Origin of the sequence: Isoptericola sp. NPDC057559 (assembly GCF_042801555.1) — a bacterium.
GTDB lineage: Bacteria > Actinomycetota > Actinomycetes > Actinomycetales > Cellulomonadaceae > Isoptericola.
In genome coordinates, this window is sequence record NZ_JBHVFQ010000014.1 from 1 (window position 1) to 55,956 (window position 55,956).

The 55,956-nt window shown below is 74.8% G+C and carries 51 protein-coding genes and 1 pseudogene (1 of these 52 only partly in view); 22 read left to right on the forward strand and 30 right to left on the reverse strand.

Translation table 11 applies throughout. The features are described from left to right. Positions 1–2,823: hypothetical protein (locus tag ACFU5J_RS13910; protein ID WP_430579095.1), on the forward strand; the 2,823-nt coding region annotated here is incomplete at its 5' end. Positions 2,824–2,838: 15 nt separating this feature from the next. Here ACFU5J_RS13910 and ACFU5J_RS13915 read toward each other — a convergent pair. Together ACFU5J_RS13915 and ACFU5J_RS13920 are read right to left on the reverse strand one after the other, a co-directional pair. Further along, positions 2,839–3,468, reverse strand: coding sequence for a uridine kinase (locus tag ACFU5J_RS13915; protein ID WP_430573904.1), 630 nt, complete (start codon positions 3,466–3,468; stop codon positions 2,839–2,841). Positions 3,469–3,500: 32 nt separating this feature from the next. Continuing rightward, complete coding sequence (locus ACFU5J_RS13920; protein WP_430579096.1) at positions 3,501–3,845, reverse strand: TraR/DksA family transcriptional regulator; 345 nt, start codon at positions 3,843–3,845, stop codon at positions 3,501–3,503. A gap of 132 nt (positions 3,846–3,977) precedes the next feature. Between ACFU5J_RS13920 and ACFU5J_RS13925 the strand changes: the two genes are divergently transcribed. Next, positions 3,978–5,645, forward strand: coding sequence for a glycerophosphodiester phosphodiesterase (locus ACFU5J_RS13925; RefSeq protein ID WP_430579097.1), 1,668 nt, complete (start codon positions 3,978–3,980; stop codon positions 5,643–5,645). 85 nt (positions 5,646–5,730) lie between these two features. On the opposite strand, the gene ACFU5J_RS13930 is transcribed toward ACFU5J_RS13925, so the two are convergent. Continuing rightward, positions 5,731–7,269 (reverse strand): amidohydrolase, encoded by a 1,539-nt coding sequence (locus ACFU5J_RS13930; protein ID WP_430579098.1) that lies wholly within the window; start codon positions 7,267–7,269, stop codon positions 5,731–5,733. Between the two features lie 88 nt (positions 7,270–7,357). After that, positions 7,358–7,852 (reverse strand): heme-degrading domain-containing protein, encoded by a 495-nt coding sequence (locus tag ACFU5J_RS13935; RefSeq protein ID WP_430573900.1) that lies wholly within the window; start codon positions 7,850–7,852, stop codon positions 7,358–7,360. A 78-nt stretch (positions 7,853–7,930) separates the two neighbouring features. Between ACFU5J_RS13935 and ACFU5J_RS13940 the strand changes: the two genes are divergently transcribed. Then, entirely contained in the window at positions 7,931–8,884 is a 954-nt protein-coding gene (locus ACFU5J_RS13940; protein WP_430579099.1) for a hypothetical protein, read from the forward strand. A 499-nt stretch (positions 8,885–9,383) separates the two neighbouring features. Here ACFU5J_RS13940 and ACFU5J_RS13945 read toward each other — a convergent pair whose 3' ends face one another. Next, a complete protein-coding gene (locus ACFU5J_RS13945) occupies positions 9,384–10,142 on the reverse strand; it encodes a MerR family transcriptional regulator (RefSeq protein WP_430579100.1) in 759 nt (252 codons plus the stop codon). Positions 10,143–10,252: 110 nt separating this feature from the next. On the opposite strand from ACFU5J_RS13945, the gene ACFU5J_RS13950 reads away from it, so the two are divergent. After that, entirely contained in the window at positions 10,253–11,632 is a 1,380-nt protein-coding gene (locus tag ACFU5J_RS13950) for a pyridine nucleotide-disulfide oxidoreductase (protein WP_430579101.1), read from the forward strand. A 7-nt stretch (positions 11,633–11,639) separates the two neighbouring features. On the opposite strand, the gene ACFU5J_RS13955 is transcribed toward ACFU5J_RS13950, so the two are convergent. The 6 genes and pseudogenes from ACFU5J_RS13955 to ACFU5J_RS13980 all read right to left on the reverse strand — a co-directional run. Then, positions 11,640–12,518 carry an alpha/beta fold hydrolase gene (locus ACFU5J_RS13955; protein ID WP_430579102.1) on the reverse strand — a complete coding sequence of 293 codons (879 nt, stop codon included), beginning with the start codon at positions 12,516–12,518 and terminating at the stop codon, positions 11,640–11,642. 1,048 nt (positions 12,519–13,566) lie between these two features. Continuing rightward, the gene (locus ACFU5J_RS13960; RefSeq protein ID WP_430579103.1) at positions 13,567–14,601 is read right to left on the reverse strand and encodes a LacI family DNA-binding transcriptional regulator; all 1,035 of its coding nucleotides are present in this window, start codon (positions 14,599–14,601) and stop codon (positions 13,567–13,569) included. 71 nt (positions 14,602–14,672) lie between these two features. Further along, entirely contained in the window at positions 14,673–15,599 is a 927-nt protein-coding gene (locus ACFU5J_RS13965) for a carbohydrate ABC transporter permease (protein ID WP_430573892.1), read from the reverse strand. 2 nt (positions 15,600–15,601) lie between these two features. Then, positions 15,602–16,576 carry a carbohydrate ABC transporter permease gene (locus ACFU5J_RS13970; RefSeq protein WP_430579104.1) on the reverse strand — a complete coding sequence of 325 codons (975 nt, stop codon included), beginning with the start codon at positions 16,574–16,576 and terminating at the stop codon, positions 15,602–15,604. A gap of 86 nt (positions 16,577–16,662) precedes the next feature. Further along, positions 16,663–17,187: an extracellular solute-binding protein gene (locus ACFU5J_RS13975; protein ID WP_430579105.1), complete on the reverse strand. Its 525-nt coding sequence runs from the start codon at positions 17,185–17,187 to the stop codon at positions 16,663–16,665. 92 nt (positions 17,188–17,279) lie between these two features. After that, positions 17,280–17,984, reverse strand: a pseudogene (locus ACFU5J_RS13980) (ABC transporter substrate-binding protein); the annotation flags it as partial. Between the two features lie 197 nt (positions 17,985–18,181). On the opposite strand from ACFU5J_RS13980, the gene ACFU5J_RS13985 reads away from it, so the two are divergent. Continuing rightward, positions 18,182–20,290: a beta-galactosidase gene (locus tag ACFU5J_RS13985; RefSeq protein ID WP_430579106.1), complete on the forward strand. Its 2,109-nt coding sequence runs from the start codon at positions 18,182–18,184 to the stop codon at positions 20,288–20,290. Between the two features lie 18 nt (positions 20,291–20,308). On the opposite strand, the gene ACFU5J_RS13990 is transcribed toward ACFU5J_RS13985, so the two are convergent. Both ACFU5J_RS13990 and ACFU5J_RS13995 read right to left on the reverse strand, forming a co-directional pair. After that, positions 20,309–21,640 carry a serine hydrolase domain-containing protein gene (locus ACFU5J_RS13990; RefSeq protein ID WP_430579107.1) on the reverse strand — a complete coding sequence of 444 codons (1,332 nt, stop codon included), beginning with the start codon at positions 21,638–21,640 and terminating at the stop codon, positions 20,309–20,311. 143 nt (positions 21,641–21,783) lie between these two features. Then, positions 21,784–22,743, reverse strand: a complete 960-nt coding sequence (locus tag ACFU5J_RS13995; RefSeq protein ID WP_430579108.1) for a hypothetical protein — start codon at positions 22,741–22,743, stop codon at positions 21,784–21,786. A gap of 131 nt (positions 22,744–22,874) precedes the next feature. Between ACFU5J_RS13995 and ACFU5J_RS14000 the strand changes: the two genes are divergently transcribed. From ACFU5J_RS14000 to ACFU5J_RS14010, 3 genes are all read left to right on the forward strand, one after another. Then, entirely contained in the window at positions 22,875–24,086 is a 1,212-nt protein-coding gene (locus ACFU5J_RS14000; RefSeq protein ID WP_430573886.1) for an MFS transporter, read from the forward strand. A 23-nt stretch (positions 24,087–24,109) separates the two neighbouring features. After that, the gene (locus ACFU5J_RS14005) at positions 24,110–24,505 is read left to right on the forward strand and encodes a YchJ family protein (RefSeq protein ID WP_430579109.1); all 396 of its coding nucleotides are present in this window, start codon (positions 24,110–24,112) and stop codon (positions 24,503–24,505) included. A gap of 112 nt (positions 24,506–24,617) precedes the next feature. Further along, entirely contained in the window at positions 24,618–25,001 is a 384-nt protein-coding gene (locus ACFU5J_RS14010) for a hypothetical protein (RefSeq protein ID WP_430573884.1), read from the forward strand. Between the two features lie 57 nt (positions 25,002–25,058). Here the strand turns inward: ACFU5J_RS14010 and ACFU5J_RS14015 are convergent, their stop codons facing one another. Together ACFU5J_RS14015 and ACFU5J_RS14020 are read right to left on the reverse strand one after the other, a co-directional pair. Next, positions 25,059–26,435 carry a nucleobase:cation symporter-2 family protein gene (locus tag ACFU5J_RS14015; RefSeq protein ID WP_430579110.1) on the reverse strand — a complete coding sequence of 459 codons (1,377 nt, stop codon included), beginning with the start codon at positions 26,433–26,435 and terminating at the stop codon, positions 25,059–25,061. A gap of 134 nt (positions 26,436–26,569) precedes the next feature. After that, the gene (locus tag ACFU5J_RS14020; RefSeq protein WP_430579111.1) at positions 26,570–28,660 is read right to left on the reverse strand and encodes a beta-galactosidase; all 2,091 of its coding nucleotides are present in this window, start codon (positions 28,658–28,660) and stop codon (positions 26,570–26,572) included. Positions 28,661–28,905: 245 nt separating this feature from the next. Here ACFU5J_RS14020 and ACFU5J_RS14025 point away from each other — a divergent pair, with 245 nt between their 5' ends. Beyond that, positions 28,906–29,931 (forward strand): LacI family DNA-binding transcriptional regulator, encoded by a 1,026-nt coding sequence (locus ACFU5J_RS14025; protein WP_430573881.1) that lies wholly within the window; start codon positions 28,906–28,908, stop codon positions 29,929–29,931. A gap of 6 nt (positions 29,932–29,937) precedes the next feature. On the opposite strand, the gene ACFU5J_RS14030 is transcribed toward ACFU5J_RS14025, so the two are convergent. Further along, positions 29,938–30,891: a family 43 glycosylhydrolase gene (locus tag ACFU5J_RS14030; protein ID WP_430579112.1), complete on the reverse strand. Its 954-nt coding sequence runs from the start codon at positions 30,889–30,891 to the stop codon at positions 29,938–29,940. A 176-nt stretch (positions 30,892–31,067) separates the two neighbouring features. Here ACFU5J_RS14030 and ACFU5J_RS14035 point away from each other — a divergent pair, with 176 nt between their 5' ends. From ACFU5J_RS14035 to ACFU5J_RS14045, 3 genes are read left to right on the forward strand one after another with little or no spacing between them, the layout of a single operon-like run. Then, positions 31,068–32,048, forward strand: a complete 981-nt coding sequence (locus tag ACFU5J_RS14035) for an ABC transporter permease (protein ID WP_430579113.1) — start codon at positions 31,068–31,070, stop codon at positions 32,046–32,048. Further along, positions 32,045–32,983, forward strand: coding sequence for a carbohydrate ABC transporter permease (locus ACFU5J_RS14040; RefSeq protein ID WP_430573878.1), 939 nt, complete (start codon positions 32,045–32,047; stop codon positions 32,981–32,983). Before ACFU5J_RS14035 ends, ACFU5J_RS14040 begins: the two co-directional genes overlap by 4 nt. Positions 32,984–33,017: 34 nt before the next feature. After that, entirely contained in the window at positions 33,018–34,649 is a 1,632-nt protein-coding gene (locus ACFU5J_RS14045) for an extracellular solute-binding protein (protein WP_430579114.1), read from the forward strand. Positions 34,650–34,716: 67 nt separating this feature from the next. Here the strand turns inward: ACFU5J_RS14045 and ACFU5J_RS14050 are convergent, their stop codons facing one another. The 5 genes from ACFU5J_RS14050 to ACFU5J_RS14070 form a co-directional block, all read right to left on the reverse strand. Further along, positions 34,717–35,505 (reverse strand): glycerophosphodiester phosphodiesterase, encoded by a 789-nt coding sequence (locus ACFU5J_RS14050; RefSeq protein ID WP_430579115.1) that lies wholly within the window; start codon positions 35,503–35,505, stop codon positions 34,717–34,719. Next, positions 35,502–36,854: an ABC transporter substrate-binding protein gene (locus ACFU5J_RS14055; RefSeq protein ID WP_430579116.1), complete on the reverse strand. Its 1,353-nt coding sequence runs from the start codon at positions 36,852–36,854 to the stop codon at positions 35,502–35,504. Before ACFU5J_RS14055 ends, ACFU5J_RS14050 begins: the two co-directional genes overlap by 4 nt. 49 nt (positions 36,855–36,903) lie before the next feature. Then, positions 36,904–37,803, reverse strand: a complete 900-nt coding sequence (locus ACFU5J_RS14060) for a carbohydrate ABC transporter permease (RefSeq protein WP_430579117.1) — start codon at positions 37,801–37,803, stop codon at positions 36,904–36,906. Then, entirely contained in the window at positions 37,800–38,792 is a 993-nt protein-coding gene (locus ACFU5J_RS14065) for a carbohydrate ABC transporter permease (RefSeq protein ID WP_430573873.1), read from the reverse strand. The genes ACFU5J_RS14060 and ACFU5J_RS14065 overlap by 4 nt, the downstream gene beginning before the upstream one ends. A 128-nt stretch (positions 38,793–38,920) precedes the next feature. Further along, positions 38,921–39,826, reverse strand: coding sequence for an oxygenase MpaB family protein (locus ACFU5J_RS14070; RefSeq protein ID WP_430579118.1), 906 nt, complete (start codon positions 39,824–39,826; stop codon positions 38,921–38,923). Between the two features lie 220 nt (positions 39,827–40,046). On the opposite strand from ACFU5J_RS14070, the gene ACFU5J_RS14075 reads away from it, so the two are divergent. Next, the gene (locus tag ACFU5J_RS14075) at positions 40,047–40,952 is read left to right on the forward strand and encodes an HNH endonuclease (protein WP_430579172.1); all 906 of its coding nucleotides are present in this window, start codon (positions 40,047–40,049) and stop codon (positions 40,950–40,952) included. On the opposite strand, the gene ACFU5J_RS14080 is transcribed toward ACFU5J_RS14075, so the two are convergent. Further along, positions 40,904–42,037: an FAD-dependent oxidoreductase gene (locus ACFU5J_RS14080; protein WP_430579119.1), complete on the reverse strand. Its 1,134-nt coding sequence runs from the start codon at positions 42,035–42,037 to the stop codon at positions 40,904–40,906. The genes ACFU5J_RS14075 and ACFU5J_RS14080 overlap by 49 nt on opposite strands. Positions 42,038–42,139: 102 nt before the next feature. On the opposite strand from ACFU5J_RS14080, the gene ACFU5J_RS14085 reads away from it, so the two are divergent. From ACFU5J_RS14085 to ACFU5J_RS14105, 5 genes are all read left to right on the forward strand, one after another. Next, complete coding sequence (locus tag ACFU5J_RS14085; protein WP_430579120.1) at positions 42,140–42,442, forward strand: putative quinol monooxygenase; 303 nt, start codon at positions 42,140–42,142, stop codon at positions 42,440–42,442. A 1-nt stretch (position 42,443) separates the two neighbouring features. Beyond that, positions 42,444–43,607 (forward strand): FAD-dependent oxidoreductase, encoded by a 1,164-nt coding sequence (locus ACFU5J_RS14090; RefSeq protein WP_430579121.1) that lies wholly within the window; start codon positions 42,444–42,446, stop codon positions 43,605–43,607. Between the two features lie 115 nt (positions 43,608–43,722). Then, positions 43,723–44,313 (forward strand): DUF6318 family protein, encoded by a 591-nt coding sequence (locus tag ACFU5J_RS14095; protein WP_430579122.1) that lies wholly within the window; start codon positions 43,723–43,725, stop codon positions 44,311–44,313. A 328-nt stretch (positions 44,314–44,641) separates the two neighbouring features. Beyond that, positions 44,642–45,316 carry a hypothetical protein gene (locus ACFU5J_RS14100; protein WP_430579123.1) on the forward strand — a complete coding sequence of 225 codons (675 nt, stop codon included), beginning with the start codon at positions 44,642–44,644 and terminating at the stop codon, positions 45,314–45,316. A 156-nt stretch (positions 45,317–45,472) separates the two neighbouring features. Further along, positions 45,473–45,886 (forward strand): Hsp20/alpha crystallin family protein, encoded by a 414-nt coding sequence (locus tag ACFU5J_RS14105; RefSeq protein ID WP_430579124.1) that lies wholly within the window; start codon positions 45,473–45,475, stop codon positions 45,884–45,886. Positions 45,887–45,961: 75 nt separating this feature from the next. On the opposite strand, the gene ACFU5J_RS14110 is transcribed toward ACFU5J_RS14105, so the two are convergent. Beyond that, complete coding sequence (locus ACFU5J_RS14110) at positions 45,962–46,510, reverse strand: hypothetical protein (protein ID WP_430579125.1); 549 nt, start codon at positions 46,508–46,510, stop codon at positions 45,962–45,964. Positions 46,511–46,615: 105 nt separating this feature from the next. On the opposite strand from ACFU5J_RS14110, the gene ACFU5J_RS14115 reads away from it, so the two are divergent. After that, on the forward strand, positions 46,616–47,863 hold the full coding sequence (locus ACFU5J_RS14115) for an NAD(P)/FAD-dependent oxidoreductase (protein WP_430579126.1): 1,248 nt from the start codon (positions 46,616–46,618) through the stop codon (positions 47,861–47,863). A gap of 77 nt (positions 47,864–47,940) precedes the next feature. Here the strand turns inward: ACFU5J_RS14115 and ACFU5J_RS14120 are convergent, their stop codons facing one another. From ACFU5J_RS14120 to ACFU5J_RS14140, 5 genes are all read right to left on the reverse strand, one after another. Continuing rightward, entirely contained in the window at positions 47,941–48,705 is a 765-nt protein-coding gene (locus tag ACFU5J_RS14120) for an ABC transporter permease (protein WP_430573863.1), read from the reverse strand. After that, complete coding sequence (locus ACFU5J_RS14125; RefSeq protein WP_430573862.1) at positions 48,705–49,517, reverse strand: ABC transporter ATP-binding protein; 813 nt, start codon at positions 49,515–49,517, stop codon at positions 48,705–48,707. The genes ACFU5J_RS14120 and ACFU5J_RS14125 overlap by 1 nt, the downstream gene beginning before the upstream one ends. Positions 49,518–49,543: 26 nt before the next feature. After that, positions 49,544–50,383, reverse strand: a complete 840-nt coding sequence (locus ACFU5J_RS14130; RefSeq protein ID WP_430573861.1) for a DUF4097 domain-containing protein — start codon at positions 50,381–50,383, stop codon at positions 49,544–49,546. A gap of 76 nt (positions 50,384–50,459) precedes the next feature. Beyond that, complete coding sequence (locus tag ACFU5J_RS14135) at positions 50,460–50,981, reverse strand: toxin-antitoxin system HicB family antitoxin (protein WP_430573860.1); 522 nt, start codon at positions 50,979–50,981, stop codon at positions 50,460–50,462. A gap of 68 nt (positions 50,982–51,049) precedes the next feature. After that, positions 51,050–51,427: a hypothetical protein gene (locus tag ACFU5J_RS14140; protein WP_430579127.1), complete on the reverse strand. Its 378-nt coding sequence runs from the start codon at positions 51,425–51,427 to the stop codon at positions 51,050–51,052. A 48-nt stretch (positions 51,428–51,475) separates the two neighbouring features. Here ACFU5J_RS14140 and ACFU5J_RS14145 point away from each other — a divergent pair, with 48 nt between their 5' ends. Continuing rightward, entirely contained in the window at positions 51,476–52,267 is a 792-nt protein-coding gene (locus ACFU5J_RS14145; protein ID WP_430579128.1) for a class I SAM-dependent methyltransferase, read from the forward strand. Positions 52,268–52,281: 14 nt separating this feature from the next. On the opposite strand, the gene ACFU5J_RS14150 is transcribed toward ACFU5J_RS14145, so the two are convergent. Beyond that, on the reverse strand, positions 52,282–53,133 hold the full coding sequence (locus tag ACFU5J_RS14150) for a VOC family protein (RefSeq protein WP_430579129.1): 852 nt from the start codon (positions 53,131–53,133) through the stop codon (positions 52,282–52,284). A 37-nt stretch (positions 53,134–53,170) separates the two neighbouring features. After that, positions 53,171–53,734, reverse strand: coding sequence for a GNAT family N-acetyltransferase (locus ACFU5J_RS14155; RefSeq protein ID WP_430579130.1), 564 nt, complete (start codon positions 53,732–53,734; stop codon positions 53,171–53,173). Positions 53,735–53,863: 129 nt separating this feature from the next. Between ACFU5J_RS14155 and ACFU5J_RS14160 the strand changes: the two genes are divergently transcribed. Together ACFU5J_RS14160 and ACFU5J_RS14165 are read left to right on the forward strand one after the other, a co-directional pair. Further along, positions 53,864–55,165 (forward strand): endonuclease/exonuclease/phosphatase family protein, encoded by a 1,302-nt coding sequence (locus ACFU5J_RS14160; RefSeq protein ID WP_430579131.1) that lies wholly within the window; start codon positions 53,864–53,866, stop codon positions 55,163–55,165. 319 nt (positions 55,166–55,484) lie between these two features. Further along, positions 55,485–55,956 carry the beginning of a ScyD/ScyE family protein gene (locus ACFU5J_RS14165; protein ID WP_430579132.1) on the forward strand. It continues 659 nt past the right edge of the window, so only the first 472 of its 1,131 coding nucleotides appear in the window; the start codon lies at positions 55,485–55,487; its stop codon lies beyond the right edge, outside the window.

Below are 55,956 nucleotides of genomic sequence, written 5' to 3' on the forward strand. Positions count from 1 at the left end.
ACCTACTACGGCATCGACCTGGTCGCGCTCGCGCTGTGGCGCCGGTACGCGCGGCTGCCGCTGCTGCGCGCCGGGGGCGCCGAGCTGGAGGCGGCCCTCTGGCGGGACACCGCCGCGCACTACCACGCGGGCCTGCGCAACCTCGCCGGCCCCTACGACCGCAGCTACGGCATGGACCTGCGGCGCTACGCCTCGGGCATCGGGCTGTGGGTGTGGGCCGCCGCGGGCCACGACGCCGCCCCGTTCCCCGCCACCGACCGGCCGTTCCCGCACGCCTGGGACCTCGCCCTCGGGCCGCTCGTCGCGGTGCTCGGGGCCGAGGTCCCCGACGACGCGCGGGCGCACCTGGACGGGTTCCGCGGCGAGCGCCAGGTCGAGCAGGTGGTGGCGCGCGACCCGCGCCGCGTGGCCACGTCGTGGGTGGGCGACCGGCTCCTCGTCGGCGCGGAGGACGTGGGCGGCGAACGGGGGCACCTGGGCGACCAGTTCCACCCGGCCACGCTCCACTGGCGGGTCGACGGGACGGCGACCGGGGACGACGCCGGGCCCGACGTCGGCTGGGCGCGGCTCGTGAGCGACCTCGCGGTGGACGCGCGCGCCGACGGGCCGGCCCTGCGCCTCTCCTGCGCGCGGCACGACGGCGGCGACCTCGCGCTCGCGTTCCAGGTCCGGGCGCCCGGCGCGACGGCCGACGCCTTCGCCGCGGACGGCTGGCGCGTGCCCGGGCTCGACGCCGTCGTGACCGGCGCCGAGCTCGCCGCCGTCGAGCCCGACCGTGCCGCGGACGACACGTGGTGGCTGCGGTACGTCGTGCGCGACGTCGCCGCCGACCGGCCCGTCCGGGTCCGCCTCGACCTGGCGACGCCGGACGCCCCGCCCGTCGCGCCCGGCACCGCCGTCGTCCCCGACTGGGCGGCGGTGCGGCGGCGGGTGGACGACGCGTCGTGGGCCCGGGCCGTCCTCGACGCCGTCCGGGCGGACCACGACCACTGGCGCGACCGCCTGGCCGTGCCACCGCCGGGCGCGGACTCGGCGTGGTCGCACCACTACTTCTGCGGCGACGACGGAGCGCCGCTGCTGTTCGACCCGGCGAGCCCGGGGCGGCACGCGTGCACCGCGTGCGGGCGGGAGTACGCCGGCGAGCCGTGGGACGGCGCGTGGCGCACCCGCATGCACGGCATGGCGGCCGCGCAGGCGCAGCGGGCGGCGCTGCTCGCCCGGCTGTCCGACGACCCGGCCGAGGCGCGGGCCGCCGCCGCCGGGCTGGACCGCATCCTGGTCGGGTACGCCCGCGACTACGGGTCGTACGCGCCGCACGGGGCGAACGTCGGCACGGGCCGCGTGCAGCCGCAGAACCTCGACGAGGCGGTCTGGGCGATCGGCCTGCTGCGGGCGGCCCGCTGGGCCGGCGACGCCCTCTCCCCGGAGGCCTCCGCGGCGGCCACCCGGCTGGCGGGCGAGGTCGCGGCGCTGCTGCGGCCGCAGCTCGGGATGATCCACAACATCCACTGCTGGCTGCTGGCGGCGCTCGCCGAGTGCGCCGTCCGCACCGGCGACGCCGCCCTGCTCGCCGCGTGCCGCGACGGCGAGTTCGGGGCGGAGGCGCAGGTCCGGGAGGGCTTCGGCCCCGAGGGGCTGTGGTTCGAGGTCAACCCGCACTACCACTACTACACGGTGACGGCGCTGCTCTCCTACGTGGAGGCGGCCGGCCCCGCGGGCCTGTCCGACGAGGCCGCCGCCCGGCTGTCCCGGGCCGTGTCCGCCCCGGCGCGGCTCGCGTACGACGACGGCCGCGTCCCCGCCTACGCCGACGGCTGGCCGGACTGCTTCGTCGGCACGTTCGCCGAGCAGGCCGAGGCCGCGGCCGCCCTGCTGCCCGGGCACCCCGTCGCCCTCGCCCCGTTCTACGCGCACCCCCGCACCGCCCCCGTGCAGCTGTGGTTCGCGAACCAGCACACGCACGGCCCGTCGGCGCCCCTGACCGGCCGGGGCAGCGTCGCCGCGCTCGTCCACGGGCCCGACGACGTCGCCGCGGTGCCCGCGAGCGCTCCCGGGTCGTTCGTGTGGCCGCACGCCGGCATCGGCGTGCTGCGCTCGCCCGACGTGCGCCTCGCCCTGCGGTTCGGCCCGCCGTCCGGCTGGCACGACCACCACGACAAGCTCGCCGTGGACGTCGGCACCGCGGGCGGCTGGTCGAGCCTCGACCTCGGCACCAGCGGCTACGGGGCCGAGATCACCGACTGGATGCGGTCGCCGGTGGCGCACGACCTCGTCATCCTCGACGGGCTGCGCCAGCCCGACCTGGCGGGAGCGCTGGTCGAGGCCGACGACCGGCGGCTGGTCGCCGAGGCGTCGTGGGGCCCCGGCACCGTGCGGCGCGCGCTCGCCCTGGAGCCCGGCGGCTGGTCCGACGTCGCCACGGTGACCGCGGCCGCGGGGACCGTCGTCGAGTGGGTCTTCCACGGGGACGGGACCGTGCTCGCGGACGGCGCGCGCCCCGCCGGGCTCGTCGCGGTGCCCGCCGGCGACGCCGCCGACGACCTCGGGCACCGGTGGCTGCGCGACGTCCGCCGCGTCCCGGCGGCTCCGGTCGACGGCGAAGGCGACGGCGACGGAGCGGTCCGGCTGCGCTGGGACGCGCCCGGGTCGCCGACGCTCACGCTGCCCGTGCCGGCCGGCGGCACCGTCGAGACGGCGGTCGCGGACGCGAACCCCACCGGCCTCCCGCTCGGCGTGGTCCGCGTGCGCGCCGTCGTGCCAGCCGGCGGGGTGCTCGAGGTCGCGGCGTCGTTCACGCTCGACGCCCGGGCGCCGCGCGCCTGATCCGCGCGGCGCGGGTCAGCCGGGCAGCACCAGCGCCGGGCGGTCGGGGTGGTCCACCCGGACCACCACGTCGGCGCGCCGCTCGGGCTGCACCTCACGGCGGTAGCGCCCGTAGGCGGCGAGCGTCCACGCGTCGTCGAGCGCGGTGTTCCGCGTCTCGGTGGCGGGACGCAGCGCGAGGTGCACGACGAGGTCCACGTCCAGCCCGCGCCCGACGGCGAGCGAGCCGTCCAGCACGACGACGGTGCCCGGCGCGGCGTCGACGTACGCGGCGCGGGTGGCCCGGTCGGTGGCCAGGTCGCGCAGCGTGGGCAGCCAGCGCCCGCGCGCGACCACGGCGGTGAGCACCTCGCGGTTCAGCCCGCCGACGTCGATCCACTCCTCCAGCAGGGCGTCGGGGTCGCGGCGCCCGCGCTCGAGGCGCAGCGACGCGGGCCGGAGGAAGTCGCGCACCCGCACGCGCGCCACCGGCCGGCCCGCCGCCCGCAGCGGCTCGGCGAGCGCGTCGGCCAGCGCCTCCGGCCGCGTGGACGGGTGCCCGTCCACGAGCACCCGCACCGGGCGGTCGCCGTCGGCCGCGCGCTCCAGGACGCGCGCCACGACGTGCTCCACCACACCCTCCGGGGTCACGGGCTCCACGCGCACCCGGCCATGCTGCCACCCCGACTCGTGGGGGGTCAGCGCGCATGCTCGACGCAACGGGTCGCGGCGGGCCGCGCCGCCAGCCGCGCGGCGGGGATCGGGCGGCCGCACACCTCGCACACGCCGTACGTGCCGGCCGCGACCCGGTCGAGCGCCGCGAGCAGCTCGTGCCGCTCGGCCTCCGCGCCGGCCGCGAGCGCCGCGGCCTGCTGGCGCTCCCAGGCGAGCGTCGCGCCCTCGGGGTCGTGCTCGTCGTCCACGTTCGCGTCCCGGGCCGACTCGACGATCCCCGCCACCGCGCTGCGCTGCGCGGCGAGGCGGGCGTCCACCTCCGCGAGCCGCGCCCGCAGCCGCGCCTCCGCACCGCCCGCACCCGTCATCCCGGCAGTCTCGCACCGGCACCGGAAGTTCGTCGGGCCTTCGCCCGCCTGCCACCCCGCCGCCCCCGGGCCGGACACCCGGCCTTCCTACGGTCCCCGGGAAACCACCAGGAACCGACCGGAGGACCACCCATGACCGCTCACCGCCGTGCCCTGCTCGCACCCCCGGGGACGCGCACCGTCTCCGCCACACTCGCCTTCGCGCTCGCCGCCGGCGTGTCCGTCGCGTCGGTCGCCGCGACCGCCGTCGCGCCGCCCGTGGCGACGGCCGCACCCCTCGCGTCCGCGGCCGGCGACGTCGCGTACGCGCAGGACTTCGACGACGTCGCCGACGGCGCGCTGCCCGACGGCTGGCAGGCCGCCGCGGGCGAGTGGTCGGTGCGGGACGGGCGCCTCGTCGGCGAGCCCGCCGCGATCGGGCGGATCACCTTCGGCCCGCACCTGGAGAACTACCGGCTCGAGGCCACCGTCCGCTTCGACGCCGTGAACAACGCCTCCCGGTGGCTCGCGCCGGTCCTCGACGTCGCGCCGTCGGGGGCCGCGCCGTGGTGGCAGGCCGCGATGCGCGCGACGACGACGGCGACCAACGGCCTGGAGATCGCCGAGCGCACCGCCGGCAACGCGTGGAACGTGCCGGCCACGGCGGCGGCCCCGTCCGACGCGGGCGTCGGCAAGGACGTGCGGATCGCCGTCGAGGTGCGGGGCAACCACGCCACCTGGGTCTACGACGGCCAGGAGGTGCTCGAGGGCCACATCGGCCGCACCTCGGACGGCGTGCTCGGCTTCTCGGCCGACGGCGCGCGCGTCAGCATCGACGACGTCGTGGTCACCGAGATCGAGCCGCGCCCCGTCGTCAACGAGCCCGGCGCGCTGCCCGTCACCGCGGCGCACCGCGGCTACTCGGCGGTCAACCCGGAGAACACGCTCGCCGCCTACGCCGCGGCGATGAAGGCCGGGGCCGAGTACGTCGAGATCGACGTGCACACCACGGCCGACGACGTCCCCGTCGTCATGCACGACCAGACCGTGGACCGCACCACCGACGGCACCGGCGACGTGGCGTTCCTGCCGTCGTCCTACGTCGGCGGGATCGACGCCGGCTCGTGGTTCAGCCCGGCGTTCGCGGGCGAGCGGGTGCCCACCTTCGCGCAGGTGCTCGACCTCATGAAGACCGGCGGCTCCGACCTGCTCCTCGAGATCAAGGGGCCGGAGACCCGCGCGGAGGTGAACCGCACGGTGGACATGATCACCGCGGCCGGCCTGGAGGACCGCGTGGTGCTGCAGTCGTTCGACGAGGACGCGCTGCGGTTCGCCTACGACCGGGCACCGCAGATCCCGCTCGGCCTGCTGCGCGGCAGCCTCGACGCCGACCCGGTCGCCACTGCGGAGCGCCTGCACGCCACGTACTACAACCCGTCCGGCGCGGCGCTCGCCACGCGCCCGTCCGTCGTGGCGGACCTCAACGCCGCAGGCGTCGCCGTCTTCGTGTGGACCGTCGACTCCGCGAGCGACTGGGCCACGTTCGCCGACCTCGGCGTCGAGGGCGTCATCACCAACCGGCCCGGCGCGTTCGTCGGCTGGAAGGCGGCGCAGGGCCAGGCCGACCCGGAGCCCGAGCCCGGCCCGGGCCTGCTCGCCCGGCTCGCCGCGCTCGACCTGTCCACCGGCCAGGCGCAGCAGCTGTTCTCCGCCCTCGCCCGCGAGGACTGGGACCGCCTCGAGCGGGTCGTGACCCGGCACGTCGACGACGCCGAGCAGCGCGACGCACTGCTCGCGGAGATCGCCGGGCTCCGCGGCTGACAGCCCCCTTCGAGCACGGATCCGTGCCGCCACGACGGCTCTTGGCGACACGGATCCCGTGCTCGAAGGGTGCCCCGGCGGGTCGTCAGAGGGCGCGGTGCGTCCAGCGGCCCGCGACGAGGGTGCCGGCGACGACGGTGGCGCGCAGCGCGTCGGCGAGGGCGGGCGCGTCGTCGGGGCCACCAGGGGCTGGGCCGGCGGCGAGCGGGTCGCCGTCGAGGATCGCGACGTCCGCGGGGCCGCCGGCCGCGAGGTCGAGCGGCCGGCCGTCGACCGACGCCTCCAGCGCCGCCCGCGCGTCGATCCGCTGCTCGGGGTGCCACGGCTCCCGGCCGTCGCGGGACCGCGTGACCGCGGCGGCGAGCGCCGTCCACGGGTCGAGCGGTGCGACGGGCGCGTCCGAGCCGAGGGCGAGCCGCACCCCCGCCGCCCGCAGCTCGGCCAGCGGAAAGGCGCGGGCGGTGCGGCCGGGCCAGAGCTCCTCGGCGACGTCGCGGTCGTCCATCGCGTGCTCGGGCTGCACGCTCGCGGTGACGCCGAGCGCCGCGAACCGCGCGACGTCGGCCGGGCGCAGCAGCTGGGCGTGCTCCACCGAGCCGCGCGCGCCGGAGGCCTCGAAGGCGTCCAGGGCCAGGGAGTTCGCGTGGTCGCCGATGGCGTGGATCGCGCAGCGCAGACCGGCCGCGTGCGCCCGGGCCATGAGGGGCGCGAGCTGGTCGGTGGCGATGTTGAGGATGCCGTGCGCGTCCGGGCCGGCGACGCCCGCGTAGGTGTCGAAGCAGAACGCGGTGAGGGTGTTGAGCGACCCGTCGCTGATGACCTTGAGCGGCCCCTGCGTCACGAGGTCGGAGCCCGCGGGCTCCCCGAGGACGTCGCCCGCGCGCAGCCCGGCGTCGAGCACCGCCTCCAGGTGCTGCTCCCACACTCCCGCGCGCACGCGCAGCCCGTCCCAGCCGCCCGCCACCCGGCGGCGCCAGGCCGTGAGGTTGTCCGCCACCTCGAAGTCGACGATGCCGACCACGCCGCGCTCGGCGGCGGCCCGCGCGGCCTCCGCCACCAGGGCGTCGGCCACGGCGTCGTCGACGGTGACGATGCGCGGGCTGGCCGGCATCCACTCCTCCTCGCGCAGCAGCCCCGTGGGGTGGTGCGCGATGCCGAGGAAGCGCAGGCCCGCCGTCGACGCCCACGCGCTGTGCAGGTCGCCCGACAGCAGCACCACCGGGACCTCGCCGGCGACCTCGTCGAGCACCGCGGCGGTCGGCTCGTCCGGCCAGGTGGCCCAGCGGAAGCCGAACCCCACCAGCGGCAGCCCGTCCGGCGGCGGCGCGGCGCGGTCCAGGCGGTCGCGCACGAGGGCGGCGGCGTGGGCGGCGCTGGTCGCGGCGGACACGTCGAGGCGCTGGCGCACCATCGCCCACTGCGTGAGGTGGGTGTGCGCGTCCCACAGCCCCGGGACGACGGTGCGGCCGTCGACGTCCACCTGCTCCGGGAGGGCCGAGACCGGGACCGGCGCGGGCGTGCCCGCCGGGGTCACGGCGGCCACGCGGCCGCCGTCGAGCAGGACGTCGACGGGCCGGTCGGGGCGGCCGGCGAGGCGGGCGTTCGTCAGGAGCAGCGCGGACACGGGGCCACCGTAGACGCCCGCGGCGGCGCGGGTCAGGCGGCGCGGGTCAGGCGGCGCGGGTCAGGCGGCGCGGGTCAGGCGGCGCGGGTCAGGCGCCGCCGGCGGCGTGCACGCGCAGCGCCTGGACGACCAGCGCGTGGTCGTCGGCCTGCGCCAGGCCCGAGACGGTGACGACGCCGACGACCCCCACGCCGTCCACCCGCACGGGGAACGCACCGCCGTGCGCCGCATACTCCTGCAGCGGCAGGCCGTGCTTGGCGTTGAAGTCGTCGCCCTTGGCCCGGGCACGCAGGCCCGTGAGGAACGACGACGCCCCGAACCGCTCCACCACCCGCACCTTGCGCTGCACCCACGTGTCGTTGTCCGGCGTCGTGCCCTCGCGCGCGGCGTGGAACACCTGCTGCGGGCCCTTGCGCACGTCGACCGTCACCGCCAGGCCGCGCTCCGTGGCGAGCTCGATCAGCAGGCAGCCGAGCTGCCAGGCGTCGTCGTGCGAGAAGCGCGTCAGGACCAGCTCGCGCTCCTGCTGCTCGACCTCGGCGACCAGGGCCGCGACGTCCTCGTTGTTCCCCGTGTCCACCATGCGCCCAGCGTCGCACGGCGCGGCGGCGGCTGCGGCGCGCCGTCCCGCCGGGGCCGCGCCGGTCGGTAGGTTCGCCGCGTGACCCGACTGGTGCTCGTCCACGGCCGTGACCTCGCCGGGCACGACCCCGACACGCTCGAGGCCCAGTGGCTGGGGGCGACGGCCGCGGGGCTGGCCGCCGCCGGGTCGTCGTTCCGACCCACCGACGCCGGGTCGTCGTTCGTCTACTACGGCGACACCCTCGCGGCGCTGGTCGGCGGCGCGGCGCCGCCGCCCGTCACGGTGCACGCGCTGGAAGCCGGCGCTCCCGCGGTCGGGCCCGCGGGGCTGCCCGCCCTGCCGGACGGCGAGCTGCGGTTCGTGCTCGACGTCGCCCGCGAGGTGCTCGCGGGGGCGGGCCGCGGGCCCGAGGACGAGGCGTCGCCCGTGGTGGCGGAGGGGGCGGTCGGCGACGCGCTCGCCGAGGCCGTCGTCGCGACGCTCGGGCTGGTGGACCGGTACGTGCCCGGCGTCAGCGCCGCCGTCCTGCTCACGCTCACCCGCGACGTGTACGCCTACCTGCACGACGACCACGTGCGCCGGGTGATCGACGACGGGCTCGCGGCCGCGCTGGCCGGGGACGAGCCGGCCGTCGTCGTGGCGCACTCCCTGGGCAGCGTGGTCGCGTACTCGGTGCTCGCCGGCAGGGCGGACGGTGCCGAGGTGCCGCTGCTGCTCACGCCGGGGTCGCCGCTCGGCGTCCGCGCGATCCGCGAGGCGCTGCAGGCCCGCGCGCCGCTCGCGTTCCCGGCGGGCGTGCGCCGGTGGGTGAGCGCCCGCGATCCCCGCGACCTGCTCGCGCTGCGCGACCTCACGCCCGCCGTCTTCCCGCTCCCGGCGGGGTCGCCCGCGATCGACGTCCTGCGGGTGGACAACCGGGCGCCCGGCTACCACGCGGCGGCCGTGCGGCTCGACGACGGCGCGTGGGCCGGCTACCTCGCGCTGCCGGAGGTCGCCGGGCCCGTGGGCGAGGCGATGACCCGCACCCGGTGACGTCGCGGCGCCGCGCCAGCCGGGGAGCAGCCGCTCGAGCGCGTCGACGAGGTCGATGGAGCTGCCGTCCTTGCCGCCCGCGCCGAGCACCAGCGGCGGCCGCTCCGGCTCGACCCGCGCCCCCCGCACCCGGTCGACCAGCGTCAGCGGGGCGGTGAGCACGTAGAACGTGCCGTCGGTCGTGACGCCGGCGGTGCGGTCGTGGCGCAGGTACCAGCCGCGCAGCGAGGTGCGCGCCGTGCCGCGCCCGCCGTAGCCCTTGACCTGCAGGTTCTCCGGCTCGAGCCCGGCGTCGGCCGCCGCGCGGACGAACTGCTGCAGCAGCGCCTCCGCCTGCCCGTGCTCGGCGTCCTGCCGCGCGCGCAGGCGCTCCGCCTGCACCCGCGCCGCCTCGGTGCGCTGCGCCGCCCAGTCGTCGCTCACCGGGGCATCCTCCCACCCGCCGAGGTGCCAGGGTGCGCGCCGGACATGCGCCGCGGGCACCCTGACACCTCGCGGATCAGAGCTCGCGCTCGGCGTAGGCGACGAGGGCGTCGCGCACGAACGTCGCCCCCTCGTCGCCGCCGTAGTTCTTCGCGAAGCGGGGGTCGGCCACGTACATCTCGGCCAGCCCGACGACGTACTCCTTCGTCGGGCGTCCCCGCTCGGCGCCGGGCGTGCCCGGGATGCCGCCGAGCCAGGCGGCGTGCCGCGCGGCGAGCGCCTGCGCCTCGTCCGACGCCGGGTCGACGCCGCGGCGCGCTGCCTCGCCCCAGGCCTCGGCGAGCTCCTTCGTGCGCGCCTTCCACTCCTGCTGCTTCGCGGCGCCGAGCCCGCGCCACCACGCGTCGCTCCTCGCGTACGCGTCGGCGCCCCAGCGCTCGGTCACCTCCTCCTCGTGCTGCGTGTGGTCGAAACCGTCGAGCATGTCCTCGGCCATGAGCTGTTCTCCCTTCTCGATCGCGGTCACGGTCCGCTCCACGGACGCCACCTGCCTCGCCAGCCGGTCCTGCTCGGCGCGCAGCTGGTCGAGGTGGCGGCGCAGGGCGCCGGCCTCGTCGGCCTGCTCGTCGAGCACCCGGCCGATGTCGGTCAGCGGCAGGCCGAGGTCGCGCAGCAGCAGGATGCGCTGCAGCCGCACGACGGCGGCCGCGTCGTAGTGGCGCAGCCCGCCGGCCCCGGTGCCCGAGGGCGGCAGCAGGCCGATCTGGTCGTAGTGCCGCAGCGTGCGGCTGCTGACGCCCGCGAGGCGGGCCACGTCCTGGATGGAGCGGTTCATGTCTCGACCGTAGAGGTTGACGTCGCGTCAACCGCAAGGGGTGCGCCGGCGCCGGGAGATCACCCTCGCCGGGCGTTGACCGGCACCCCGCCCGGTGGGTCACTGGAAGCATGGCCCGCTCGGTCGAGACCGACTACCTGGTGGTCGGCGCCGGGGCGGCCGGGATGGCGTTCGTCGACGCCCTCGTCGACCACGACCCGACCGCGCACGCGACGCTGGTCGACCGGCGCACGGCTCCGGGCGGGCACTGGCTCGACGCGTACCCGTACGTGCGGCTGCACCAGGCGTCGCAGCTGTACGGGGTGGCCTCCACGCGGCTCGGCGGCGGGCGGGTGCAGACCGACGGCCCGGAGGTGGGGCTGCACGAGCGCGCCACCCGCCCGGAGATCTGCGACTACTACGCGCGGGTGCTCGCCGACCGGCTGCTGCCCACCGACCGCGTGACGCTGCTGGGCGGGCACGAGTACCACGACGGGCGGCTCGTCGAGCTCGCCACCGGCCGCGAGGTGGACGTCGCCGTGCGGCGCCGCGTCGTCGACGCGCGGTTCCTCGCGCCCGAGATCCCGGCGCTGTCGCCGCCGCCGTTCGACGTCGAGGACGGCGCCCGCGTGGTCCCCGCGGGTGGGGTGGGCGAGGTCGAGGCGGACGCGTACGTCGTCGTGGGCGCGGGCAAGACCGCCACCGACGCGATCGTGTGGCTGCTGCGCCAGGGCCTGGACCCCGACGCGATCACCTGGGTGCGGTCCGCCGACCCGTGGATGTTCGACCGCGCGGTGATCCAGCCCGACCCCGCGGTGTTCCTCGCGATGGCCGGCTCGCTCATGGCCGCCGCGGAGGTGGCGTCGTCGGCCGACGACCTGTTCGTGCGGCTCGAGGCCGAGGGGATCATGGTGCGCATCGACCAGGGCGTGCGGCCGCGGATGGCGCGCACGCCGACGCTCGGCCGGTGGGAGCTCGACCTGCTGCGCACCGTCGCGCAGGTGGTGCGCCGCGGGCACCTGCACCGGGTGACGCCCGGCAAGCTGGAGCTCGACGAGGGCGCCGTCGCCGTGCCGCGCGGCGCCGTCGTCGTCCACTGCGCCGCCTACGGCCTGCCGCAGCCGCCGCCGGTGCCGATCTGGGGCGAGCACCTGACCGTGCAGGCGGTGCGGGCCGGGTTCCCCTGCTTCGCGGCGGCCCTGGTCGGCTACGTGGAGGGCACCCGGCACGACCGGTCCGACGAGGAGAAGAACGCCCTCTGCCCGCCGACGCCCTACTGGCGCACGCCCACCGACTGGAGCGCGCTGCAGGCGCGCGGGGCCCGCGGCACGGCCCGGTTCATGCGGGAGCCGGACGTCGCGCAGTGGGCGCACTCGGTGCTCCTCAACCCCGCGCGGGTGCCGCCGGAGGAGGCCGCGCGCCCCGAGGTGCGGGACGCCGTGGCCCGCTACACGCAGCACGCCGCCGCGGGGATCGCCGGGCTGGAGCGGCTCGGCGCCGCCCCGGCCTGAGCGCCCGTCAGCCCTTCAGCACCTCCCGCAGCGCGGCCGCGAACGCCGCCGGGTCGTTGTGCGGCGACCACTCGTTGACGGTGAACCCGCCGTGGTCGCCGGGGAACACGACGACGTCCAGGCCGAGCTCCGCGGCCAGCGCCTCGCCGCCGCGCCGCGGCATCGTGCCGGGGCCGGCCTCGCCGACCGCCGGGACGAGCCGCACGCTGGTGGCGCGCAGCGCGTCGAGGTCGGGCGAGAACCAGGGCAACGACCTCATGTTGCCGTTCAGCAGGAGGTCGTCGCGCGAGCCGTCGTCCTCGGTGGGCATGCCGAACATGGCCGGGTCGGGAGCGGGCTGGGAGAAGTAGTCCTCGGTGAGCGGGGCGTCCTGCATGGAGAGCTGGACGAACTTCGCCATCGCCGGCCCGAACCCGTCGCGCTGGTACGTCTCGACGATGTCCTGCGTGGCCCGGCGCTGCAGGTCGCGGTCCTCGAGCAGCGCCCACAGCGGGGGCTCGTGCGCGACGACGGTGCCGAGCTCGTCGGGGTGCTCGACGATCCACGACAGCACGTTGACCGCGCCGCCGCTCGACGCGAACACGTCGACGGGCCCGTCGCCGACCAGCGCGCGCGCCGCCTGGAGCACGCGTTGGAAGTCGTCGGCGTGGATCTCGACGGAGACCTCGCCGTCGGCGGCGAGCGTGCTGCGGTCCATGCCGCGCGGGTCGTAGGTGAGGACGGCGCGGTCGTCGAGCAGCGCGGCGAGCTGCTCGAAGCCGGACGCCCCCATCGGGGAGCCGAGCACGAAGACCGGCCGGTGCGGGCCGGGGGTGGCCGGCAGGCGCACGTCGTAGGTGAGGACGGCGCCCGGCACGTCCAGGGTGTGGGTGGTGAGCTCGCTCATGGTGGGGCCTCCGAGGCCGGCAGGGGTGGGTCCATCCTGTGCTGAGGGTGAGACACCTCGCCAGGCCGGAATTCATCGGTGCTGACCAGGCACGACGTCGGCGCACCGCGCCGGGCCCGGAACCTGCCCCCAGGCTCGGCCCGTCCACAGGCCGGCTGGGCGGCCGGCCGGGGCGGGAGCCGCGGCGCCAGGCTCGACGTCGGACGCCCGGCCGGGCGTCCGCCACCGGACCGAAGGAGCCCGCCATGCCCGTCACGACGGCGCCGCCCACCCCGCCGACGACGCCCGGGCCGGCACCCGAACCGGCGCCCGAACCGGCACCCGAACCGGCAGTCGAACCGGCAGTCGAACCGGCACCGGAACGGGGGCCGGCGTGGCCCGTGGCGCGGTTCACCCCGCCCGACCTGGTCGACCTGAGCACCGCGTGGACCCGGGAGCGGGACCTGGCCACCCGGCCCGGCGCGCGGCACGACGACGGCCCGGGAGCCGGCTGCCCCGGCTCGCACGGCCGGCTGCTGGACGACGGCCTCGACGTGCTGCTCCAGCCCGTCCTCGGACCGAACGCGGCGCCCGGGTACTACCCGTTCGCGGCTCTGGACGCCCGCGTCGCCGCGGGCCTGCTCGACCGGCTCGACGAGGAGGAGCTCGCGACCGAACGGCAGAACCTCGGCCCCACGCTCGGCGCGGTGCTCCGTGCCGTGGTGCGCCACCCGGACCGCGTGCGCGCGCAGGGGTACGTCGTGGGTCCGCTGCGCTGCGACGAGCGGATCACGGTGACCGCGGTGCTGCTGCGTTCCGACCGCTCGCTGCGGATCGACCGCCGGCACGAGCAGGGGTGCGAGTGCACCGACGTCATGGCGACGCTGGTCGCCCTCGGCGTGGACGACATGCACGCGCCGCCCGACGAGATCACCCCGTGGTGGGGGCCGGCCGGGCCGACACCCGGTCCCCCGGGGCCGGGGACGGCGGCGGCGAGCCCTGGTACCGCGCCTGGTGGGACTGACCGGTGGCCCCGGCGGGACCGGCCGCGACGCCGTGGGCGTGGCGCTCAGGCCGACTCGCGCACCACGAGCGAGGTGGGCAGCGTGATCGCGGCGGGCTCCTGGCCGTCGACGACCTCGAGCAGCAACCGCACCATCTCGGCGCTGATGCGCTCGTACGGCTGGCGCATCGTGGTCAGCGGCGGGTGCAGCTGGGCGGCGACCCCGGAGTCGTCGAACCCGCCGACGGCGACGTCGTCCGGCACGCTGCGGCCGGCGGCCTGAAGGGCCACGAGCGCCCCGGCGGCCATGAGGTCGGAGTGCACGAACACGGCGTCGACGTCCGGCCGGCGCTCGAGCAGCTCCGCCATCGCGAGGCGGCCGCTCTCCCGGGAGTAGTCGCCGTGCGCGACGAGCCCGGCGTCGTAGGCGTCGCCGAGCACGTCGCGGTAGCCCTCGAGCCGCAGCACGCCGCCCGGGGTGTCCATGGGGCCGGTGATGGTGGCGATGCGTCGCCGGCCCGAGTCCCACAGGTGCTGCGTCATGGTGCGGCCGCCGGAGCGGTCGTCGGCGGCGACGTAGCCGACCTTCCCCTCGTACCCGAGGGGCACGCCGCACGCCACGGTGGGGATCTCGTGCCGCAGCAGCTCCCCCATCATCGGGTTGCCGCGGTGGGAGCTGATCAGCAGCACCCCGTCCACGTGCCCCGCCTCCAGGTACTGGGCCACCCGCCGCCGCTCCTCCGCCGTGCCGGCGACGAGCAGCACCATGGGCATCTCCCGCTCGGCGGCGGCGTGGGTGGCGCCGCGCAGCAGCAGGGAGAAGTTCGGGTCCTCGAACAGCAGGTGCTGCTCCTCGGTGAGGAGGAATGCGACCGAGTTGGCCCGCCCCGTCACCAGGGAGCGCGCGTGCGGGTTGGCGCGGTACCCGGTGGCGCGGATCGCCTCCTCCACCGCGGTGCGCGCGTCGGGCGAGACCCAGTGCCCACCGTTGATGACCCGCGAGACCGTGCCGCGCGACACCCCTGCCACGGCCGCGACGTCGCGGATCGTGGGGCGCTTCGCCCGGCCGTCGTCGGACCCGTGCCCACCCGTTCCGTCCACGTCGGTGAGTGTATTGACCCGTGTCGAACCCGCCCGGCCCGCGGCGGCCCGCGCGGGGCGAGGACGGGTGGTCACGACTTCACCGCTCCGGCGGCGAGGTCCACCTGCCAGAACCGCTGCAGGGCGAAGAACAGCGCCACGAGAGGGAGGATCGACAGCAGCGCGCCCGTGATCACCAGGGTGTACATGGCGGGCTGGCTGGCGCCCTGGTTGAGCAGGCCGGACAGGCCGACGGTGATCGGGAAGAGCTTGTCGTCGCCGAGCATGATGTACGGCAGCATGAAGTTGTTCCAGATCGCGACGAACTGGAACAGGAACACCGTCACCAGGCCGGGCACGAGCATGGGCACCGCGACCTGGAAGAAGGTGCGCGACTCGCTCGCGCCGTCGGTGCGGGCGGCCTCGACCACCTCGTCGGGCACGGCGGCGGCCGCGTAGATCCGGGCGAGGTAGATGCCGTACGGGCTGATGATGCTGGGCAGCAGCACCGACCAGTAGGTGTTGGTGAGGTTGAGCTCGGCCAGCAGCAGGTACTGCGGGATGGCGAGCACGATGGCGGGCACGAGCACCCCGGCCAGCAGCACGTTGAACACGGCGTTCTTGCCGGCGAAGGTGTACTTCGCGAGCCCGTACCCGGCCATGGCCGACACCAGGGTGGACAGCGCCGCACCCACGCCGGCGTACAGGGCGGTGTTGAGCATCCAGCGCCAGAAGAGGCCGTCGCGGTAGGCGGCGAGGTCGCCCACGTTCTCGGCGAGGTGCGTGGACGGCGCGAAGGTGAAGGTGGAGAACAGCTCCGACCCGGACTTCGTCGAGGCCACGACGACCCACACGACGGGCAGCAGGCAGTAGAGCGCGCCCAGCAGCAGCACGGCCGTGGCCACGGGCGACGGGCGCGCGCCGGCGCCGCGCCAGGTGCGGCGCGGGCTCCCGGAGCGCCCTCGCGCGTCGGGGGCCGCGGGCGTGCCGGCGGGGAGCGGGCTGGTCAGCGTCGTCATCGTCACTTCTCCTGACCGAAGGCACGGGCCTGCACGAGCCGCAGGAAGCCGAACGAGAGCACGAAGGTCGCGGCGGCGATGATCACCGACGTCGCGGCGGCCGAGTACAGGTCGCCGCGCGTGAACGCGTCGCGGTAGACCTTCATCAGCGGGGTCCAGGTGGTCGAGATCGAGTTGCTCAGCGGCCGCAGCGTGGTGGGCTCGGCGAACACCTGCAGGGTCGCGATCATCGAGAAGACGGCCGTCATGATGATCGACGGCGTGACGATGGGGATCTTGATCCGCCACGCGACGGCCACCTGCGACGCGCCGTCCAGCTCCGCGGCCTCGTACAGCTCCGACGGCACCGCCTTGAGCGCCGTGTAGATGACGATCATGTTGAAGCCGGTGCCGCCCCAGACCGCGATGTTCGCGACCGCGAACATGACGAGGTCGCCCTCGAACAGCGACGGCACGTCCCAGCCGAGCGCGTCGAACAGGTCGTAGAACGGGCTGACGCCGGGCAGGTAGAGGAAGCCCCACAGCAGCGACGAGATCACCGCGGGCACCGCGTACGGCAGGAAGATCGACGTCCGCGAGAACGTGCGCGCCCGCGCCCGGCGCGAGTCGAGCAGCAGCGCGAACAGCAGGGCCAGACCGAGCATCGTGGGCACCACGAGCAGGCCGTAGAGCGCGACGCGGCCGACGGACGCGAGGAACTCCGGGTCGCCGAGGGCGGACGCGTAGTTGGACAGCCCGGCCCACACCTCGGTGCGCGACCCGGATCCCAGTCCCAGCCCGCTCACCTTCTCCGTCCGGAACGACAGGTACACGGCGTACCCGATCGGCAGGGCGAGGAAGAGGACGAACAGCGCGATCGCGGGCGCGAGGAACCCCCACGGCGCGAGCCGGCGGCGGCCCGAGGTGCTCGGGCCCGTGGTGCGGACCGGCGGGGGTGCGGTGCGGCCGCCCGGCGGCGCGACGGTGGACGTGGTCATCTCTGCTTCCCTCGGGTGGGTGCGGGCCCGGACGGCGTGGCAGGGCCGCCCGGGGGTGCTGTTACCGGCCCGGGCGGCCCGCGACGTCACTCGTCGACGTTGAAGCCCTGGTTCTTCAGGTCGTCGAGCGTGATCTTCTGCATCGCGTCGACGGCGTCGACGAACGCGCCGGCCTTCTTGGCCTTGGTCGCCTTCGCGAACTCGTCGTTGTACGCGGAGTAGGCGACGTTGATGTTCGGCCCGTACGTGAACGGCTGCACGGTCTGCGCCGTCTGCGCCGCGATCTCGTAGAAGTCCTTCTGGTTCGAGAAGAACTCCGGCGGGTCGGTGAGCACGGTGCTGCTCGCGGGGACGTCGGCCGGGTAGATCCCGGTCTCGTCGACGAGCGCCTGCACGGCCTCCGGGTCGGTGTTGAGCCACGTGATGAACTCGACGGCCTGCTCCGGGTGCTCCGACTGCGACGTCACGGCGGTCGCCGAGCCGCCCCAGGCGCCGGTCGCGGGCGCGGCCGCGTCCCACTGGGGCATGGGCGCCATCTTCCACTTGCCGGCGGTGTCGGCGGCGTTGCCCTCGAGGACGCCCGGGGCCCAGATCGCCGACAGCCAGCCCACCTGGGTGCCGTCGTTGAGGGCGGCGTTCCACTCGGGGTGTACATCGGCTTGTTGTCGATGGCGCCCTCCTCCACGAGGCCGCCCCAGTACTCGGCGACCTTGGTCGTGGCGTCGGAGTCGATGTCCACGGACCAGGCGTCGCCGTCGATCCCGTACCAGGACGCGCCCGCCTGCTGGGTGAGCCCGGAGAACCAGCCGGCGTCGTTCGCGGAGAACGTGCCGAGGTAGGCCTTCGGGTCGGCCTCGTGCACCTTCCGGGCGGCGTCCGCGTACTCGTCCCAGGTGGTGGGGACGTCGATGCCGAGCTTCTCGAAGATGTCGGCCCGGTAGTAGAACTGCATCGGCCCGGAGTCCTGCGGCACCGCGTAGACGGCGTCCGACCCGAGGGTGACGGCGTTCCAGACGCCGTCGGCGAAGTGCCCGGCGACGTCGTCACCCAGGGAGCCGGAGAGGTCCGCGAGGGCGTCCGAGGACACGAGCTGCGGGATCTTCTGGTACTCGGCCTGCATGATGTCGGGCGCGCCCGAGCCGGCCTTGATCGCGGTGAGCAGCTTGGTGACCGCGGGGTCCCCGCCGTCCTGCTTGTTCACCGTGACGGTGATGTCGGGGTGGTCGGCGTTCCAGAGGTCGACGACCTTCTCCATGTTGGGGGTCCACGTCCAGAACGTGAGCTCGACGGGTCCCGTGGCCGACGCGCCGTCCGAGCCGGCGTCGTCGCCGCCGCCGGAGCAGGCGGACGCGACCAGCGCGGTGGCAGCGGCGAGGGCCGCGATCCGGGTGCCTGTGGACAGGCGCATGACTCCTCCTCGTCAAGGACCATCGCACCGCCGCCGCGGGCGGAGGCCCGGGCGACTCACGACAGTGTGGCTGTGCACGGTCACAGTAGCCGCACGGGATGAGCGATTGTCAACTTCGGGTTTCGTGGTGTTACCTAGTCGTTGCGCGGCCACGACGCCTGTGACCGCGCACAGCATCGACGCGAGGAGCGCCTCCCATGCCCGACGCCACGCCCCACGGCGCCCCGTCCTTCGAGGCCACGGCCTCCGAGGCCGCCACCGGGGCCCGGCCCGCCCCGTTCCGCCCCGGCCCGGACTTCGAGGGCTGGCTGCCCGGGGTCGACCAGGTCTGCTACGGCGGCGACTACAACCCCGAGCAGTGGCCGGAGGAGGTGTGGGCGCAGGACGTCGACCTCATGCGGCAGGCGGGCGTCAACCTGGTCAGCGTCGGCATCTGGAGCTGGGCCCTCCTCGAGCCGCGGGAGGGCGAGCACGACTTCGGCTGGCTCGACCGCCTGCTCGACCTGCTGCACTCGGCCGGCATCCGCGTCGACCTCGGCACCCCCACGGCGTCGCCGCCCGCGTGGTTCTTCCGCACCTACCCGGACTCCCGGGTCGTGACGCGCGAGGGCACCGTGCTGGAGTTCGGCTCCCGCGGGGCCGCCGCGCCGTCCTCCCCCGCGTACCGCCGGGCCGCCACCCGCATCGCGGGCGCGCTCGCCGAGCGCTACGGGCAGCACCCCGCCGTCGTGCTCTGGCACGTGCACAACGAGTACGGGGCGCCGGTCTCCGACGACTACTCCGAGCACGCGCAGCGCGCCTGGCGCCTGTGGCTGCGCGCCCGGTACGGCACGCTCGACGCGCTCAACGCGGCCTGGGGCACCCGGTTCTGGGGCCAGGTCTACGGTGAGTGGGAGCACGTCGTCGCGCCGTCGGCCACGCCCACCGTGGCCAACCCGGCGATGCGTCTCGACTACGCCCGCTTCACCGACGCGATGCTCCGCGCGTGCTTCGTGGCCGAGCGCGACGCGATCCGCGCGCACTCCGCCGTGCCCGTCACCACCAACTTCATGGCGACGGCGTGCCCGGCCACGGACCTGTGGGCCTGGGCGCGGGAGGTCGACGTCGTCTCCGACGACCACTACCTCACCGCCGCGGACCCCCGCGGCCACGTGGGCCTGGCGATGGCCGCCGACCTCACACGGTCGGTCGCGGGCGGCAAGCCGTGGCTCCTCCTGGAGCACTCCAGCTCGGCCGTGAACTGGCAGCCGCGGAACGTGGCCAAGCGCCCCGGCGAGGAGCGGCGGAACGCCCTGTCGCACCTGGGCCGCGGCGCGGACGGGATCCTGTTCTTCCAGTGGCGGGCCTCGCGCAGCGGCGCGGAGAAGTTCCACTCGGCGATGCTCCCCCACGCCGGGACGGGCAGCCGCGTGTTCCGCGAGGTGTGCGAGCTCGGGGCCGAGCTCGGCCGCCTCGGCGAGGTGCAGGGCTCGCGCGTGCGGGCCGACGTCGCGCTGCTGTGGGACTACGAGTCGCACTGGGCGCAGGACCTCGAGTGGCGGCCCAGCGTGGACGCGTCGCACCGCGAGCGCACCGAGGCCTTCTACGACCGGCTGTGGCGGGACGGCCTCACGGTGGACATGGCGCACCCGGAGCAGGACCTCTCCGGCTACCGGCTCGTCGTCGCACCGGCGTCGTACCTGCTCACGGCCGACGCGGCCGCCAACCTCACCCGGTACGTCGAGGGCGGCGGCACGCTGCTGGTGAGCTTCTTCAGCGCCGTCGTCGACGAGCACGACCGCGTGCACGAGGGCGGGTACGGCGCCCCGCTGCGCCGCGCGCTGGGCCTGACGGTCGAGGAGTTCCTCCCGCTGCGCGACGGCGAGACGCTGGGCGTCGTCGGGCTGTCCGACGGCGCGCTGACCGGCGACGTGTGGGCCGACGACGTCGCGCTCGACGGCGCCGAGGTCGTCGCGACCTACGCCGGCGGGCCGCGGCCCGGCGGCGCGGCGGTGACGCGCCACCGCGCCGGCGCGGGGACCGGCTGGTACGTGTCCACGCGGCTCGACGTCGACGCCCTCGCACCGCTCATGGCCCGCGTGTACGACGACGCCGGCCTCGCCCCGGCGGGCCTGACCGCCGACCTGGAGGTCGTGCGGCGGCACGGGGCCGACGCCGTCTTCACGGTCGCGATCAACCACGCCGACGCCGACGCCAAGCTGCCCGACGTCGCCCCGGGCAGCAGCGACCTGCTCACGGGCGAGGACGTCGCCGGCGCCGTCGTCGTGCCCGCCGGCGGGGCGCGCGTGGTGCGCAGCCCGCGCTGACCCTCGGCGCGGGACCCGTCAGCAGGTCGCGAGCAGGGCGGGGACCAGGGCCGTCATGAGGTCGGACCCGACCGAGGTGAGGTCGCGGCCCGTGAGCGCCACGGTCACCTGGCGGTCGGCGTCCGGGGAGGTCAGCGTGATGCTGAGCGTGCCGAACGACGCGCCGTCGTGCCCGTACAGCCACGCGCCGTCCTGGCACGGGTCGGGCAGGCGGTAGACGCCCAGGCCGTAGTCGGGCAGGACCTCGCTGCCCACGGTGCGCGGCGTGAGGACGTCGGTCACGGTCGCCGGCTCGAGCAGGTCGCCGGTCACGAGCGCCTCGGTGAAGCGCTGCAGGTCCGCCGTCGTGGACGTCACCGCGCCCGCCGCGCCGAACAGGCTCGGGTCGAAGGGGTCGAGGCCGTACCAGCCGGCGCCGAGCTCGCCCGTGTACGCGGCCTCGTGCAGGAACGGCCCGCGCAGGCCCGGGTCGTCCGGGAACGCCGAGTGCCGCATCCCGGCGGGCCCGAACACGCGCTTCTCGAGCAGCCGCTCCACGCTCTGCCCGGTGGCACGCTCGAGCGCCGCGCCCAGCAGCACGTAGCCCGCGTTCGAGTACGCCACGTCGGTGCCCGGCGCGAACAGCCACGGCAGGTCGTCCATGGCGGCGAGGTGGTCGGCGACCGGGTACTCCTCGCCGAGGACCTCGAAGAACTCGTCGAGGTCCTCCGGGTCGGTCATGCGGCTCGCGGCGAGCGCGGACAGGTGGTCGGGCAGGCCGGAGCGGTGCGTGAGCAGCAGCTCGAGCGTGACGTCGTCCTCGTACGCGTCGGGCACGACGGCGGCCGCCTCGGGGACCACCTCCACCACCGGGGTGTCGAGGGTCCACGTGCCCTTCTCGACCTCCTGCAGCACCAGCGTCGAGACCATCATCTTGGTGTTGCTCGCCGCCCGGAACCGGTCCTGCGGCCGCGCCGGGCCGCGCCCGTCGAGGCGGCGCGTGCCGTCCGCGCCGCTCCAGTGCAGGCCGGGCGCGTCGACCCGGCCGACGACGCCGACCGGGACGCCCGCCACGGTGTCCGCGAGCGCCTGGTCCAGGGCGTCGCGCGCGCCGGCGGTCGCAGCGGCGTCCTCGCTCGGCGCGACGAACGTGCGGGCGCTCGCCTCGCGCCGCGCCTGGGCGACCGCCTCCGCGACGGCGCGCGCGACGGACGACGAGTCCTCGTCCAGCGCGGACGCCGCCGCGCCGGCGGGCGTGCCGTCCCCGGCCGCGGCGGGGGCTGCTCCGGCGGGGACGGCACCGAGGGTCAGCGGCAGCGCGAGCGCTGCGGCGGTCGTGACGGTCAGGGTCGTGCGCATGCGACGGCGCATGGGGTCTCCTCGTCTTCGCGGTCGGTGCTCCCACCGTCGCAGGCAGGACGGGCCGGCGGATCCGTCGGACGACGGAGATCCGTCGGGGTCGTCTCCCCCGAAGGCGGGACCGCGGAGGTGGTCCGGCGCGGCCCCGGCGCGGCCTACCTCGGCCGGTCCCGGGCCACCTCGGCGAGGCGGGCGGCGGCCTCGTCGCGACGGCGGGTGGCGTCGGCGAGGGTGCGCTCGGCGCGCTGGCGGGCGACGACGGCGCCGCGCAGCTCGGCGTCGACGGCGGCGGCCTCGTCGTCCAGCTCGGCGAGGCGGCGACGCGCGGCGTCGCGCTCGGCGTCGGTGCGCCGGGCCACGGCCTCGATGCGGCCCACCTCCGCGGCGGCGGTGCCGCCGGCGCCGCGGGCGGCGGCGACGTCGTCCTCGGCGTCGGCGAGCTCCTGCTGCGCCCGCTCGCGCGCCTCGCGGCGGGCGGCGTCGTCGGCCGCGTCCGCCGTCGGGCGGCCGCGCCCCTTCTTCGCGGCGGGGAGGTCGGGCACGGCGTGCAGGTGCCGCGGCGGGGCGTCGTCGTCGACGGGAGCGATGCCGAGGGCGTCGGGGACGGCGACGGCGGAGGCGACGTCGGCGCGCCCGATGCCGGTGGCCTGCAGCGGGCCCACGAGGAGGCCGCTGCGCACCGCGCGCCCGGCGTCGGGGTCGATCATCGCGGCGGTGAGGGTGGACTCGACCTGGGCGAGGACCGCGCCGGACACCGCCGTGCCCGCGTCGACGGCGAGCGACCGGGCCCGGGCCGCGACGGCCGCGACGAGCTGCCGCCGCTGACGGGTGAGCTCGCGCAGGCGGGGGCCGTCGAGGTCGTCCTGCGCGGCACGGAACGCGGCGCCGAGCTCGACCACCTGCTCCACCTGCTCGGGGTCCGCGCGCGCCAGGAGGTTGACCACCCACGCCGCCGTCGACGGCTTGCGCAGCCGCTTCACCCGGTCCGCCGCCTCGTCCTGGCCGTCGGAGCGCAGCGCGGCGGCGCGGGCGTCGCGCGCGGGGACGAACTCGCCCGGCTCGAGGGCGTACAGCGCCCCGGCGACGTCCGTCAGCACCTCGGGCAGCGTGGGCACCCTCCGAGAATCCGGAAGCCCCGCCGCCGCCGCAACCCCACGCCCCGATCCGTCAGGCCCGGCGCGTGGCATACCGCACGCGCATCCTGACAACTCCGGGGTCGCGGGAGCCTAGGATCGTTTCGATCCCCATGACCGAGAACCTTCCTCCCGCGCCGGCGTCCGCCATCACGCCCCCTGTCGACGAGCGTCGCGCCACGATCATCCTGGTCGCGATGGCGCTGTCGACGTTCCTGTTCGTCACCGTCGAGTCGCTGCCGTCCGGCCTGCTCACGCTCATGGCCCCCGACCTGGGCCGCTCGACCTCCGAGATCGGCCTGCTCGTCACCGGGTACGCGCTGGTGGTGCTCGTCACGACGGTGCCGCTGGCGCACTGGGCGCGGCGGTTCCCGCGGCGCTGGGTGCTGTCCGCGTGCGCAGGCGTCGCCTCCGTCGCGACCCTGTGGGCGGCGCTCGCGCCCAGCTACGAGCAGCTGCTGGTCGCGCGCCTGGTGACGGCGACGGCGCAGGCGCTGTTCTGGGTGGCGGTGGTGCCGGCGACGACGGGGCTGTTCCGGCCGGTCGTGCGCGGCAAGGTGATGGCGCGCCTCGCGCTGGGCAACTCGCTGGCGCCGGTGCTCGGCGTGCCGGCGGGCACGTGGCTCGGCGAGAACACGTCGTGGCGCTGGACGTTCGCCGCCGTCGCGGCGCTGTCGCTGGTGGTGACGTTCGTCGTCCTCGCCCTCTTCCCCACGCTCGCCCCGGCGCAGGGCGGCGCCAGCCGCGCGCCCCACCCGAACGCGCGCCGGTTCGGGTTCCAGATGGTCACCACCGGGCTGGTGCTGACCGGCGCGTTCGGCGTCATCACGTTCGTCACGCAGTACTTCATCGACGTCACCGGGTTCGTGCAGGCGGACATGCCGCGTCTGCTCCTGCTGCAGGGCGCGGCCGGCGTGGTGGGGGCGATCGTCGTCGGCCGGTTCATCGACGCGCGGCCCGTGGCGGTGCTGCTCGTCGCGCTCGCCGTGCTCACGGTCGCGCTGGTGTCGCTGTGGGCGTTCGGCGAGCAGCCCGTGGCCGCGGTCGCGTCGCTGGCGCTGTTCGGCCTCTCGTTCTCGTGCGTGCCGCCCGCGCTGTCGCACCGCGTGATGCTGGTGTCCCCCGGCTCGACCAACATGGGCGTGGCGATCTCGTCGTCCATGTTCAACGTGGGCATCGCGGCCGGCTCCGGCCTGGGCGCGGCGCTCGTCGCGGCCGTGGACGTGCGCGTGGTGCCGCTGGCCAGCGCCGCCGTCGTGCTGCTCGCCCTCCTCGTCGCCCTCGCCGAGGAGCGCTTCAACCCCCGCCTGCCGGTCACCCGCTGACCGGCCCACCGAGGAGGACCGCCGTGCACGACGACGACCGCTGCCCCTGCGGCTCCGGCGACACCTACGGCGCGTGCTGCGGCCCGCTGCACCGCGGCGAGCGCCCCGCGCCCACGGCGGAGGCGCTGATGCGCTCGCGCTACAGCGCGTTCGCGGTCGGCGACGCCGCGTACCTGCGCGCCACGTGGCACCCGCGCACCCGGCCGTCGTCGCTGGAGCTCGACGACGACCAGGAGTGGCGGCGCCTGGTCGTCCTCGCCACCCACGCGGGCGGGCCGTTCGACGACGGCGGCGAGGTCGAGTTCGTCGCGCAGTACCGCTCCGCCGCCACCGGCGGGCGCGGCCGCCTGCACGAGGTGAGCCGGTTCGTCCGCGAGGCCGGCCGCTGGTTCTACGTGGACGGCGACGTGCAGGGCTGACGGCCCCGCCGATCGAGGCCCGAGAGAACTGATCCAGATCCGGACCCATCCGCATGTCGGAGGGCACCGAACCCCGGGTGCCCGAATCAACCGACAAGATGGAGGCACCATCATGCGCAAGATCTGGACCAAGTCCGCGGTCGTGACCGGTACGGCCGCCGCCCTCGTTCTCGGAGGCGCCGCCGCGGCGAGCGCCGACACCGGCGACCACTCCGAGAGAACGGACCAGACCGAGACGCACGTCGACGACAGCGGCAACGTGTCGCTCGACGACATCCTGAACGGGGTCGTCGACCTCGGTGACGTCGCCAGCGGCAACGCGGTGCTCAACGGGGTGGACCTCGACGTGAACGAGGTGCTCAGCGGCATCCTCAGCGGCAACGACTCGGACGTGAGCGTCGACCCCGACACTGACGCCGACGTCACCGCCGACACGGACGCGTCGTCGAGCGGTTCCGACGAGGACGGCGGTCTGCTCAGCGGCCTGCTGCGCTGACGGACCCCGCTCCTCGGAGGTGTGGCACCCACCCGTCGGGTGGGTGCCGCACCTGCGTCAGCGGACGACCCCGGCGCTCTCGGTCTCGGCGTCGGGTTCGTGCTGTGAGCCGTCGGGCCCCGCGGCCGGGCGCGGGCGGAGCTGGTCGCCGTTGAGCAGCAGGTTGAGCAGGATCGCGGTGATCGCGCCGGCGCTGATGCCGGAGTCGAAGATCAGCCGGAACCAGGTGGGGAGCTCGGCGTAGATCTCCGGACGCACGGTCGGGAGCATCGCGACCCCGAGGGACACGGCGACCACGAGGATGTTCCGGTGGGTGAACGTCACCGTGGTGAGCGAGCGGACGCCCGACGCGGCGACCATGCCGAACAGCGCGATCCCCGCGCCGCCCAGCACCGCGGAGGGCACGCCCTCCACGACCGCGCCGACCTTCGGCACCAGCCCCAGGACGACGAGGATGCCGCCCGCCATCGTCGCGACGAACCGCGACCCCACGCCGGTGAGGCTCACGAGACCCACGTTCTGCGCGAACGCCGTGTAGGGGAAGGTGTTGAAGAGGCCGCCGAGCACGGTCGAGAGCCCGTCGGCCCGCAGCCCGTCGCCGAGCCGCTGCCGGGTCACCGGCCGGCCGGTGATCTCGCCGACGGCGATCATGTCGCCGGTCGTCTCCGTCATGATCACGAGGCCCACGACCAGCATCGACACGACGGCGGCCGGCGGGAACGTCGGGAGGCCGAAGTGGAACGGCGTCACGAGGGCGAACCACCCGGCGTCGCCGACGCCCGACCAGTCGACCTTGCCCAGGGGCAGCGCGACGAGCGTGCCGAGCCCGAGCCCGAGCAGCACGGAGACGCGCGCCAGCGCGGGCGGCGCGAACCGTTCGACGAGCACGACGAGCAGCAGGGTCCCGGCCGCGAGCGCCAGGTCGGTCGGCGTGGCCGACTCGCCGTTGTCCGTGATCCACCCGGCGGCGACGTCCATCAGCGAGACGCCGATGACGAGGATCACCGTGCCGGTGACGATCGGCGGGAAGAACCGCAGCAGCGCCGAGAAGAACGGCGCGACGAGGATCATGAACAGCCCGCAGGCGATGGTGGCCCCGAAGACGGCGGTGATGTCGTAGGTCGTGCCGATGGTGATCATCGGGCCGACCGCTGCGAACGTCACCCCCTGCATGAGCGGCAGGCGCACCCCGAACCGCCAGAACCCGAGGGACTGGATGATCGACGCGATGCCCGCGACGAACAGGTCCGCGCTGATGAGGAACGCCAGGTCCTGCGCGGAGTAGCCGAGCGCGCCGCCCACGATGAGCGGCACCGCGACCGCCCCCGCGTACATCGCGAGCACGTGCTGCAGCCCCAGCGGGAACAGCCGCGCGAAGCGCGGCACCTCGTCCACGGGGTGCCTGGCGGTGGTGCTGGGTGATGCGTCGGACATCGGTCGTCCCCTTCCGTCACCGGGCGCCTGGGCGGCGCGTCGGGACGACGGTAGGGAGCGCGGGTTTCCGCTGGGTCAAACAGCGTTTCCGGGGCGTGAAATCCTCTCGGATGAACCCATCCCGGCCGCCGGCGTCACCCGGCCGCGAGGACGACGGCGTCGTGCGGTGCGAGCGGCAGGGTCGCCCCGGCCCCCGGCACGTCGGCGGGGCCGGCCACGAGCTCGTGCCGGGCGGCGGTGAGCAGGTCGACGAGCGTCGTCACGTCGCGCACGTGCTCCGGCCCGGCGGAGAGCGCGGCGGCGAGGTCGAGCGTCGCGGACCGGTCGGCGTGGTTGATCGCGACCAGGGTGCTGCCGCGCCACACGGTCTCGACGTCGGGCTCCTGCCCGCCGGTGGGGACACCCGCCGCGTCGAGGGCGGCCCGCAGCACGGTGTCCAGGCCGCCGGCCTCGCCGGTGAGGTCCGCCCCGACGTACCAGGCCCCGCCCCTGCCGTGCGCGTGCTGCGCGACGGCGACGCACCCGGCCAGCGGCCCGTCGTCGTAGGTGGCGAGCACGGCGGCGCCGTCGGAGCGCGTGCGCTCGCCCAGCACGGCGGCGGTGCCCCGCAGGCCGCCGAAGCGCTCTTCGGACCAGGCGACGGCGCTGCCGGCGTCGGGCAGCGGCACCCACTCCTCCGCGGAGACGCCGAGCACGCGACGCAGCAGCGCCGGCGACCGCCCGACGTGCAGCTGTCCCCGCCCGTCCGCGACCCCGCCGAACGGCCCCCACACCAGGTGCCCGCCGCCGGAGACGTAGGCCTCGAGCCGGTCCGCGGCGTCCTGCTCGAGCACGGTGAGCGCGGGCGCCAGCACGACGTCGTACCCGTCGAGGCGGACGTCGTCCTGACCCGGCGCGACGACGTCCGCGACCACCCCGAGCCGCCACAGCGCGCGGTGCCACGCCTGCAGGGTGGCGAGCGGGTCGAGGCGTGCGGTGGGCAGCGCGACCTGCGTGGCCGCCCACCACGACGGCCAGTCCCACAGCAGCGCGACCCGGCTGTGGACGGGCTGCCCGGCGAGGCCGCGCAGCGCGCGCAGCTCGGCGCCGAGGCGGCGGACGCCGTCGTGCACCGCGGTGTCCGGGCCGGCCAGGGGCAGCATCGCGGAGTGGAAGCGCTCGGGGCCCGAGCGCGCCTGGCGCCACTGGAAGAACAGGGCGCCGTCACAGCCGTGCGCCGCGGCCTGCAGCACCTCGGCGCGCAGCCGCTCGGGCGACTTCGTGAGGTTGTGCTCGCGCCAGCTCACGGCGCTCGCCGCCTGCTCCATGCGCAGCCACGGCGTGCCGCCCGCGAGGCCGCGGGCCAGGTGGTTGACGAGCGCCGCGTCCGCGGGGGCGTCAGGCGACGCCGGGTCGGGGTAGGCGTCGTCGGCGACGACGTCGAGGTCGGCGCGCCAGGCGTGCGGGTCGACGCCGCCGAAGAAGCCCATGAGGTTGGTGGTGACGGGACGGTCGGGGTCGTGCCGCCGGACGATCGCCTTCTGCTCCCGGTAGAGGTCGAGCAGCAGGTCGGAGGAGAAGCGCCGGAAGTCGAGCTCCTGGGCGGGGTTGCGGTGGTAGGGCGCGACGCGCGGCGGCAGGACCTCGGCCCAGTCGCCGTACTCCTGCGACCAGACGGTGGTGGCCCAGGCCGCGTTGAGCGTGTCGACGCTGCCGTACCGGGCGCGGAGCCAGTCGCGGAACCGGTCGGCGCAGCGGTCGCAGAAGCAGACCTGGCCGTACTCGTTGCCGGCGTGCCACAGGCGGACCGCCGGGTGCCCGGCGTAGCGGGCGGCGACCTGCTCGGCGATCGCCGCCGCCGCGTCCCGGTAGGCGTCGGACGACGGGCAGAACTGGTTGCGCGACCCGTAGCTCAGGACGGTGCCGTCGGCCGTCGTCGGCAGCGACTCCGGGTGCCGGTGGCCCAGCCACGGCGGCGGTGACGCCACCGGGGTGGCGAGGTCGACGGCGATGCCGGCGTCGTGCAGCAGGTCGAGCACCTCGTCCATCCAGCCGAAGCGGTACTCCCCCGGCCGGGGCTCGTAGTGCGACCAGCTGAACACCCCGACGGTGACGAGGTTGACCCCGGCCTCCCACATGAGCGCGACGTCCTCCCGCCACACCGCGGGGTCCCACTGCTCGGGGTTGTAGTCCCCGCCGTAGAGGATGCCCAGCTCGTCCGTGAGCCGTGCGAGGCCGTGCCGCATGCTCGCTCTCCTTCGGATCTCTGTCGAACGGATCTCTGTCGAAACGCTTCGATGCGCGTCGCGAGACTATCGGTCGGGGACTTCCGGGTCCAAGGATGCCCCAGCAGGCCGCGTCGCCCGACGTGGCAACGCCCGGAAGCCGCCCGACAGGACGGTGCGACCGCGATCACGGCCCGACGCAGCATCCCGGCCGGCTCGGCGTCCGCCCTTATGATCGCGCTGTGTCGCCAGCCGAGGGAGAGAGCATGCCCGACGGGCGTCGTGCGCGACTGTCCGACGTCGCGGCGCTGGCCGGGGTCTCGCCCAAGACGGTCTCGAACGTGCTGCACGACCATCCGTACGTGCGGGACAGCACCAGACGGCGCGTGGAGAAGGCCCTCGCCGAGCTCGACTACCGCGCCAACCTGTCGGCCCGCGCCCTGCGGGGCCAGTCGACCGGCTTCATCGCCCTCGCGATCCCCGGCCTGGACAACCCGTACTACTCCACGCTCGCCGGGCACGTGATCGACGAGTGCGCCCGGCACGACTGGACGGTCCTCATCGAGCAGACCCGGTCGCTCGAGTCGCTCGAGCGCGCCGCCGTGCGCGGCCCGGCCTCCCGCCTGGTCGACGGGGTGATCCTCCAGCCGGACGCCCTCGGCGACGCCGAGCTCGAGGACCGCTTCGCGCACCGCAACCTCGTGCTCATCGGGGAGTCGGAGGTCGCACCGTCGGCCGACCGGGTGAGCGCCGACAACGTGGCTGCCGCACGCGCGCTCGCCGAGCACCTCCTGGCCCGCGGGCGCCGACGGGTGGCGGTGGTCGGCCTGGCCGACCACCCGCGCGCGAACGCCAGCTCGCTGCGCTACCGCGGCGTCGCGACGGCGTTGCAGCACGCCGGGCTCGACCTCGCCCCCGACTACCGCGTCGACGTCCCGCGCTTCCGGCGCGGGGAGGGTGCGGAGGCGGCGGACCGCCTCCTCGCGCTCCCGGTCCCGCCCGACGCGATCGTCTGCTACAACGACCTGCTCGCCAGCGGGGTGCTGGCCCGGCTGCGCGAGCGCGGGGTGGCCGTGCCGGACGACGTCGCCGTCGCCGGCTTCGACGACAACGACGAGTCGAGCTACACGGCCCCGGCGCTCACGAGCGTGTCGTGGGACCTGGCGGACATCGCGCGGCGGTGCGTCGAGCGCCTGCACCTGCGCTCCGCGCCCGGCGCGGCCGCGACGGAGCCCGTGCGGGCCGTCGTCGGCCACCGCCTCATGGTCCGGGCCAGCACGGGCGGCGCCTGACCCCGCTCAGGCGGTGACCGGCCTCAGCACGCGCGGCACATCGCCGTCCCACCCGATCTCCACGGCCGCGAGGAGGTTGGTCCGGCCGCCCGTGTCGTTGCCCTGGAAGAACAGGTACGTCCGCCCGTCCTCGTCGACCAGCGCGCCCGGGTGGCCGCTCTCGGACGCGTTCCACGACCCGGGCGCGCCGTGCGGCAGGAACGGCTCGAGCGTGCCGCGCTCCCACGTCGCCCCGTCGCTCGACCGGGCCCAGCCGATCTGCTGCGGCTCGTTGTTGTAGCCGCCGGCGTAGAACATCACGAGCCCGTCCCCGCGGCGCACGAAGGCGGGGGCCTCGATGCACTCCCGCTCCCAGTCGAGCTCGGGCGCCAGGGCCGGCGCGTCGTGCGACAGGTCGGTCCACGCCTCGCGGCCGAAGCCGCTGTCGAGCGGCGCGGAGGCGACGCCGAGCAGCTGCGCGCGCATCTCGGGGTCGCGCGTCGCGTAGGCGAGCAGGAGCCGGTCGCCGTGCACCACGACATCGGCGTCGATGGCCCGGCCGCAGTTCCAGTCGCCCTCGGGCCGGAACACGGGGTTCGACACGTCCGGCACGAACGTCACCCCGTCGTGCGACGTCGCGTGGCAGATCGCGTCCGCGGGCCCGTTGCCGTACGTCTGGTAGAAGAGGTGGACCACGCCGTCGAGGACGACGGCGCCCGGGGCGCAGATCCCCGGGGTCTCGAAGGACTCCTGCGGCACGAGCGTCTCGACCAGCCGCCAGGCGCGCAGGTCGGGGCTCTCCGCGATCCCGACGCGCCACCCGTCGCCCGCGTACCCCTGGGGCAGCGTGAAGTACATGAGGTAGCGACCGCGGAACCGCACGACGGACGGGTCCTTCGAGAAGGGGCGCCCGTCGGGCAGCTCGACCGCCCAGGGCTCGGCGATGAGCGGGACCTCTGCGGTGGACGACGGCATGGTCATGCGGGCACTCCTGGGGACGGGACGGGCGGATCAGCGGTCGACGCGACCTTACAACGCTGAAATACGGGAGCCAATACTTCGAACCTCACTCCTCCCCCAGGCTTGACGTTCCGCGATCCATCCTCCATCGTTCCGTGTTACAACGCTGTATGAATGGAGGCAACGTGGCATCCGTCGTGTCGAGAACGACCCCCCACGGGTCGCCGCCGCTGGCGGCCGTGGAGCCGGCACGGCCCGCGCGGCGCCCGCTGCCCTGGTACCGACGTCTCGCCCGCGACCGGGCGCTCGTGCTCATGGCGGCGCCGGGCCTGCTGCTGCTCCTGCTGTTCCAGTACGTCCCGCTGCTGGGGAACGTCATCGCGTTCCAGGACTACCTGCCGTTCCTCCCCTTCGGGGCCAGCGAGTGGGTGGGCCTGGACAACTTCGCCGTGATCTTCGACGGCGACCCGGCGTTCCTGAACGCCCTGCGCAACACGCTCGTCCTCACCGTGGTCCAGGTGGTCCTGGTCTTCCCCGTGCCGATCGCGGTGGCCCTGCTGCTCAACAGCCTGCTGTCGGAGCGGGTCAAGCGGGCGGTGCAGTCGGTGCTCTACCTGCCGCACTTCCTGTCCTGGGTCATCGTCGTGGCGATCTTCCAGCAGCTGCTCGGCGGCTCGGGCCTGCTCAACACCTTCCTGCGGACCCACGGCATGGAGACGCTCTCGATCATCGGCAACCCCGACGGCTTCGTCGCCCTGCTCACCAGCCAGGTGATGTGGAAGGACACCGGCTGGGCGACGATCCTCTTCCTCGCCGCCCTCTCCCAGATCGACTCGTCCCTCTACGAGGCGGCGAGCGTCGACGGCGCCTCGCGCCGGCGGCAGCTGTGGCACATCACCCTGCCGGGCATCCGCGGGATCGTCGTGCTCCTCCTCATCCTGCGCCTCGGCGACTCCCTCACCGTGGGGTTCGAGCAGATCATCCTGCAGCAGGACGGCGTCGGGCTCGCCGCGAGCGAGGTGCTGGACACCTACGTCTACAACAACGGGATCGTCGGCGGGCAGTGGGGGGTCGCCGCCGCCGTCGGCCTGGTCAAGGGCGTCGTCGGCGTCGTCCTGGTGCTCGGCGCGAACAAGATCGCCCACCTGCTCGGCGAGAACGGGGTGTACAAGTCATGACCGCCACGACCGCACGGACGGCATCGCGCCCGCCGCGCCCCACCACCCGCCGCCGTCGCCGCCGGCTCGAGGTGCCGCCGATGCCCGGCCGCGTCCTCAAGGCCGTGGTCCTCCTCGTGATGTGCGCGGGCGTGGCCGTGCCGTTCCTCGGCATCGTCTCCACCAGCCTGGCCGACACCGCCCAGCTCAACGCCTCCGGCGGCTTCGTGCTCTGGCCCGACAGCGCCTCGCTCGACGCGTACCGGAGCATCTTCGCCGGCGGCGTGGTCGCGCGGTCGCTCGCGGTCAGCGTCGGCGTGACGCTCGCGGGCACCGCGCTCTCCCTCGTCGTCTCCACCCTGCTCGCCTACGCGCTGAGCCGGCCGGGGGCGTTCGGGCAGAAGCCGGTGCTCGTGCTGGTGCTCGTCTCGCTGCTGTTCTCCCCCGGGCTGATCCCGAACTACCTCATGGTCAAGCAGCTCGGCCTGCTCGACACGTACTGGGCGCTCGTCCTGCCCACGGCCCTGAGCGCGTTCAACGTGATCGTGCTGCGCGCGTTCTTCATGGGGGTGCCCCAGGAGATCGTCGACTCGGCCCGCATCGACGGGGCAGGGCACGTCACCACGCTCACCCGCATCGTGCTGCCGCTGTCCAAGGCCGTGCTCGCCGTGGTCGGCCTCTTCTACGCCGTCGGCTACTGGAACGCGTTCTTCAACGCCCTGCTCTACATCAGCGACTCGTCCATGTGGCCGCTCCAGCTCGTGCTGCGCACGTACGTGGTCAACAACGCCGAGCTCGGCTCGTCCGAGCTGGGCACCGGGTCGGACGTCCTGCCCCCGCAGGCGTCCATCCAGATGGCGATCCTGCTCGTCACCATCGTCCCGATCCTCCTGGTCTACCCGTTCCTTCAGCGTCACTTCGCCAAGGGAGTGCTCACCGGTGCCGTCAAGGGCTGACCGCACCGCCTCCCCGGACTCGAGAGGAGCCGTCATGGCCCCCGTCACCCTCAGCCGCCGCTCGTTCCTCGGCGGCGTCGCCGTGGTCGCCGCCGGCGCCCTCACCGGCTGCTCGCCCTCGTCCTCCGCCGGGGGCGGGGGGTCGGGCTCCGCCTCCGTCACCCTGCCGAAGTACATCCGCTACGAGGGCGTGACGCCGGACCTGCCCGGCGACGCGAGCGGCATCCCCGACACCTTCCTGCGGTACCCGGCGAAGCCGGTCGCCGCGTTCTCCCAGCCGCCGGGGGACGGATCGGAGATCCGTGGCTCCGTGCCGATCGGCGGCCCGGTCCCCCCGTCCGCCGGGCGCAACGCGTACTGGCAGGAGCTGAACACCCGCCTGGGCTCCGACCTGCAGCTCACGATGACCCCCCGCGCCGACTTCCCGCAGCGGTTCGCCACCGCCGTCGCCGGCGACGGGCTCGGCGACCTGTACACCCTCGACATGGGGATGGCGCACCTGCCCGACTTCCTCCGGGCGCAGTGCCAGGACCTCACGGAGCACCTGGCCGGCGACGCGATCGCGGACTACCCGTTCCTCGCGAACATCGCCACCGAGTCCTGGCGCGGCACGGTGTTCGGCGGAGGCATCTACGCGGTGCCGATCACCCGGGGGGTGCAGTCGTCGGCGCTCCTGTACGCGCGCGGCGACCTGCTCGCGAAGCACGGGATCACCGACGACCCTCGCACGGTCGACGACTTCCTGGCCCTGTGCGCGGAAGTGACGCGACCCCGCGCCAACACCTGGGCGCTGAGCTCCGCCCCCATGCCGATGCTGCAGCAGATGCTGGGGCTGCCGAACAACTGGCAGGTGGAAGGCGGCACCTTCACGCACGTGCTGGAGCTCGACGGGCACCGGGAGGCGCTCGAGCTCGGACGCCGCCTGGTCGACGAGGGCTACGTGGTGCCCGACGGCGTGACGGCGGAGGGTGTCGACCAGAAGACCTGGTTCGCCTCGGGGGCCGCGCTCCTGCATGCCGACACGTACTCGGCCGCCCCTGGCCTGCACCAGCAGAGCGAGGCCAGCGCGCCCGACTACACGATCCGCATGGTGCGGACGCCGAGCCAGGACGGCAAGGCGCCGGCAGCCCTGTGGCTGGGGCCGCCGAACAACACGCTGTCGGCGATCAAGAAGGGCGACCCCGAGCGGGTGCGCACGCTGCTGTCGGTGCTCAACTGGCTGGCCGCGCCCCTCGGCACCGAGGAGCACCTGTTCCGCAAGTTCGGCGTCGAGGGCGTCCACTACGAGCTCGACGGCACGGACCCCGTGCTCACGGCGCTGGGCAAGAGCGAGACCTCGGAGGGCTTCTTCCCGGTCGAGTACCTCGTGGACGGGCCCCGGTCGAACTACTTCCCCGGACGCCCCGACGTCGCGAAGGACGTGCACGCCCACATGGCCGACATGGTGCCCGGCGGCGTCGCCGACCCGACCGTCGGCCTGTACTCCGACACCCAGGGCACCAAGGGCGGCCAGCTCGGCACCGCGCTCTCGGACGCCACGAACGCGATCCTGCTGGGCCGCAAGCCCGTGAGCTCGTGGGACGCGGTCGTCGCGAAGTGGCGCGCCGACGGCGGCGACAAGATCCGCGCGGAGTACGAGGCCGCCTACGCCGAGGCCAACGGCTGACGACCGGCGCGACGACGCGTGGAGCCCCGGCCGGACGATCCGGCCGGGGCTCCACGCCTGGCTCCGGTCAGCCGTCCGCCCGGCCGGCGAGCCAGCCCGCCAGGTGGTCGGGCCGGTCGGTGATGATCTCGTCCACGCCGAGCGCGACGGCGGCGGCCCAGTGCTCGGGCTCGTTCAGCGTCCAGACGGCGGTGGCGAGGCCCGCGTCGTGCAGCCGGGCGACGGCGTCCGGGTCGTCGCGCAGGACGGTGCCCTGCGGGTTGCACATGACGACGTCGAGCTCACGGCAGCGCTCGACGAGGTCGTCGCGGGCGGCGGTCACGAGCAGCCCGCGACGCAGCCCCGGGTCGGCGTCGCGCAGCGCGGCGACCGTCTCGGGCCAGAAGCTCTGCGCCACCGTGCGGTCGGCGAGCCCGGCCTCGCGCAGCGGCCCGGTGAGCCGCCGTACCTCCTGCGCGGACCACGCGCCCTTGACCTCCAGCAGCAGGTCCAGGCCGGGGCGGGCGCGCAGCAGGTCGGTCACCTCGTCGAAGGTCGGCACCCGCTGCCCCGCGTACGCGGGCGAGAACCACGACCCGGCGTCGAGCAGCCGCACCTCGCGCAGCTCCAGGTCGGCCAGCTTGCCGCTGCCGTTCGTCGTCGCGTCCACGGTGTCGTCGTGGAGGACGACGACCTCGCCGTCCGCGGTGAGGCGCACGTCGATCTCGAGCGAGTCGGCCCCCGCCAGCGCGGCACTCTCGAACGCCGCACGGGTGTTCTGCGGCGCGACGGCGCTGTTGCCGCGGTGCGCGACGACCCGCGGTCGGCGCGTCCCGGTCGGCCCGGTCGGCCCGGTCGGCCCGGTCGGCCCGGTCACAGGTAGGGCTCCACGTTCTCCTCGTACGCCTTCTCGATGCGCGGCGTGATCGCCTCGAACGCCGTCCTCGGGTCGGCGTCCTCGATGACGATCTGCTCCAGCGCCTCGTTGAGCAGCGCGTCGGCGCCCGGGACGAAGACGCGCACGTCGTCCTGCACGCGGGCCTTGTCGGCGAGCTGGTCGACGGCGGTGCGGAACTGCGGCGTCTGCTCGTACGTCTGCTTCATCGCGTCGCTCTCGACGGCGGAGGTGCGCACCGGCATGTAGCCCGTGGCCTGCGAGAACGTGGCCGTGTTCTCCGTGTCCGTCAGGAACTCGAGGAACATCGCGGCCGCGAGCTGCTGCTCCGGGGTCCGCGACGACGGGATGGCGAGGCCCGTGCCGCCGGTCGGGGTGCCGCCACCCTGCGGCCCGTCGGGCAGGTAGGCCGTGCCGACCTCGAACGACGCGGCGTCGAGCGCGCCCTTGAGCGAGCCGGTGGAGCCGATCGTCGAGGCGATCAGGCCGGACGAGAAGTCCGCCATCGCGTCGTCCGCGGAGAGCGTCGCGACGCCCGAGCCGTGGAACAGGTCGCGCACGAACTCGCCGCCCGCGACCGCCTCCGGGGTGTCGAGCGTGAGGTCGAAGCCGTCCGAGTAGGCGCCGTCCTGACCCCAGATCATGTTCTCGAACCACCAGGCGCCCCACGACGGGCCGGTGGACAGGCCGAGCGTCGAGCCGCCGTCCGGCACCTCGCCCTTCAGCTTCGCGTCCCAGTCGACCAGCTCGTCCCAGGTCTCCGGGCCGCGGTCGGGCAGGCCGGCCTTCGTCCACAGGTCCTTGTTGTAGTAGAAGAGCGGCGTGCTGCGGGCGTAGGGCACCGCCCAGTGCTGGTCGTCGTACTCGTAGTCCGCGTACAGGGCGGGCTGGAAGTCGTCCGCGTCGGCGTCGAGGAACTCCATGACGTCGTCCACGGGCATGATCTGGTCGTTCAGGTGGTACCGGAACCACCACACGTCGGACGCGATGACGACGTCGGGCAGCTCGTCGGTCTGCGAGGCGGCCTGGAAGCGCTGGGCGACCTCGTCGTAGTCGGCGCCGGCGGTCACGAGGTCGACCTCGATGCCGCTCTCGGCGGTGAAGTCGTCGATGAGCTGCTGCTCGAGCTCCTGCGACTGGCCCGGGTGGTTGCTCCACCAGGTGATCTCCTTGGCCGGCTCGACCTGCGACCAGTCGACGGCCTCCGCGGACGCGTCGCCAGAGGCCGTGGCCCCGACGCTCGGGCCGGCGCAGGCGGTGAGGGTGAGGGCCGAGACCGCGGCGAGCGCCGCGACGGCGGTGCGGGTGCGGCGGGCGGGACGGTGGGACACACGTGCTCCTTGGTTCGGGATGGTGCGGCGGAAGGGGTCGTCGGGCGGGTCAGCCGGTGACGGCGCCCGCGGTGAGGCCGGCGACGAGGCGTCGCTGGAGGACGAGGAAGACGAGGAGGATCGGCAGCGTCACGACGACCGTCGCGGCCAACAGCACGCCCCAGTTCGACATGCCGTCGGTGTTCTGCAGCAGCGTGAGGCCCACGGGGAGCGTCATCTTGTCGGCGTGGTCGACGACGAGGAACGGCCACAGGTAGTCGTTCCACTCGGACACGACGGAGACCAGGGCGACCGCCGCGAGCGTGGGGGTGCTCATCGGCACGACGAACCTCCACAGCTTGCGCCAGTGCCCGGCGCCGTCGAGCTCGGCCGCCTCGAGGATGGACGCCGGCAGCGTGAGGAAGTGCTGGCGGAACAGGAAGGTGCCGAACGCGCTGGCCAGGCCGGGCACGAGGATCCCCTGGTAGGTGTTGAGCCAGCCGAGGCTCGCCACCAGCGTGTAGTTGGGGATGATCGTGATCTGCGGCGGGATCATGAGCGTCGCGATGACCAGCCCGAACACCAGCCGCTTGAACGGGAAGTCGAGGAAGACCAGCGCGTACGCGCAGGCCAGCCCGAGCGCGACCTTGAGGCCGGCGCCGACGACGGTCAGGCCGATGCTGTTCCCGAGCAGCCGGCCCAGCGGGATCGCGCCCGCGGCCTGCGCGTAGTTGTCGAGCCCGGGCGACCCGGGCAGCCACTGCAGCGGCACCTGGTAGAGCTCCTCGGGCGTCTTGAGGCTGGCGAGGAGCAGCCACACCAGGGGCAGCCCGAGCACCACGGTCGCGAAGAGCATGGTGAGGTAGCCGCCGACCCGAGGCGGCCGTCGTCGTGCGCCGGTCCGGGCGGGCGCGTCCGGCGCGGGGGCGGCGGGCGCGGGGCGCGCCGGGGTGGCCGTGGCGGCGCTCATGCGTAGTGCACCTTCCGCTGGACGTACCGCATCTGCACCGCGGTGACGGCCAGCAGCACGAGGAACAGGACGGTGGCGACCGCGGACGCGTACCCGGCGCGGCCGTTCACGAAGCTCTCCTCGTAGATCGAGTACATGAGCGTCGTCGTGGAGCCCAGGGGGCCGCCCTGGGTCATCGCCTTGATGATGTCGAACGACTGCAGCGAGCTGAGCATCATCGTCACGAGCAGGAAGAACGTCGTGGGGGTGAGCAGCGGCAGCACGATCGAGCGCAGCGTGCGGGCCGAGGACGCGCCGTCGAGCGCGGCGGCGTCGCGCAGGTCCTGCGGGACCGCCTGCAGCCCGGCCAGGTAGATGAGGGCGACGTACCCGAGGTTCTTCCACAGGTACACGACGATCACCATGACCAGCGGCCACGGGCGCGCGGTGTACCAGTCGGGCGAGTCGAGTCCGACCCGGCCCAGCAGCTCCTGGACCAGCCCGTACCGCGGGTCGAACATGAACAGCCACAGGATGCCGACGGCGAAGCCGCTCAGCACGTACGGCGCGAACGCGACGGTGCGGGCGACGCCCCGGAACCGGAGCCGCCGGTTCAGCAGGAGGGCGAGGCCCAGGCCCAGCACCATCGCGCCGCCGACGGTCGCGACCGTGAAGACGAGCGTCGTGCCGACGACGCGGCCCGTGGTCGGCGCCGAGAACCACTCGACGTAGTTGCCGAGCCCGACGAAGCGGGCCGACGGGGACCCGAGGTTCCACTGCAGCGTCGAGAGGTAGAGGCTCTGCAGCAACGGGCGGTAGACGAAGACGAGGATGAGGAGGACGTTGGGGCCCGCCAGCAGCAGCGCCCACAGCAGGGCGGTCCGGCGGCGGCGGGCACCGAGGCGGCTGCGGGTGCGGGGGACGGGCGGTCGACCGGCGGGTGGGGTGCCCGCCCGGGCCGACGGGGCGTCCGGGAGGCCGGACGGCCGTGGGGTCACGACGGTGGTCACAGCCGCGACTCTAGGAACCGCTCCGTCCGAAATGTCCGGGTGGTCGGGGGTGCCCGTGAAGCGTTCGGGCAAGGTTCATCGCGGCGGTCCCCGCAGGTCACCGGCGCCTCGTGACGGTCACACGGACGTCAGCCGGGCGTCGTCGTCGGGACCCCCGCGCGAGGGTAGGCCCGGGTGCGCTCGGACGTGCCCATCCCCCACCGCACCGCGCGGGTGGCGACGGAGCCCGCCGGCCCGCCGAGGGTGCGGCGGAACCAGGAGCCGACGCTCAGCTCGTCGCGCGCCCAGCCCGGCAGGGTCGCGACCGCGCCCGCCGCCAGCAGCGCGTACGGCGGCCGGGCCGCGAGGGGCAGCGGAGGCTCGTCCAGCAGGAACCGCACCGTGTCCAGAGCGGCCGGCGACGCCTCCAGCTCCGGCCGGTACGCCTCGATCGTCGCGCGCAGGTCGGCCACCGTCTCCGGCACGACGACGGCGCCCAGCGCCCGCGCGACCCGCGCCGCCTGCGCCACGTACTCGTCCGCCTCGTCGTCGGTGAGCGGCCGCTCCCCGAACCGCTGGTGCGCGGTGAGGAACGAGTCCGCCTCCGCCGCGTGCACCCAGGTCAGCAGGTGCGGGTCGCCCGCGCGGTACGGGCGGCCGTCCGGCGCCTTCCCCCGCACCCGGTCGTGCACCGACCGCACCCGGTCCACCATCGCCTGCGCGTCGTCGGCGGTACCGAACGTCGTCGTCGCGAGGAACGTCGCCGTCCGCTCCAACCGCCCCCACGGGTCCCCGCGGTAGCCCGAGTGCCCCGCCACGCCCGCCATCGCCAGCGGGTGCAGCGACTGCAGCAGCAGCGCCCGCAGCCCGCCCACGAACATCGACGCGTCGGCGTGCACCCGCCCGATCGGACTGTCCGGCGGGAACCACCGCGGCCCCGGCGTCAGGTGGATCCGGTCGCGCGACGCGTACGCGTCGTCGCCCGCGACCTTCTGGAACAGCACGTCCCCCAGCCGCAGCCGCAGCCGCTCCACCGGGTTCGTCACCGTGGTCATCCCGCCAGTATCGCGCTGCTCCGGGAGGCACCGCTTGATCCGGCATCATCGTCCGTCGGACTGTTGTCGCGGCAAGCCGTTCGGCCACCTCCGTCCGTGAACAGCAGCACCAGCATTCCGGTGCGGGCGAACGGGGTGAAACACGCACCCACCTGGAGAGTTGGCGAAGCGAACTCTTGCCACGGCGTCGTCACGATGGTGAGCTCCACGCGTGGAGTCGATGGTCGAGGCGCAACTGCGGAAGCAGATCATGAAGTGGGTGGGCGAGCGCGCCGAGGCCAACGGGGGCTTTCTGCGACGCGAGGAGCTCCTGCGCGACTTCCGGGTCGACGGCGAGAGATTGGCCGTCATCGACTATTCGCGCGGCATCCGCAACCCGGCGTCGTTCAGTTCGACGCTGTCGATCGTCAGCGCCGCGGACGGGCCCTACGACGACACCGAGTCCGACGACGGCCTGCTGCACTATGCCTACCGCAAGGGCGACCCGTGGTCCGGCGACAACTCCAAGCTGCGCCGCGCGATGGAGACCCGTATGCCGTTGATCCTCTTCCGCAAGGAGATGCCGAACATCTACACGCCGGTCTTCCCGGTGTACGTGGTGGACGACGAGCCACAGAACCGGCAGTTCCTCATCGCGCTCGACGAGTCGTTCACTTTCCTACGGGACCCGCGCCACCTCACTCAGCCGCAGCGCGAGTACGCCCTCCGCCTTGCGAAGCAACGCCTCCACCAGCCGGCGTTCCGCACTCGTGTGCTCGTCGCGTACGACACCCGGTGCACGATCTGCGAGCTCAAGCACGGCGCCCTGCTCGACGCGGCCCACATCGTCCCGGACGGGCATGAGCTCGGCGCACCGACAGTGACCAACGGCCTCGCCCTCTGCAAGATCCACCACGCCGCATACGACCAGAACATGCTCGGCGTAACGCCGGACCACGAGGTGCGCATCGCTTTTCAACTGCTCGAGGAGACCGACGGTCCCATGCTGAAGCACGGGCTACAGGAGATGCACGGGCGCCAACTGTCATTGCCGCGCCGCCGCCCCGACCGCCCCGACCGCGACCACCTCGCGTGGCGCTACGAGCTCTTCTGCGCCGCCGGGGAGTCGACGAGGGTGTCGAGGTAACGCACGATCCGGACGACCGCGTCGCGCCCGGCGCGGTTGGCGCCGACGGTGGACGCGGACGGCCCGTAGCCGATGAGGTGCACGCGCGGCTCGCCGTCCACCTGCGTGCCGTCCATGCGGATGCCGCCGCCGGCGGTGCGCAGGTGCAGCGGGCGCAGGTGGTCGAGGGCGGCGCGGAAGCCGGTGTTCCAGAAGATGACGTCGACGGGGAGCAGGTCGCCGTCGGGCAGGACGACCCCGTCGGGCGCGACGCGCGTGAACATGGGGCGGCGCCGGAGCACCCCGCGCGCCTCGGCGGCGAGGAGCACCGGCGACTTGATGAGGCCGGTGACCGAGACGACGCTCAGGGGCGGCAGCCCCTCGCGCACGCGGTCGGCGACCATCGCCACGGCGCGCGCGCCGTCGCCGGAGTCGAAGGAGTCGCGCCACACCGGCTCGCGCCGCGTGAACCAGAAGGTCTGCGCGACGTGCGAGACCTCCTCCAGCAGCTGGACGGCGGAGATTCCCCCGCCGACGACGGCGACGCGCTGCCCGGCGAAGTCCTCCGCGCGGACGTAGTCGGCGGTGTGCAGCTGGCGGCCGCGGAACGTCTCCTGCCCCGGGTAGGCGGGCCAGAACGGCTTGGACCACGTGCCCGTCGCGTTCACGAGCGCCCGCGCGACGACGGTGCCGGTCCGGCCGGCGCCCTCCCAGCGGACGAGCAGCTCCCCGGCGCCCGCCTCCTCGACGCGGCGCACGCGCACCGGCCGCACGACGGGCAGGGCAAGCTCGCGCTCGTAGTCGCCGAAGTAGGCGGGCAGCACGTCCACGCTCGCCGCCTCCGGCTCGACGTCGGGCTGCTCGATGCCGGGCAGGTCGTGGATGCCGTTCACCGTGCTCATCCGCAGCGACCGCCACCGGTGCCGCCACGCCCCGCCGGGCCCGTCCTCGGCGTCGAGCACCAGGAACGTGCGCGCCCCGGCCGTCGCACCGTCGGCGGGCACGAACCCGCGCCGCCGCAGGTGGTACGCGGCGGACAGGCCCGCCTGGCCCGCGCCGACCACGACGACGTCGGCGGCCTGCGGCACTGCCTCGGTCGTCGTCATGCCTGGCGCAACGCCGCGGGGGGCGGCGGGCTTCCGGGGCGGGCATGTGGCGTCGGGCACCCGCCGGGTCGGTGTCCCCGCAGAGGACTAGCGTCGCGACCCATGACCTACGCGAACGTCGGCACGCTCGGCACGGCCCCCGGGAGGCGCGACGAGCTGGTCGCGCACCTCACGCAGCGCAGCGCGGAGCTCGCGGACGCGGGCTGCCTGCTCTACGAGGTCGGGGTGCGCGACGACCAGCCGGACACCGTGTTCGTGGCCGAGCTGTGGACGTCGGCCGAGGCGCACCGCGCGTCGCTGCAGCTCCCGCAGGTGCAGGCGTCCATCGCGGCGGCGCGGCCGCTGCTGTCCGGCGAGTTCGGCGGCTTCGACTTCACCGTCGTCGGCTCGCCGCTGCGGGCCTGACATGGGGCGCACGGCCGTCGTCGTCGGTGGCGGGATCGGGGGGCTCGCGTCGGGCGTCGCCCTGGCGCGTCGCGGGTGGGACGTGACTGTCGTGGAGCGCGCGACGTCGCTCGACCCCGTGGGCGCCGGCATCGCCGTCGCGCCCAACGCCGTGCGGGCGCTGGACGCCCTCGGCGTCGGGCACGCGACCCGCGACCTGGCCGCCCTGCAGGGCGAGGTGGGCCTGCGCCGCCCGGACGGGCGGTGGCTGCTGCGCAGCCGGGCCGAGGACTCGGCGTCGCTGTTCGGCGACCGCACCCTGCTGCTGCACCGCGCGCAGCTCGTGGGGCTGCTCGCGGACGCCCTCCCGGTCGGGTCGCTGCGGCTCGGGACGAGCGCCGTCGTGACCGACCCGGGCACGACGGCGCGGCCTGCGCGGGTCGCCCTGTCCGGCCCCTCGGGACCGGCTGACCTCGACGCCGACCTCGTCGTCGCGGCGGACGGCATCGGCTCCGCGACGCGGACGCGCTGGTGGGCGAGCGCGCCCGCGCCCGTGCCCGGCGGGTCGACGGCGTGGCGGTTCGTCGCGCCGCCCGTGCCTGGCCTCGTGGGCTCGGAGACGTGGGGCCGCGGGATCGTCGTGGGCGTCGCGCCGCTCGCCGACGGCCGCGTCTACTCCTATGTGTCCGTGGCGGAGGCCGCCGGCATCCCCGCCGACCTCGGCGAGCTGCGGGCACGCCTCGCCGACTGGCACGACCCGATCCCCGCGCTCCTTGCGTCCATCGACGACGGCGCCGTGCTGCGGCACGAGCTGCGCCGCCTCCCCGACGCCCCGGCCTCGCTGGCGGCGGGCCGGGTGGCGCTCGTCGGCGACGCCGCGCACGCCATGCTGCCGAACATCGGGCAGGGCGGGTGCCAGGCCCTCGAGGACGCCGTCGTGCTCGGTGTGCGCGTCGGGCCGGAGGACGACGTCGCCGCGGCGCTGCAGCACTGGTCGGCCGAGCGGCGGCCCCGGGTCCGGCAGGTGATGCGGATGTCGGCGCGCGTCGCGGGGCCCACCCTGTGGACGTCGACCGCGGCCGTCGCCGCCCGCGACGCGGGGATGCGCGCCCTCGGCCGCTGGACGGCGACGCTCGGTGCTCGTGCCCTGCAGCCCGTCCTGAGCTGGCACCCGCCCGAGCCGTAGCCTCGCCGGGCCGGCGCGACCTGCGACGACACGGTTGTCCACAGACACCGGGGCAACCATCTGGCGCTTTGCCCTACAGTGACCGCGACGTCACCGCCGACAGGGAGAGCCCGCCATGACCCGTACCCGGGCCATCCTCGCCGCCACCTCCATCGCCGCGGCCGCCGCGCTCCTCGTCGCCGGCTGCGACGGCGACGAGCCCGCCAAGCCCTCTCCCGAGCCCACCGCGACCAGCGCCGGCCCCGAGCCGTCACCCAGCGTGTCCTCGGTGGTCGTCGCACCCGAGCGTCCCCAGGCAATGGACAACGACGGCCCCGCCGGCGCCGAAGCCGCCGCCGTCTACTTCCTCGAGCTCGACGACTACATCATGAAGACGGGCGACACCGCCGAGTGGGAAGCGATGTCGCAGAAGAGCTGCGAGTACTGCGCGAACCGCCTCAAGCAGGCAGAAGAGATCGCTTCAAAGGGGTACCGCTGGAATAGCAAACCCACGAGTGCGAGGGTCACGCACACTTACGAACAAGACAGCTCGACCGGGATATGGCCGATCGACGTTGAAGTCGCGCAAGGCGCAGTCACACTCACAGATTCCAACGACAAGGTTCTATACGACGAAGACGCAATCAAGATTGACCTCTCCCTCGAAGTGACCCGAATGGACGACCGATGGGTGATGGTCGGCGTCGGAAACTCCAAGGACGCGTGAGGTCTTGCGCGGCATCGCCTTCGCCCTCGCCAGCCTTCTGTGGATTTCGCTCGCGCCATCGTTTGCACCGGTAGATCTCGCACGGGCTAAAGGCGCAGGCGACTCAACTTGGGGCCGGGCTGACCAGGCGACCGACACAATGGGCGTCGGTCGCGAGGGGAACGCGCATAGCAACACCTCGGGAAAAAATGGCGCGGGACGTGAAGACGAATCCAAGGACAAGTACGTCCGCGCGGACGAGGTGACGTGCCTCCAGCTGAACGACACCAACTATCTGTCCGACATCGCGAGAGCACCGGGCGCGTGCGACAACGGCGAGGTCGGCTTCATGACCGATCCGGACTGCGACGACCTGTGGCTGGCGGCGTTGTGGGTGCAGCGGGCCCGGGCCGGCGGTGAGTACGACGCGCCGGAGCAGGTCGCGGACGGCCAGTGCGTCACGCCGGCGGACATCGCCGCGGAGGCGCGTCGCGAGTTCCGGTCGATGAAGATCCCCACGCCGGAGGCGACGCTGCAGGGCAACCCGCCGATGGTGGTGAACGTGCACTACCCCGCGTACACGAGCGCGGCGCCGCAGGACCGCGAGGTCGAGCTGCTGACGGTGCCGGTGGTCATCCGGGCGGAGCCGACGGAGTTCGCGTGGGACTTCGACGACCCGTTCTCGGCGGGCGGCGGCACCCTCGTCACGACGGACCCCGGCCGGGCCTGGCGCTCCGGCGACCCGCTGCCGGACGCGTCGTGGGTCGGGCACACGTACAGCCGGCTCGGCACGCCCGGCACCGACGCGGGGACGGCGGAGGACGAGCACGGGAACGCCTACCGCACGGGTGTCGGCGTCTCGCTCACCACCACCTGGCAGGGCCGCTTCCGCGTGCAGGGCGCGAGCACCTGGACCGACATCCCGGGCACCATCACCACCACCAGCACCACGCCGGCCACCACGGTCACCGAGGCCCGCACCCGCCTGGTGTGCGACGACCTCGCCGACACCTCCACCTGCTGACCCGACGCCGCAGCGCCACCGCCCTGCCGGCGTCGTACCCGGCGAACGTTCCGCCGACGCGACGGCACGCCTCGTCCGCCGTCGGCGAACCCGGAAATTGAGTCGGGCGCGCTCAAGTTGAACCGGTCAGCAGCAACTCACCTGGAGGAGGACAGCATGACCACCACCCTGACCCGCACCCCGTTCGCCGACGCGTGGCTCCGCGACCTGTGGACCCCGCGCCTCGCCACCGAGGGCCCCGTGCCCGCGGCCGACGTGTACCGCGACGGGGAGGACCTCGTCGCCCGCCTCGACCTGCCGGGCGTCGACCCGGCCGAGGACGTCACCGTCGAGGTCGAGGGGCGCAAGCTCGTCGTGCGCGGCGAGCGCAAGGACCAGCGCTCGGTGGAGTCCGAGGGCCGCCGCATCTCGGAGGTCCGGTTCGGCGCGTTCCGACGCGTCGTGACCCTGCCGAAGGCCGTGGACGGCGACGCCGTCCGCGCGTCCTACGACGCGGGCGTCCTGACGGTCACCGTCGCCGGCGTCTTCGCCGGCACGACGCCGCAGCGCGTCGAGGTCACCACCGCCTGATCCCCGTCAGGCGCACCCCGACGGCGCCCGGTCGCACCCGCGACCGGGCGCCGTCGTCGTTCCGCGGAGCTGCGCTCAGAACACACCCACCAGGTCGGCGACCATGACGAGGACGATCAGCAGCGCGAAGCCGCCGCCGGCGATCGCGGCGACGAGGGCGAACCGGTCGCTGCCGGAGCGCCGCGGCCGCAGGCCGGCCTCCTTCGCGGTCGACGTGAGGACGGCACGCACGGGTGACGGCGAGAACGCGTAGTTCACGACCCCCTCGACCCCGCCGTGGTCGCTGAAGCCCACGACGATGCGCCGCGTCCAGCTCCACCGGGTGCCGGTGAACACCTCGGTCCGCAGGGCGGCGCCGAGGTGGGGCACCGGCCCGTCCATGCCGCCGGACCACTGCACCTCCCGGGTGGTCTCGGTGATCGTGTACGTGCCGGCGGCGGCGTCCGCGCGCAGCGCGAGCTCGTACGTCTCCCGCAGCCCGTGCCGGGACAGCACGCCCCACCAGCGGGCGTCGGCGAGGTCGATCCGCACGGTGAGGGAGTCGTCGGTGACGTCGACGACGCGGTACGGCGTCTCGGCGAGCCGTGGCTCGAGCAGTGCGGCGAGGTGGGCGGCGGTAGGCACGCGCGCACAGTACGGCACCGCCGCCTGCCGCCCTGTCACACCTCCGCCCCTCGTCTCGTCGTCACCGTGAGCAACGATCATCGAGCAACCGACCGAGGAGACGAGATGTCGCACAGGACCCAGATCGTGGTGGTGGGCGGCGGGTACGCCGGCGTGACGGCGGCCAACCGCCTGACGAAGCGCGACGACGTGACGGTGACGCTGGTCAACGACCGCCCCCAGTTCGTGGAGCGGATCCGGCTGCACCAGCGGGCGGCGGGCACGCACGCCGCGGTCGCGGACTACACGAGCGTGCTGGCGGAGGGGGTGCGGCTGGAGGTCGCCACCGTCGACCGGATCGACGCCCCCGCACGCCGCCTGGTGCTGGCCGACGGCGGCACGCTCGCCTACGACTGGCTGGTGTACGCGGCGGGCAGCGGCAGCGCGGCGCCGTCCGTGCCCGGCGCGGCGGAGCACGCGTTCGCGCTGGCGAGCCTGGAGGAGGCCGACCGGCTGGTCCCGGCCCTCGCGGCCGCCGGTCCCGCGGCCCGGGTGACGGTGGTCGGCGCGGGCCCGTCCGGCATCGAGACCGCGTCGGAGCTGGCCGAGCAGGGCCGCGCGGTGACGCTGGTCTGCGGCGACCTGCTCGGGCCGTACCTGCACCCGCGGGGCCGGCGCGCGGTCGAGGAGCAGCTCGTGCGGCTCGGCGTCACGATCCTCCAGGGCCCGCGCGCCACGGTCACGGCGGTGACGCGCGACGCCGTGCAGCTCGCCGACGGCCGCGACGTGCCGAGCGACGTCACCGTCTGGACCGTCGGGTTCCGGGCGGCGGGCCTCGCGGCCCGCAGCGGGCTGACCACGGACGACGCCGGCCGCCTGCGCACGGACGAGACGCTGACCAGCCTGGACGACGAGCGCATCGTGGCCGCGGGCGACGCCGCCGCACCGTCGGACCTGCCGTTCCGGATGAGCTGCCAGGCCGCCGGCCAGCTCGGCGGAGGCGCCGGGGACACGCTGCTCGCCCGCCTCGCCGGCACGGAGCCGGCGCCGGTCACGGTCGGCTTCGTCGGCCAGTGCCTCAGCCTGGGGCGGGGCGCGGGGCTGTTCCAGTTCGCCCGGCGCGACGACGTCCCCGTCCGCGTCTTCCTCGGCGGCCGGCTCGGCGCGCGGGCGGGCGCGTGGCTCAAGGAGCTCGTATGCCGGAGCACCGTCCAGGGCCTCACCTGGGAGGCGCGCCGACCGGGCATCATGCGCTACCCGTCGTTCGTCGGTGACCCGCGACGCCGGGACGTGCTCGCCGCCCGGGCCGCGGCCGCCGGGGCACGGGCCGACGTCGCCGAGCCCGCGCGACCGGCCGACGTCCCGGTCGCCTAGACCGAGGCGCCCGGACCGGAGACGCCGGAGGGCCGCACCGGGAGGATCCCGGTGCGGCCCTTGCCGTGCGCGAGGCGTCAGCCGATCCGGCGCCGGTAGACCGAGACGGCGACGCCGTACGCGATCAGCAGGATCCCGACGAGCCAGCCCAGCGCGACCCAGATGTCCGTGCCGACGGGCTGCTCGGCGAACAGCGCCCGGATCGTGTCGACGATCGACGTCACCGGCTGGTGCTCGGCGAACCAGGCGACCGGGGCCGGCATCGTCTCGGTGGGCACGAAGGCCGAGCTGATGAACGGCAGGAAGATCAGCGGGTAGCTGAAGGCGCTCGCGCCGTCCACGGTCTTGGCCGAGATGCCGGCGATGACGGCCAGCCAGGTCAGCGCGAGGGTGAACAGGACGAGGATCCCGGCCACGGCGAGCCAGGCCCCCACCGACGCCCCGGTGCGGAAGCCCATGATCAGGGCGACCGCGACGACGATCGCGACGGAGACCACGTTCGCCACGACCGACGTGAGCACGTGCGCCCACAGCACGCTCGACCGCGCGATCGGCATGGACTGGAAGCGGTCCACGATGCCGCCCTGCATGTCGAGGAACAGCCGGTAGGACGTGTAGGCGACGCCCGACGCGATCGTGATGAGCAGGATGCCGGGCAGCATGTAGTTGATGTACGACTCGTCGGAGCCGGTGTTGATGGCGCCGCCGAAGACGTAGACGAACAGCAGCATCAGCGCGATCGGCGTCACCGCGGTGGTGATGATCGTGTCGGGGCTGCGGAGGATGTGGCGCAGCGAGCGGCCCGTGAGGACGCGGGTGTCGCCGAGGACGTGGGCGGTCATCAGGATTCCTTTCCGGTGCTGCTCTGGTCGGTGGTGGCGGTGGTGCCGACGAGCGCGAGGAAGACGTCCTCGAGGGACGGCTGCTTCTCGACGTACTCGACCTCGGCGGCGGGGAGGAGCTGCTTGAGCTCGGCGAGCGTGCCGTTCTGGATGATCGTGCCCTCGTGCAGGATCGCGATCCGGTCCGCGAGCTGCTCGGCCTCGTCGAGGTACTGCGTGGTGAGCAGCACCGTGGTGCCGCCCTGCGCGAGCGCCTTCACGGTCTGCCACACGTCGATGCGGGCCTGCGGGTCCAGCCCGGTCGTGGGCTCGTCGAGGAAGACGATCGGCGGGTGGCCGATGAGGCTCATCGCGATGTCGAGGCGACGACGCATGCCGCCCGAGTACGTCCCCGCCCGGCGCGCGCCGGCCTCCGTGAGGGAGAACCGCGCGAGCAGGTCGTCGGCGATCTCGCCGGGGTTCGGCAGGTGCCGCAGCCGGGCGACGAGCACGAGGTTCTCGCGTCCGGTGAGGACCTCGTCGACGGCGGCGAACTGGCCGGTGAGGCTGATCGACTCGCGCACGTCGCCGGGCTTGTCCGCGACGTCGAACCCGTGCACGACGGCGGTGCCCGCGTCGGCCTTGAGCAGCGTCGACAGGATGCGCACCAGCGTGGTCTTGCCGGCGCCGTTCGAGCCCAGCAGCGCGAAGATGCTGCCCGACGCGACGTCGAGCTCGACGCCGCGCAGCACGTGCAGCTCGCCGAAGGACTTCTCGATGCCCCGCACCCGGATGGCGGCGGGGGTCTGGCCGGTGGTCTGTTCCGTGGTCATGTCCGGTGCTCCGTTTCCTGTGTCGTTCACGGCCGGCGGACGACGACGTCGCCGAAGCCGGTGCTGGCGTGGATCTCTGCGGTGTTCTCGTCCTCGACCGGCCCCTCGGTGGGGGTCAGCAGGTTGCGGACGGAGCCGTTCTCGGAGGAGACGTCGAGGTACGCGGCGGTGCCCTCGGGCACCCCCACCTCGATCGACCCGAAGGAGGACGTGAGGGTGACGGCGCCGGACTCGAGGTCGTTGACCCGGATGCTGGCGTGGGCGGACTTGGCGGTCAGGGTGCCGCGGACGCGGCTCACCGCGATGTCGCCGTGCGCCCCGTGCACCTCGAGGGTGCCGGTGACGGAGCCGACCGTGGTGGTGCCGTTGCTCGCCCGGATCGCGCCGTCCCCGGAGACCTCGTCGAGGAAGACGGACCCGGCGGAGACCTTGACGTCCAGGCTCCCGGTGACGCGGCCGGCGGTCGCCGTACCGGCGGAGACCTTGAGGTCGAGCCGCTCGACGTCGTCCACGCGGGCGTTGCCGGCCGACAGGGTCATGTCGACGGCGCCGAGCGCGCCCTCGGCGTACAGCGACCCGGCCTTGCCGCTCAGCGACGAGCCCTCGGGGAGCTCGACGGTGATGTCGGCGGTGCCGGACGCGAACGGGAGCACGTACTGCTTCCACGAGCCGGGGTAGGTGATCGAGACGGCGTCGCCGTCCCGGTCGACCCGCACGGCCTCTGCGGCGCGCACGCTGCCGGACTTGGTGTTGGTGGGCAGCACGGTGACGACGACGTCGTCACGCTCCCCGGCGACGACGTGCACGTTGGCGAAGGGCACGTCGACGACGACGGGGACGGGCTGGGTGGCGGGGAAAGTGGGCATGACGGGGCTCCAACGATGGTGTCGGCGTGGTGTCAGGGAGGGTGGGACGGCGGAGCGGCGTGGTGTCGCGAGGGGATCAGCGCACCCAGCCGGTGACGCGGCCGGAGCCGCGCTGCTGCGGACGGGCCTGCGCGGCCGGGCGTCCGGTGGACTGCTCGAGCGCGACGGCGACCGCGCGGACGAGCCACGTGTTGACGGAGATGCCGTCGCGGGCGGCGGCGACCTCGACCTGGGACTTGAGGTGGTCGGGCAGGCGGAGCGTGGTGCGGGTGGTGGCGCCGCCCTCCGGCTCCGGGGCGGGCGCGGCCGGCGCCGCGTCCGCGCCGGGCTCCGGGGCCGAAGCCTCGGCCGAGACCCGGGGGACGGTGACGACGAACTCGGGCGACCCGCCACGGAGGCGGATGTCGACCGACCCCGGGGCGAGCTCCGCGGAGATCTCGCCCGCCGCGTTCGAGAGGGCCTCGAGGAGCACCAGGCGAGCGGCGGCGTCGAGCGGAGCGGTCAGGCGACCGGCGAGCTCCCTCGCCTCGTCGCCGCCCGCGGCGGCTGCGGTCCCGAGCTGCCGCTGCAGCTCGTCGACGTATCTCGTGAGGTCCATGGCTCCACTATGACACCACCGTGGTGTCACCGCAAGAGGTTTGGTGTCACGAGTTGCGCGACGTGGTGTCACACGCCTCGGGAGACCTGCCAGGCCCAGGCGACGAGCGGGACCTGCAGCGGCAGGCGCCCCCAGGCGACCGCGGGGCGGCGCGCCCACGCACGGGCGCCGGAACGGGAGTCGAGCGCCATCTTCACGTTCCCGGGGAACACCGCCACGAACAGGGCGGCCGTCGCGAGCCCGCCCGCCCGCCGGGTGGCGGGCACCGCGACCGCCGCGGCGCACGCGAGCTCGGCCACGCCGCTGCCGTACACCCAGGCGCGCGGCGAGCCGAGGGCAGTCGGGATCAGCCCCTCGAAGACCCGGGGGCGGGCGAGGTGCAACGCACCGGCGGCGGTCAGGGTCGCCGCCAGCCCGGCGGCGAGCAGGTGCGGGGTGCGGGACATGCCCCGACCGTATCGGGCGCCCGGCGCGCGCACGGTAGCGTGCCGGGGATGGAGAGCTCGGCACGAGGCGCTCGCACCGGCGTGCGGCTGTTCGACGACGTGCGGCCGGACGAGACGGACCGGGCGTACCTGCCCGGCATGAGCAGCGCGTGGAAGATGCCCTGGTACGACGTGCAGAGCTGGTGGCGCCGCGCCGGGCGCCTGCACCGCCGCACGGTCGAGCTGACCGGGATCGCCCCCGGGCAGCACGTGCTCGACGTCGGCTGCGGCACCGGGAACCTGACGCTCACGGTGCTGCGGGACGTGCCGGACGCGGCGGTGACCGGCGTCGACCCGGACGGCGCGGCGCTGCGCCGCGCGGCCCGCAAGGCGCGGCGACGACGGGTCGGGCGGCGCGGCTCCCTCACGCTCGTGCGCGGCTTCGCGGACCGGCTGCCCGCCGCGGACGCGAGCGTCGACCACGTCGTCTCCTCGCTCGCCCTGCACCACGTGCCGCTCGACGAGAAGCGGCGGTTCGCCGCCGAGCTCGGGCGCGTGCTGCGCCCCGGCGGGCTCGTCACGATCGCCGACCTCGACGCCCCGGGACACGACCACAGCGGCGGGCACGGCGGCGGGCACGGCGGCGGGCACGGGCACGGCTCCGGCCACGACGACGCGCGCGACCGCGGGCACGGCGGCCACCGGCACCACGAGATCGGCGTGAACCAGCACCGGGAGGACAACGCCGACGGCGGCATCCAGCGGCTGCTGACCGACGCAGGACTCGCCGACGCGCGCGAGGTGGACCGCGCCACGTTCATGGACACGCCGGTGATGTGGGTGCAGGCGCGCCGCCCCTGAGGTCGCCCCCTTGGTCAGGCGCCCTGGGGTGCGAACTGGGAGAGCACCAGCTCGGCGCCGAAGGGGTCGCGGACGGTGACGGCGCGGACCCACGCGTTGTCGTCCGTGGAGACCACGGTGCCCCCGGCGCGCCGCGCGGCCTCGGCGGCCGCGTCCCGGTCGGCGACGGCGAACACGATCGACCAGTGCGCGGGCCCGTCGGTGGGCTCGATCCCGGCGACGGCGTCGGCGAAGCCCGGCGGGGCGAATCCCGCCTGCCGGTCGTGGATGTCGGGGTCGGACGTCGCGGCGAGGTGGTCGCCGTACCCGGGCACGCGCGCCATGCCGATCGCGAGCTCCGGGTCGACCGCCCAGCCGAGCAGCGGTCCGTAGAACGCGAGCGCCGCCCCGCCGTCGGGCGTGCGCAGGTTGCTGAAGTTCCAGGTGCCCGGCGCGTTGACCACCTGGGCCCCCGGCCGGGTGCCCGCCTGCCAGAGCCGTCCGGGCGCGCCCTGCGGGTCGCGGAAGCGGACCATCGTGCCGGCCACCGACCCCGGCGGGCCCACGGGCTCGGGCGGCGTCACGACCTGCCCGCCGAGCTCCGCGACCCGCGCCGCGGCGGCGGCCGCGTCGTCCACCGCGAGATAGGTGTTCCACGCCACGGCGCCCTCGGCGGGCGCCCCCGGGTCCGGCGTCGCGAACGCCGCGACGGCGGTGGCGTCCGTGCCGTCGAGCGACGCGACGACGTAGCGGCCCGGCGCGCCGGGCGGCAGCTTCTCGGTGAACGACCAGCCGAACAGCGCGCCGTAGAACGCGAGCGCGGCGTCGACGTCGGCCACCTCCAGGTCGATCCAGCTCGGGACACCGTGCGGGTAGGTGTGCGTCATGCCCCCACCCTGCTCCCCGCCCCCGACACCGGCAGCGTCAGACCGTCCCGGCCGGTCCCGCCGTCAGGTCGGTCACGAGGTGCAGCGAGTCGCCGTGCACGGCGTCCGCCTCCACGCGGCCGCTCGCCACGAAGCCCACCTTGGCCAGCACCCGGCGCGAGGCGGTGTTCCAGTCGCGCACGGTGGCCCACACCCGGGCGCAGCCCGACTCCCGCGCCCAGCCGAGGACGGCACGGGCCGCCTCGGTCGCGTACCCGCGGCCCCACGTCCGGCGCAGCAGCTCGAACGCCAGCTCCGGCTCGTCCCCGGTGCCGGCGGCGCCGTCGATCAGGCCGCAGTACCCGACGACCTCGCCGGTGGCCGCGACCTCCACGGCCAGCAGCCCGCGCGCCGGCGGCCGGGCGCCGTCGCGGACCCAGGCCTCGACGTCCTCGAGGGTGGGCCGTCCGGCGGCGTCGATCCGACGGTGCTCGGGGACGCGAGGGTCGCGCTCCGCCCACAGCTCCCGCTGGACCGGCGCGTCCTCGACCCGCCAGGGGCGCAGCCGCAGGCGGTCGGTCTCGAGCACGATCGCGGGCCCGCGGGCGGAGAGGACTCCCATGCGACCGACCCTAGACGCGGCGGCACCGGGCCCGTCCGGACCCGGCCCGTCTCCCGCGAACCTGGCGTTCATCCACAGGTCGCCGTGGCGCCCTTCCCCCGGGCCGCCCCGCTCCCTACCGTGGCCTCCATGACCTCCCGCCGTCGCGCCCCCGAAGCCCGCGCCGCCACCCGTCGCACCGCCGCTCGCAGCACCGTGACCGCCGCGGCCGCGCTCGCCCTCGGTGCGGGCCTCGCCGTCACGCCGCTGGCGGCGAGCGCCGGCGGCACCGGCCACGGCCACGGTCACGGCGGCGGGAGCGGGAGCACCCCGCTGCGCGTCGCCACCTACAACCTGTCGCTGAACCGCGCGACGGAGGGCGAGCTGCAGGCCGACCTGTCCACGGGCGACGACGCGCAGGCGCGCACGGTCGCGGAGGTCGTCCAGCGCGCGGACCCGGACGTGGTGCTGCTCAACGAGTTCGACTACGACGCCGCGCACGCCGGCGTGGACCTGTTCCGCGAGAACTACCTGGAGGTGCCGCAGGGCGGTGCCGACCCGGTCCGCTACCGCTACGCGTACACCGCGCCGTCGAACACCGGGGTCCCGAGCGGCTTCGACCTCGACAACGACGGCACCGTGGGCGGCGGCAACGACGCGTTCGGCTTCGGGGAGTTCGAGGGCCAGTACGGCATGGTCGTGCTGTCGAAGTACCCGATCGACACGAGGAACGTGCGCACGTTCCAGCAGTTCCTGTGGAAGGACATGCCGGGCGCGCTGCTGCCCGACGACCCGGCGACGGCGGAGCCGGACGACTGGTACTCCCCCGCCGAGCTGGACGTCGTGCGGCTCTCGAGCAAGTCGCACTGGGACGTGCCGGTGCGCGTGGGGAAGCGGACGGTGCACGTGCTCGCCGCGCACCCGACGCCGCCCACGTTCGACGGCCCGGAGGACCGCAACGGCCGCCGCAACCACGACGAGATCCGCTTCTGGGCCGACTACGTGACGCCCGGCGTCGCGTCCCGCTACATCTACGACGACGAGGGCGGGCGCGGCGGCCTGAAGCCGGGCGAGCGGTTCGTCGTCGTCGGCGACCAGAACGCCGACCCGCTCGACGGCGACTCCGTGAACACGGCGATCGACCAGCTGCTGGACAACCCGCGCATCACGGACCCGCGGCCGACGTCGGCCGGCGCGATCGAGGCGGCGACCCTGCAGGGCGGCGCCAACGCGACCCACTGGGGCGACCCGGCCCTCGACACCGCGGACTTCTCCGACGCCGCACCCGGCAACCTGAGGGCCGACTACGTGCTGCCGTCGAAGGGCCTGAAGGTACGCGGCGCCGGGGTGTTCTGGCCCACTCAGGCCGACCCGTTGTCGCGGCTGACGGGCGTGTACCCGTTCCCGTCGAGCGACCACCGGCTCGTCTGGGTGGACGTCGCGACCCGCTGACCGTCGCCCGCGACGACCGTCGCAGGCCGCTGACCTGGGCATCCATACGGATTTCTCACCCGCTGCACCGCGGCCCGCGTGTGGCGACCGCCCGCGGGTCGGGTGCAGGGTGGGGAGTGCTGTGCTCGCCGTGGAGCATGACGTGCCCGCCGAGCGCAGGGAACCCGACCGGCCCGGAGCCGGTCCCTCGCACCCGTCGCACGTGCGGCGCGCGCCACCGCCGACGGCCTCGACCCGCCGGCCCGCCAGTCAACCGAGCCCGGCCCGCCGCCGCGCCTCGCGCGACGGGTCGAGAGCCGGGCAGCACCTTGGAGCACCCATGAGACGCGCCCTCACCGTGGTGGCCGCAGCAACGTCGGCGCTGCTGCTCGCCGCCACCCCCGCCGTCGCGCACGGCAAGCCCACGCCCCGCCCGCCGACCGTCACGACCATCGCCTCCGGCCTGGTCTCCCCGCTGACGCTCGCCGCAGGCCCCCGGGGCCACACCTTCGTCACCCAGAACTTCGCCGGGCTGCTCACGAACGTCGCCCGGGACGGCTCCACCGACGTGATCTACTCCTCCGGCGGCAACGAGGTCGGTGGCGTGTCGTTCAAGGGCCGCACGGTCACCTTCACCCAGACGGTGCTCAGCGGCCCGCAGGAGCCCATCGGCTCCAGCCTCTGGAAGCTGCGCGTGGACCGGAAGGGCGACCCGGTCGGTCAGGCCCGGCAGGTCGCGGACCTGCGGGCCTTCGAGAACGCCCACAACCCGGACGGGCACGTGACCTACGGCCTGCGCCACGCCCCGAAGT

Bases quoted from the DNA above. Each gene is read 5' to 3' on its own strand.
- ACFU5J_RS14090 (WP_430579121.1), top strand. From the start codon at position 42,444: ATGGGGCGCACGGCCGTCGTCGTCGGTGGCGGGATCGGGGGGCTCGCG.
- ACFU5J_RS14020 (WP_430579111.1), bottom strand. From the start codon at position 28,660: ATGCGGCACGGCCTCGCACGGCTCACGGACGAGCTGGGCATCCTCTAC.
- ACFU5J_RS14105 (WP_430579124.1), top strand. From the start codon at position 45,473: ATGACCACCACCCTGACCCGCACCCCGTTCGCCGACGCGTGGCTCCGC.
- ACFU5J_RS14010 (WP_430573884.1), top strand. From the start codon at position 24,618: ATGCGCAAGATCTGGACCAAGTCCGCGGTCGTGACCGGTACGGCCGCC.
- ACFU5J_RS13925 (WP_430579097.1), top strand. From the start codon at position 3,978: ATGACCGCTCACCGCCGTGCCCTGCTCGCACCCCCGGGGACGCGCACC.
- ACFU5J_RS14080 (WP_430579119.1), bottom strand. From the start codon at position 42,037: ATGACGACGACCGAGGCAGTGCCGCAGGCCGCCGACGTCGTCGTGGTC.
- ACFU5J_RS14140 (WP_430579127.1), bottom strand. From the start codon at position 51,427: ATGTCCCGCACCCCGCACCTGCTCGCCGCCGGGCTGGCGGCGACCCTG.
- ACFU5J_RS14075 (WP_430579172.1), top strand. From the start codon at position 40,047: ATGGTCGAGGCGCAACTGCGGAAGCAGATCATGAAGTGGGTGGGCGAG.
- ACFU5J_RS14125 (WP_430573862.1), bottom strand. From the start codon at position 49,517: ATGACCACGGAACAGACCACCGGCCAGACCCCCGCCGCCATCCGGGTG.
- ACFU5J_RS14045 (WP_430579114.1), top strand. From the start codon at position 33,018: ATGGCCCCCGTCACCCTCAGCCGCCGCTCGTTCCTCGGCGGCGTCGCC.
- ACFU5J_RS14145 (WP_430579128.1), top strand. From the start codon at position 51,476: ATGGAGAGCTCGGCACGAGGCGCTCGCACCGGCGTGCGGCTGTTCGAC.
- ACFU5J_RS14150 (WP_430579129.1), bottom strand. From the start codon at position 53,133: ATGACGCACACCTACCCGCACGGTGTCCCGAGCTGGATCGACCTGGAG.
- ACFU5J_RS14120 (WP_430573863.1), bottom strand. From the start codon at position 48,705: ATGACCGCCCACGTCCTCGGCGACACCCGCGTCCTCACGGGCCGCTCG.
- ACFU5J_RS14115 (WP_430579126.1), top strand. From the start codon at position 46,616: ATGTCGCACAGGACCCAGATCGTGGTGGTGGGCGGCGGGTACGCCGGC.
- ACFU5J_RS14100 (WP_430579123.1), top strand. From the start codon at position 44,642: ATGACCGATCCGGACTGCGACGACCTGTGGCTGGCGGCGTTGTGGGTG.
- ACFU5J_RS13935 (WP_430573900.1), bottom strand. From the start codon at position 7,852: ATGGTGGACACGGGGAACAACGAGGACGTCGCGGCCCTGGTCGCCGAG.
- ACFU5J_RS13945 (WP_430579100.1), bottom strand. From the start codon at position 10,142: ATGAACCGCTCCATCCAGGACGTGGCCCGCCTCGCGGGCGTCAGCAGC.
- ACFU5J_RS14030 (WP_430579112.1), bottom strand. From the start codon at position 30,891: ATGACCATGCCGTCGTCCACCGCAGAGGTCCCGCTCATCGCCGAGCCC.
- ACFU5J_RS14015 (WP_430579110.1), bottom strand. From the start codon at position 26,435: ATGTCCGACGCATCACCCAGCACCACCGCCAGGCACCCCGTGGACGAG.
- ACFU5J_RS14040 (WP_430573878.1), top strand. From the start codon at position 32,045: ATGACCGCCACGACCGCACGGACGGCATCGCGCCCGCCGCGCCCCACC.
- ACFU5J_RS14160 (WP_430579131.1), top strand. From the start codon at position 53,864: ATGACCTCCCGCCGTCGCGCCCCCGAAGCCCGCGCCGCCACCCGTCGC.
- ACFU5J_RS14060 (WP_430579117.1), bottom strand. From the start codon at position 37,803: ATGAGCGCCGCCACGGCCACCCCGGCGCGCCCCGCGCCCGCCGCCCCC.
- ACFU5J_RS14070 (WP_430579118.1), bottom strand. From the start codon at position 39,826: ATGACCACGGTGACGAACCCGGTGGAGCGGCTGCGGCTGCGGCTGGGG.
- ACFU5J_RS14025 (WP_430573881.1), top strand. From the start codon at position 28,906: ATGCCCGACGGGCGTCGTGCGCGACTGTCCGACGTCGCGGCGCTGGCC.
- ACFU5J_RS13920 (WP_430579096.1), bottom strand. From the start codon at position 3,845: ATGACGGGTGCGGGCGGTGCGGAGGCGCGGCTGCGGGCGCGGCTCGCG.
- ACFU5J_RS14095 (WP_430579122.1), top strand. From the start codon at position 43,723: ATGACCCGTACCCGGGCCATCCTCGCCGCCACCTCCATCGCCGCGGCC.
- ACFU5J_RS13985 (WP_430579106.1), top strand. From the start codon at position 18,182: ATGCCCGACGCCACGCCCCACGGCGCCCCGTCCTTCGAGGCCACGGCC.
- ACFU5J_RS14085 (WP_430579120.1), top strand. From the start codon at position 42,140: ATGACCTACGCGAACGTCGGCACGCTCGGCACGGCCCCCGGGAGGCGC.
- ACFU5J_RS13950 (WP_430579101.1), top strand. From the start codon at position 10,253: ATGGCCCGCTCGGTCGAGACCGACTACCTGGTGGTCGGCGCCGGGGCG.
- ACFU5J_RS14135 (WP_430573860.1), bottom strand. From the start codon at position 50,981: ATGGACCTCACGAGATACGTCGACGAGCTGCAGCGGCAGCTCGGGACC.
- ACFU5J_RS14155 (WP_430579130.1), bottom strand. From the start codon at position 53,734: ATGGGAGTCCTCTCCGCCCGCGGGCCCGCGATCGTGCTCGAGACCGAC.
- ACFU5J_RS14000 (WP_430573886.1), top strand. From the start codon at position 22,875: ATGACCGAGAACCTTCCTCCCGCGCCGGCGTCCGCCATCACGCCCCCT.
- ACFU5J_RS13965 (WP_430573892.1), bottom strand. From the start codon at position 15,599: ATGACGACGCTGACCAGCCCGCTCCCCGCCGGCACGCCCGCGGCCCCC.
- ACFU5J_RS13990 (WP_430579107.1), bottom strand. From the start codon at position 21,640: ATGCGCCGTCGCATGCGCACGACCCTGACCGTCACGACCGCCGCAGCG.
- ACFU5J_RS13970 (WP_430579104.1), bottom strand. From the start codon at position 16,576: ATGACCACGTCCACCGTCGCGCCGCCGGGCGGCCGCACCGCACCCCCG.
- ACFU5J_RS14130 (WP_430573861.1), bottom strand. From the start codon at position 50,383: ATGCCCACTTTCCCCGCCACCCAGCCCGTCCCCGTCGTCGTCGACGTG.
- ACFU5J_RS13955 (WP_430579102.1), bottom strand. From the start codon at position 12,518: ATGAGCGAGCTCACCACCCACACCCTGGACGTGCCGGGCGCCGTCCTC.